The 56,670-nt window shown below is 71.7% G+C and carries 50 protein-coding genes (1 of these 50 running past the window's edge); 24 read left to right on the top strand and 26 right to left on the bottom strand.

Features of this window, described 5'->3' with window-relative positions:
* The 5 genes from cls to ACFVSU_RS10370 form a co-directional block, all read right to left on the bottom strand.
* Nucleotides 1-652: the beginning of a cardiolipin synthase gene (gene cls / locus ACFVSU_RS10390; RefSeq protein ID WP_387141958.1), read on the bottom strand. Its footprint begins 824 nt before the window's first position; 652 of the gene's 1,476 nt are visible here — the first part of the coding sequence; it begins with the start codon at nucleotides 650-652; its stop codon lies beyond the left edge, outside the window.
* Between the two features lie 293 nt (nucleotides 653-945).
* A complete protein-coding gene (locus ACFVSU_RS10385; RefSeq protein ID WP_387141956.1) occupies nucleotides 946-1,860 on the bottom strand; it encodes a formylglycine-generating enzyme family protein in 915 nt (304 codons plus the stop codon).
* 91 nt (nucleotides 1,861-1,951) lie between these two features.
* A complete protein-coding gene (locus tag ACFVSU_RS10380; RefSeq protein ID WP_387141953.1) occupies nucleotides 1,952-2,623 on the bottom strand; it encodes a GAP family protein in 672 nt (223 codons plus the stop codon).
* A 61-nt stretch (nucleotides 2,624-2,684) separates the two neighbouring features.
* Complete coding sequence (locus ACFVSU_RS10375) at nucleotides 2,685-3,524, bottom strand: LLM class F420-dependent oxidoreductase (protein WP_387141950.1); 840 nt, start codon at nucleotides 3,522-3,524, stop codon at nucleotides 2,685-2,687.
* Between the two features lie 13 nt (nucleotides 3,525-3,537).
* Nucleotides 3,538-4,179, bottom strand: coding sequence for a hypothetical protein (locus tag ACFVSU_RS10370; protein WP_387141947.1), 642 nt, complete (start codon nucleotides 4,177-4,179; stop codon nucleotides 3,538-3,540).
* Between the two features lie 129 nt (nucleotides 4,180-4,308).
* Between ACFVSU_RS10370 and ACFVSU_RS10365 the strand changes: the two genes are divergently transcribed.
* The 3 genes from ACFVSU_RS10365 to ACFVSU_RS10355 all read left to right on the top strand — a co-directional run bounded on the left by ACFVSU_RS10365 (nucleotide 4,309) and on the right by ACFVSU_RS10355 (nucleotide 8,140).
* Entirely contained in the window at nucleotides 4,309-5,526 is a 1,218-nt protein-coding gene (locus ACFVSU_RS10365) for a glycosyltransferase (RefSeq protein ID WP_387141944.1), read from the top strand.
* A 6-nt stretch (nucleotides 5,527-5,532) separates the two neighbouring features.
* Entirely contained in the window at nucleotides 5,533-6,762 is a 1,230-nt protein-coding gene (locus ACFVSU_RS10360; RefSeq protein ID WP_387141941.1) for a glycosyltransferase, read from the top strand.
* A 355-nt stretch (nucleotides 6,763-7,117) separates the two neighbouring features.
* Nucleotides 7,118-8,140: a GlxA family transcriptional regulator gene (locus ACFVSU_RS10355; RefSeq protein ID WP_387141938.1), complete on the top strand. Its 1,023-nt coding sequence runs from the start codon at nucleotides 7,118-7,120 to the stop codon at nucleotides 8,138-8,140.
* A 30-nt stretch (nucleotides 8,141-8,170) separates the two neighbouring features.
* Here ACFVSU_RS10355 and ACFVSU_RS10350 read toward each other — a convergent pair whose 3' ends face one another.
* On the bottom strand, nucleotides 8,171-8,581 hold the full coding sequence (locus ACFVSU_RS10350) for a hypothetical protein (RefSeq protein ID WP_387141935.1): 411 nt from the start codon (nucleotides 8,579-8,581) through the stop codon (nucleotides 8,171-8,173).
* Between the two features lie 212 nt (nucleotides 8,582-8,793).
* Between ACFVSU_RS10350 and ACFVSU_RS10345 the strand changes: the two genes are divergently transcribed.
* Both ACFVSU_RS10345 and ACFVSU_RS10340 read left to right on the top strand, forming a co-directional pair.
* Nucleotides 8,794-10,458 carry a SulP family inorganic anion transporter gene (locus tag ACFVSU_RS10345; protein ID WP_387141932.1) on the top strand — a complete coding sequence of 555 codons (1,665 nt, stop codon included), beginning with the start codon at nucleotides 8,794-8,796 and terminating at the stop codon, nucleotides 10,456-10,458.
* Between the two features lie 94 nt (nucleotides 10,459-10,552).
* A complete protein-coding gene (locus ACFVSU_RS10340; protein ID WP_387141929.1) occupies nucleotides 10,553-12,766 on the top strand; it encodes an ATP-dependent Clp protease ATP-binding subunit in 2,214 nt (737 codons plus the stop codon).
* 84 nt (nucleotides 12,767-12,850) lie between these two features.
* Here the strand turns inward: ACFVSU_RS10340 and ACFVSU_RS10335 are convergent, their stop codons facing one another.
* Nucleotides 12,851-13,432, bottom strand: coding sequence for a nitroreductase family protein (locus tag ACFVSU_RS10335; RefSeq protein ID WP_387141926.1), 582 nt, complete (start codon nucleotides 13,430-13,432; stop codon nucleotides 12,851-12,853).
* A gap of 132 nt (nucleotides 13,433-13,564) precedes the next feature.
* Here ACFVSU_RS10335 and ACFVSU_RS10330 point away from each other — a divergent pair, with 132 nt between their 5' ends.
* Nucleotides 13,565-14,407, top strand: coding sequence for a UbiA family prenyltransferase (locus ACFVSU_RS10330; protein WP_387141924.1), 843 nt, complete (start codon nucleotides 13,565-13,567; stop codon nucleotides 14,405-14,407).
* Between the two features lie 124 nt (nucleotides 14,408-14,531).
* On the opposite strand, the gene ACFVSU_RS10325 is transcribed toward ACFVSU_RS10330, so the two are convergent.
* The 4 genes from ACFVSU_RS10325 to ACFVSU_RS10310 all read right to left on the bottom strand — a co-directional run bounded on the left by ACFVSU_RS10325 (nucleotide 14,532) and on the right by ACFVSU_RS10310 (nucleotide 19,168).
* Entirely contained in the window at nucleotides 14,532-15,665 is a 1,134-nt protein-coding gene (locus ACFVSU_RS10325) for an FAD-dependent oxidoreductase (protein ID WP_387141921.1), read from the bottom strand.
* Entirely contained in the window at nucleotides 15,658-16,362 is a 705-nt protein-coding gene (locus tag ACFVSU_RS10320) for a methyltransferase domain-containing protein (RefSeq protein WP_387141918.1), read from the bottom strand. Before ACFVSU_RS10320 ends, ACFVSU_RS10325 begins: the two co-directional genes overlap by 8 nt.
* Nucleotides 16,363-16,378: 16 nt before the next feature.
* A complete protein-coding gene (locus ACFVSU_RS10315; protein WP_387141915.1) occupies nucleotides 16,379-17,530 on the bottom strand; it encodes a type III polyketide synthase in 1,152 nt (383 codons plus the stop codon).
* A 213-nt stretch (nucleotides 17,531-17,743) separates the two neighbouring features.
* Complete coding sequence (locus tag ACFVSU_RS10310; RefSeq protein ID WP_387141912.1) at nucleotides 17,744-19,168, bottom strand: MFS transporter; 1,425 nt, start codon at nucleotides 19,166-19,168, stop codon at nucleotides 17,744-17,746.
* Between the two features lie 57 nt (nucleotides 19,169-19,225).
* Here ACFVSU_RS10310 and ACFVSU_RS10305 point away from each other — a divergent pair, with 57 nt between their 5' ends.
* From ACFVSU_RS10305 to ACFVSU_RS10295, 3 genes are all read left to right on the top strand, one after another.
* Entirely contained in the window at nucleotides 19,226-19,762 is a 537-nt protein-coding gene (locus ACFVSU_RS10305; RefSeq protein WP_387141910.1) for an ArsR/SmtB family transcription factor, read from the top strand.
* Nucleotides 19,763-19,850: 88 nt separating this feature from the next.
* Nucleotides 19,851-20,318 (top strand): ribonuclease E activity regulator RraA, encoded by a 468-nt coding sequence (gene rraA, locus ACFVSU_RS10300; protein WP_387141907.1) that lies wholly within the window; start codon nucleotides 19,851-19,853, stop codon nucleotides 20,316-20,318.
* A gap of 57 nt (nucleotides 20,319-20,375) precedes the next feature.
* Nucleotides 20,376-20,867, top strand: a complete 492-nt coding sequence (locus tag ACFVSU_RS10295; RefSeq protein ID WP_387141904.1) for a nucleoside deaminase — start codon at nucleotides 20,376-20,378, stop codon at nucleotides 20,865-20,867.
* 129 nt (nucleotides 20,868-20,996) lie between these two features.
* Here the strand turns inward: ACFVSU_RS10295 and xdhC are convergent, their stop codons facing one another.
* From xdhC to ACFVSU_RS10280, 3 genes are read right to left on the bottom strand one after another with little or no spacing between them, the layout of a single operon-like run.
* Complete coding sequence (xdhC, locus tag ACFVSU_RS10290) at nucleotides 20,997-21,830, bottom strand: xanthine dehydrogenase accessory protein XdhC (protein ID WP_387141901.1); 834 nt, start codon at nucleotides 21,828-21,830, stop codon at nucleotides 20,997-20,999.
* A gap of 8 nt (nucleotides 21,831-21,838) precedes the next feature.
* Nucleotides 21,839-24,271 (bottom strand): xanthine dehydrogenase molybdopterin binding subunit, encoded by a 2,433-nt coding sequence (xdhB, locus tag ACFVSU_RS10285; RefSeq protein WP_387141899.1) that lies wholly within the window; start codon nucleotides 24,269-24,271, stop codon nucleotides 21,839-21,841.
* Nucleotides 24,268-25,692, bottom strand: coding sequence for a xanthine dehydrogenase small subunit (locus ACFVSU_RS10280; RefSeq protein WP_387141896.1), 1,425 nt, complete (start codon nucleotides 25,690-25,692; stop codon nucleotides 24,268-24,270). Before ACFVSU_RS10280 ends, xdhB begins: the two co-directional genes overlap by 4 nt.
* A 136-nt stretch (nucleotides 25,693-25,828) precedes the next feature.
* Here ACFVSU_RS10280 and ACFVSU_RS10275 point away from each other — a divergent pair, with 136 nt between their 5' ends.
* Nucleotides 25,829-26,242, top strand: coding sequence for a VOC family protein (locus tag ACFVSU_RS10275; RefSeq protein ID WP_387141893.1), 414 nt, complete (start codon nucleotides 25,829-25,831; stop codon nucleotides 26,240-26,242).
* 7 nt (nucleotides 26,243-26,249) lie between these two features.
* Here ACFVSU_RS10275 and ACFVSU_RS10270 read toward each other — a convergent pair whose 3' ends face one another.
* The 3 genes from ACFVSU_RS10270 to ACFVSU_RS10260 form a co-directional block, all read right to left on the bottom strand.
* Nucleotides 26,250-27,617, bottom strand: a complete 1,368-nt coding sequence (locus ACFVSU_RS10270) for a glucose-6-phosphate dehydrogenase (protein WP_387141891.1) — start codon at nucleotides 27,615-27,617, stop codon at nucleotides 26,250-26,252.
* A 118-nt stretch (nucleotides 27,618-27,735) separates the two neighbouring features.
* Complete coding sequence (locus ACFVSU_RS10265) at nucleotides 27,736-28,845, bottom strand: ABC transporter permease (RefSeq protein WP_387141888.1); 1,110 nt, start codon at nucleotides 28,843-28,845, stop codon at nucleotides 27,736-27,738.
* Nucleotides 28,842-29,726 carry an ABC transporter ATP-binding protein gene (locus ACFVSU_RS10260; protein WP_387141885.1) on the bottom strand — a complete coding sequence of 295 codons (885 nt, stop codon included), beginning with the start codon at nucleotides 29,724-29,726 and terminating at the stop codon, nucleotides 28,842-28,844. The genes ACFVSU_RS10265 and ACFVSU_RS10260 overlap by 4 nt, the downstream gene beginning before the upstream one ends.
* A 213-nt stretch (nucleotides 29,727-29,939) precedes the next feature.
* On the opposite strand from ACFVSU_RS10260, the gene ACFVSU_RS10255 reads away from it, so the two are divergent.
* Nucleotides 29,940-30,509, top strand: a complete 570-nt coding sequence (locus ACFVSU_RS10255; protein WP_378904911.1) for an NADPH-dependent FMN reductase — start codon at nucleotides 29,940-29,942, stop codon at nucleotides 30,507-30,509.
* A gap of 569 nt (nucleotides 30,510-31,078) precedes the next feature.
* Here the strand turns inward: ACFVSU_RS10255 and ACFVSU_RS10250 are convergent.
* Nucleotides 31,079-31,828, bottom strand: coding sequence for a response regulator (locus tag ACFVSU_RS10250; protein WP_387141881.1), 750 nt, complete (start codon nucleotides 31,826-31,828; stop codon nucleotides 31,079-31,081).
* Entirely contained in the window at nucleotides 31,825-33,108 is a 1,284-nt protein-coding gene (locus tag ACFVSU_RS10245) for a sensor histidine kinase (protein ID WP_387141878.1), read from the bottom strand. Before ACFVSU_RS10245 ends, ACFVSU_RS10250 begins: the two co-directional genes overlap by 4 nt.
* A gap of 182 nt (nucleotides 33,109-33,290) precedes the next feature.
* Here ACFVSU_RS10245 and ACFVSU_RS10240 point away from each other — a divergent pair, with 182 nt between their 5' ends.
* The 4 genes from ACFVSU_RS10240 (at nucleotide 33,291) to ACFVSU_RS10225 (ending at nucleotide 36,057) form a co-directional block, all read left to right on the top strand.
* The gene (locus tag ACFVSU_RS10240; RefSeq protein WP_387141875.1) at nucleotides 33,291-34,148 is read left to right on the top strand and encodes an oxygenase MpaB family protein; all 858 of its coding nucleotides are present in this window, start codon (nucleotides 33,291-33,293) and stop codon (nucleotides 34,146-34,148) included.
* A 105-nt stretch (nucleotides 34,149-34,253) separates the two neighbouring features.
* On the top strand, nucleotides 34,254-34,691 hold the full coding sequence (locus tag ACFVSU_RS10235) for a VOC family protein (protein WP_310286497.1): 438 nt from the start codon (nucleotides 34,254-34,256) through the stop codon (nucleotides 34,689-34,691).
* The gene (locus tag ACFVSU_RS10230; protein ID WP_387141872.1) at nucleotides 34,692-35,411 is read left to right on the top strand and encodes a winged helix-turn-helix transcriptional regulator; all 720 of its coding nucleotides are present in this window, start codon (nucleotides 34,692-34,694) and stop codon (nucleotides 35,409-35,411) included.
* A 28-nt stretch (nucleotides 35,412-35,439) separates the two neighbouring features.
* Complete coding sequence (locus tag ACFVSU_RS10225; RefSeq protein WP_387141869.1) at nucleotides 35,440-36,057, top strand: dihydrofolate reductase family protein; 618 nt, start codon at nucleotides 35,440-35,442, stop codon at nucleotides 36,055-36,057.
* A gap of 139 nt (nucleotides 36,058-36,196) precedes the next feature.
* Here ACFVSU_RS10225 and ACFVSU_RS10220 read toward each other — a convergent pair whose 3' ends face one another.
* A complete protein-coding gene (locus ACFVSU_RS10220; protein ID WP_387141866.1) occupies nucleotides 36,197-38,068 on the bottom strand; it encodes a sigma-70 family RNA polymerase sigma factor in 1,872 nt (623 codons plus the stop codon).
* Nucleotides 38,069-38,287: 219 nt separating this feature from the next.
* Nucleotides 38,288-39,127, bottom strand: a complete 840-nt coding sequence (locus ACFVSU_RS10215; RefSeq protein ID WP_375870429.1) for an exodeoxyribonuclease III — start codon at nucleotides 39,125-39,127, stop codon at nucleotides 38,288-38,290.
* Between the two features lie 198 nt (nucleotides 39,128-39,325).
* Here ACFVSU_RS10215 and ACFVSU_RS10210 point away from each other — a divergent pair, with 198 nt between their 5' ends.
* The 6 genes from ACFVSU_RS10210 to ACFVSU_RS10185 all read left to right on the top strand — a co-directional run bounded on the left by ACFVSU_RS10210 (nucleotide 39,326) and on the right by ACFVSU_RS10185 (nucleotide 45,020).
* Nucleotides 39,326-41,581, top strand: coding sequence for a hypothetical protein (locus ACFVSU_RS10210; protein ID WP_387141861.1), 2,256 nt, complete (start codon nucleotides 39,326-39,328; stop codon nucleotides 41,579-41,581).
* A 178-nt stretch (nucleotides 41,582-41,759) separates the two neighbouring features.
* Nucleotides 41,760-42,515 carry a hypothetical protein gene (locus ACFVSU_RS10205; RefSeq protein WP_387141858.1) on the top strand — a complete coding sequence of 252 codons (756 nt, stop codon included), beginning with the start codon at nucleotides 41,760-41,762 and terminating at the stop codon, nucleotides 42,513-42,515.
* Between the two features lie 28 nt (nucleotides 42,516-42,543).
* Entirely contained in the window at nucleotides 42,544-42,840 is a 297-nt protein-coding gene (locus ACFVSU_RS10200) for a hypothetical protein (RefSeq protein WP_376007847.1), read from the top strand.
* Nucleotides 42,841-42,876: 36 nt separating this feature from the next.
* A complete protein-coding gene (gene pyrE / locus ACFVSU_RS10195; RefSeq protein ID WP_045299293.1) occupies nucleotides 42,877-43,455 on the top strand; it encodes an orotate phosphoribosyltransferase in 579 nt (192 codons plus the stop codon).
* A 76-nt stretch (nucleotides 43,456-43,531) separates the two neighbouring features.
* Nucleotides 43,532-44,122: a carboxymuconolactone decarboxylase family protein gene (locus ACFVSU_RS10190; protein WP_387141853.1), complete on the top strand. Its 591-nt coding sequence runs from the start codon at nucleotides 43,532-43,534 to the stop codon at nucleotides 44,120-44,122.
* A gap of 10 nt (nucleotides 44,123-44,132) precedes the next feature.
* Complete coding sequence (locus ACFVSU_RS10185; RefSeq protein WP_376007853.1) at nucleotides 44,133-45,020, top strand: RNA polymerase sigma-70 factor; 888 nt, start codon at nucleotides 44,133-44,135, stop codon at nucleotides 45,018-45,020.
* A gap of 24 nt (nucleotides 45,021-45,044) precedes the next feature.
* Here ACFVSU_RS10185 and ACFVSU_RS10180 read toward each other — a convergent pair whose 3' ends face one another.
* Nucleotides 45,045-46,349, bottom strand: coding sequence for a cellulase-like family protein (locus tag ACFVSU_RS10180; RefSeq protein ID WP_387141849.1), 1,305 nt, complete (start codon nucleotides 46,347-46,349; stop codon nucleotides 45,045-45,047).
* On the bottom strand, nucleotides 46,346-49,624 hold the full coding sequence (locus ACFVSU_RS10175) for a DUF5107 domain-containing protein (RefSeq protein WP_387141846.1): 3,279 nt from the start codon (nucleotides 49,622-49,624) through the stop codon (nucleotides 46,346-46,348). Before ACFVSU_RS10175 ends, ACFVSU_RS10180 begins: the two co-directional genes overlap by 4 nt.
* Nucleotides 49,625-49,717: 93 nt before the next feature.
* On the opposite strand from ACFVSU_RS10175, the gene ACFVSU_RS10170 reads away from it, so the two are divergent.
* On the top strand, nucleotides 49,718-50,581 hold the full coding sequence (locus tag ACFVSU_RS10170) for a helix-turn-helix domain-containing protein (protein ID WP_387141843.1): 864 nt from the start codon (nucleotides 49,718-49,720) through the stop codon (nucleotides 50,579-50,581).
* Between the two features lie 150 nt (nucleotides 50,582-50,731).
* Here the strand turns inward: ACFVSU_RS10170 and ACFVSU_RS10165 are convergent, their stop codons facing one another.
* Together ACFVSU_RS10165 and ACFVSU_RS10160 are read right to left on the bottom strand one after the other, a co-directional pair.
* The gene (locus ACFVSU_RS10165) at nucleotides 50,732-51,304 is read right to left on the bottom strand and encodes a YdeI family protein (RefSeq protein WP_387141840.1); all 573 of its coding nucleotides are present in this window, start codon (nucleotides 51,302-51,304) and stop codon (nucleotides 50,732-50,734) included.
* A gap of 9 nt (nucleotides 51,305-51,313) precedes the next feature.
* Entirely contained in the window at nucleotides 51,314-52,753 is a 1,440-nt protein-coding gene (locus ACFVSU_RS10160; protein ID WP_387141837.1) for a PLP-dependent aminotransferase family protein, read from the bottom strand.
* Between the two features lie 69 nt (nucleotides 52,754-52,822).
* Between ACFVSU_RS10160 and ACFVSU_RS10155 the strand changes: the two genes are divergently transcribed.
* Nucleotides 52,823-53,836, top strand: coding sequence for an aldo/keto reductase (locus ACFVSU_RS10155; RefSeq protein ID WP_387141834.1), 1,014 nt, complete (start codon nucleotides 52,823-52,825; stop codon nucleotides 53,834-53,836).
* Nucleotides 53,837-54,447: 611 nt separating this feature from the next.
* Here the strand turns inward: ACFVSU_RS10155 and ACFVSU_RS10150 are convergent.
* Entirely contained in the window at nucleotides 54,448-55,257 is an 810-nt protein-coding gene (locus ACFVSU_RS10150) for an HAD-IIA family hydrolase (RefSeq protein WP_387141831.1), read from the bottom strand.
* Nucleotides 55,258-55,297: 40 nt separating this feature from the next.
* Here ACFVSU_RS10150 and ACFVSU_RS10145 point away from each other — a divergent pair, with 40 nt between their 5' ends.
* Nucleotides 55,298-56,242 carry an SDR family NAD(P)-dependent oxidoreductase gene (locus ACFVSU_RS10145; RefSeq protein ID WP_387141828.1) on the top strand — a complete coding sequence of 315 codons (945 nt, stop codon included), beginning with the start codon at nucleotides 55,298-55,300 and terminating at the stop codon, nucleotides 56,240-56,242.
* Nucleotides 56,243-56,670 lie beyond the last annotated feature (428 nt).

Genomic DNA, 56,670 nt, shown 5'->3' with positions numbered 1-56,670 from the left:
GCTGGTACTTGCCCTTGAAGGGCTCGACCGGGAGCATCCACGCCCACTTGACGCCGATGCGGTCGAGCTCGGCCAGCATCTTCTTGCTGTCGGCCACCTTCTTCGTCGCGACGTAGTCGGCCAGGAGACGCACGGTGACGCCGCGCGCGACCGCCCGCTCCATCGCGGCGAAGAAGCCGCGGGTGGTGTCGTCCCACCCGACGATGAAGAACTCGATGTGCACGAAGTCCGTCGCGGTGTCGACCTCGGCGGCCATCGCGTCGATCGACTCCTGATAGTGCGGCAGGAGCGTCGCCTCGTTGCCGTCCGAGGCGGGAAGCGCCGTCAGGTTCTGGTTCTGCTGCACCACGCGCTGGAACCACCGCGGCCACGAGGCATCCGTCTCAGCCAGCGCATTGTCGGTCACCCTGCCGCGGATGATCTCGTCGATGCGCGCCTGTTCGGCACGTCTCTTCGCCGGCAGGCGGAAGTTGCCGATGACGAGATACAGGATCACACCGATGCCCGGGAGGATGACGATGAGCAGGATCCACGCCATCGCGGCCGTGGGCTTTCGCCCGCGGGGGATGACGATGAGCGCGGTGATCACGATGGCCGCGTGCACGAGCGCGGCGAGCGACCAGGTCAGGTTGGCGAAGAAACCGGAGTCCACGGGGTAAGTGTGGCATCGCACCGCGCTCAGGCGCGTCGTTCAGGACGCGTGATTTTCGCGGCGGGTCGCGCCGGGGTGGAGCGCGAGGAAACGGCAGGGGCGGGCGGAAGGAGGTCAGCGGACCGGTGCTGTGCGCGGCGATCGGCGCGTTTCGACTCGCTTCGCTCGCTCAACGAGCGGGACGGGGTGCGGGCCAGGTGTCGCTCGCTCAACGAGCGGGACGGGGTGCGGGCCAGGTGTCGCTCGCTCAACGAGCGGAGGGACGAGCGGAGGAGCGCGGGGCGGGGCTGGGGTCAGGCGTCGCTCGCGCAGCGGAAGCCGATGTGCGACATGCCGGTGTCCTCGGCCTGGGGCGAGCGTGCCGCGGGGCGGAAGCGCAGGCAGTAGTCGGGCGAGCACAGGTGCGAGCCACCCTTGAGCACGCGGCGCGGGATCGACGGGAAGTCGCTCTGCGCGCTCGCCGCGGCGAGCAGGTTCGCCCGCTTGCCGGCGTCGACGGGCTTATCCGACAGCCGCAGATGGCGTGGCGTGTAGTAGTCGGTCGTCCATTCCCAGACGTTCCCGGTCATGTCGTACAGCCCGTAGCCGTTGGGGGCGTACGAGCCGACCGGGGCGGCATCCCCGACTCCCTGGTTGTCGTACGGGAACCGTCCGAGCCACGAGTTCGCCTGCGCGACGCCGCCCGGGTAGGGCTCGTCGCCCCACGCGAAACGCGCGCCTTCGAGCCCGCCGCGGGCGGCGTACTCGTGCTCGGCCTCGCTGGGAAGCCGCATGCCGGCCCACTCGGCATAGGCGGTCGCATCCTCGAAGGCGACGTGGACGACCGGATGCTGCAGCCTCTGGTCGATCGAAGACTCGGGTCCGAACGGCCGGCGCCAGAACGCCCCCGGCTGCCAGCGCCACCAGTTGCGCCAGTCGCGCAGGTCGACGGGGCCCGCCGTGGGGGTGAACACCATCGCGCCGGGTACGAGGTCGGCGGGATCCGCGCCCTCGAAGGCGGCGGGGTCGAGCTCGCGCTCCGCGACCGTGACGTACCCGGTGTCGTCGACGAACGCGGCGTACTGCGCGTTGGTCACGGTGTACCGGTCGATGCGGAACGGCGCGACCTCGCGCTCGTGCACGGGCTGCTCGTCGGGGTAGAACTCGTCGGACCCCATGCGGAACACGCCGCCGTCGAGCAGCACCTGGTCGTGGGTCGCCGCAGTCACCGCTCCACCGTAGCCCGGCGCTTCTTAGCTCACCTGTCACGATGTGCCACCCGGCCCGACAGATCGTGACAGGTGAGCAGACAGGTGAGGGTCAGAACGAGCCGATGCCTTTGCCGATGAGCGAGACGCCGATGACCAGCAGCAGCACGGCCATGATGACGGAGTTCTCCCTGCCCAGCCACACCCGCAGCGCGTCGAGCGGGCCGCGGAGCTTCTCGGCGGCGATGAGGTACCCCACCACCGGGACGAGGACGGTGGATGCTGCGATCAGCGTGAACACCGCGATCACGAGCACGATCGACCCGGTGTCGAGCCCGGCCGAGCCGATGTCGACGCCGGCCGCGGCTGCCATCAAGAGGTTCTTCGGGTTGACCGCCGAGAGGAGGAACCCGAGGCCCAGCGCGACGGGGAAGGTGACCTTGTCGATCGCCTGCATCCACTTCGGCAGCTGGGGCTCTTCGCCCGCCTTCGGCCGCCCGCGCCACTGGCGGAGCGCGAGGAACAGGAGCCCCGCCCCCAGCACGAGCTGGATCACGCCCTGGATCGGCTTCGAGGCATCGGCATCCTGCTCGGGGAGGGTCGACGACAGCAGCGTGAACACGGTCACCGCGACGACGATGCCCAGCACCCAGCCGAGCAGGAACCCGACGCTCGTGACCCGCGCCTTGGGCGACAGCAGCATGAGGATCGCCGCGATGATCGGGATGGGGCTGATCGCCACACCGAGTGCGAGGGGAAGGGTCTCTCCGATGACGGCGCCCATGGGCGTCCTCCTGGGGATTGTCGAGCGATACCGGCGTGGCCACCGTATCGGCCGTTGGCCGTCAGACGCCGTTGATCCGGTCGCGCCACTCCAGGAGCGCCTTCACCGGCGCGAGGTCGTAGTCGGGACCGTCGATCGCCGGGACGATCAACCGGAAGCCGAGGTCGTACAGGCGGGACGCGGCATCCGTCCCCTCCAGGAGCGGGCCGAACCCGCGCACCGTGTACCCGGTCGACAGCTCGATGTCAGCGGGGTCACGGCCCTCGCGGGCGCACCACTCGTGCAGCACGCCGATCTTGCGGGGCAGGTCGTCGAGCCGCGTGAAGGTGTGCCAGATGTCGGCGTGCTGGGCGACGAGCCGCAGCGTCTTGCGCTCGCCCTGACCGCCGATGAGGATCGGGATCCGCCGCGTGGGCGGCGGGTTCAGGTGGTCCCAGCGGGCGCGCACGCGCGGCAGGTCCGCAGCGAGGTCGTCGAGCCGCGAGCCGACGGTGCCGAACTCGTAGCCGTACGCGTCGTAGTCGGGCTGCGCCCACCCCGACCCGGTGCCGAAGATGAACCGGCCCGTGCCGGTGGCGCGGGCGCTGATGTGGTCGACCGTGCGGGCCATGTCGGCCTGCAGATCGGGGTTGCGGTACGAGCTGCAGTTGACCAGCGGCCCGAACTCGACGCGCTCGGTCTGCTCGGCCATCGCGGCGAGCACCGTCCATGCCTCGAAGTGGGCGGCCTCGAGCGGCTCGGTGAGCGGGAAGAAGTGGTCCCAGTTGAAGATCACGTCGACGCCGAGCTCCTCCGCGCGCAGCACCGCGTCGCGATAGGCGGTGTACGACCCGTGCTGCGGCGCGAGCTGCACGCCGATCCGCAGAGGGCGATGGGCGGACGGATGCTGCGACTCGGTCATCTGCGCGAGTCTTTCAGTTCTTCGGCTCGATGCGGAGCACCTCGGGCGACTCGCCGACCGTGAGGTCGTCCACGACCCGGAGGGTGCGGGCGAGGTCGTCGACGCTGCCGATCACGGTGCCGAAGCGCTCGCGGTCTGAGCAGACGGCGGTCACCGTGACGAAATGCGTGACGGTGTCCCACGTGTAGGTGGCGAACGGCGGGGTGCGCGTGTCGGACGGGAGCGCCATCTCGAGCTTCTCGCCGACGCCGAGATACGGGTTGCGGAAGACTTCCGTGTCGTCGTACTCCATGGGCATCATCGCCCGGGCGGCACGGAGGTCGTTGGTGGCCTGCTGCACCTGCGCCATCACGACGACGAGCTCGGCATCGGCCTTCCAGACCCACACCAGCACGCGGCCGGCGGCCTTGCGCATGAGGAACGGCGCGGCCTGGCTCATCGCCCAGGCGGCGAAGCCGTTCCCGGAGCGCGGCTGCCCTCCCGCGGCTCCGGATGACTCGATCGGCGTCGCGCCCGCAGGGCCGATCATCAAGCCACCGGCCTGGTTCAGCAGCATCCGTATCGCCGTCTTCCGATGACGGCGTCCTCGGAAGCCGAGCGACTCGGTCACGGGAACCCAGAGGTTCGGGTCGGCGTCGGCCTGCAGTCGGGGCATGCGACCAGGGTACGTGCCACGACGGGCGCGTTCCTGGGGAGCCCCCGGATACCCCTCGGGTAGGGTGGAGGGCGCGCGGCGACCAGCCGCTGCCGCGCGCCCCCGCCGCACAGACAGGCCCCTGACCCCGTGACCGATCCTGCGACGCCCGACGACACCCCCGCCGACGCCGCGAGCCCTCGCGCGCTCAAGATCCTCTACGGCGCCGACACGTTCCTCCCGCACGTGAACGGCGCCGCCCGCTTCGCGGAGCGGCTCGCCGCCGGCATGGTCGCGCGCGGTCACGAGGTGCACGTGATGGCGCCCAGCAAGAGGCACCGCGACCACGGCACGTTCACCGAGGTGATCGAGGGCCAGCCGATGACGATGCACCGGCTGCCGTCGTGGCGCTGGTACCCGCACGACTGGCTCACGTTCGTGCTGCCGTTCCGGTCGAAGTACTACGCCCGCCGTGTGCTCGACAAGGTGCAGCCCGACGTGGTGCACATCCAGTCCCACATCGTGATCGGCCGCGGCCTCACGCGCGAGGCGCGCAAGCGCGGCATCCCCGTCGTCGCCACGAACCACGTCATGGCAGAGAACGTGCTCGACTTCACGGTGCTCCCGCCGTCGTGGACCCAGTACGCGGTCAAGCTCGCGTGGGAGGACGCCGAACGCACGTTCAAGATGACGCGCGCAGTCACGACCCCGACCCGCAAGGCCGCCGAGTTCCTCGAGCGCACGATCGACATCCAGGACGTCATCCCGGTCAGCTGCGGAATCGACGCCTCGAACTACACGGCCGACCTCACGCCCCGCGACGCGCACCGGCTGGTGTTCGTGGGCCGGCTCACGACCGAGAAGCAGATCGACGTCGTGCTGCGCGCGATCGCGACGCTCGACCCGGCGCTCGACGTGCGGTTCGACATCGTCGGCTCGGGCGACCAGCGCCGCAACCTCGAGCAGCTCGTCGCCGAGCTCGGTCTCGGCGACCGCGTCTACTTCCACGGTCACACGACAGACGAGGAGCTGCGCGCGCTGCTGACCAACGCGAGCCTCTTCGTGATCGCGTCGATCGCCGAGCTCCAGTCGATCGCGACCATGGAGGCGATGGCCTCGGGCCTGCCCATCGTCGCCGCCGACGCTGTCGCGCTTCCCCACCTCGTCCACGACGGCGAGAACGGATACCTGTTCCGCCCCAGCGACGTCGACGACCTCGCTGCCAAGCTCACGACGGTGCTGACGCAGACCCCGCAAGAGCGGGCGCGGATGCAGCAGTGCTCTCTCGAAGGCGTCAAGGTGCACGACATGAAGCGCACGCTCGACACGTTCGAGGCGCTGTACCGCGACGAGCCCCTTCCCGAGTAGGCCATCGTGCACGTCGTGATGTTCGGCGACCAGCACGTCGAGTCGCTCGGCGGGGCGCAGGTCTCGATGCGCCTGCAGCGCCGCTTCCTCGAGAAGGCCGGGCATACCGTGACGATGGTCGCGCCGGCGATGCACGGCCCGCGGGCGCGCGCGGCGGCCGGTGACCCCGCGTATGTGGACCTGCCGTCGATCCCCATCACGGTGGACCGCGAATACTCCATGACGTGGCCGGGCCGGCGGACGGATCAACGGTTGGATGCTGCGATGGCGGGCCGCCCGCCGGTCGACGTCGTGCACATCCAGGCGGACTTCTGGGGCGCGTTCATCGGCGTCCGGTACGCAGAGCGCCACGGCATCCCGATCGTCCACACGATGCACAACCGGCTCGACGTCGGCATCGAGGCGACCACACCGTTCCCGAAGACCGTGCTGCGGGTGCTGAACGCGTGGCAGCGCCGTGCGCTCGGACGCCGCGTGGGTGAGTCGGAGCGCGGCCGCGACGGCTGGGCGTACCTGCGCCGCTTCGGCGCCCGCGCCGCTGCCGTCACCGCGCCGTCGACGCATTTCGCCCGCCGGCTCGAGGCGAACGGGGTCCTGCCCGCAGCCGGTGCGCCGGCGGTCGACGTGATCTGGAACGGCATCGACGACGACGTGCTCGACGAGGTGCTCGCGGCGGCTTCGACAGAGCGCGCCCCTGGCCCGCCGCGGTTCGTGTGGCTCGGGCGCATGAGTCCCGAGAAGCGCCTGATGCCCTTCCTCGAGGCGCTCGCCGCCTCGAGCGTCGAGGCAGAAGTTGAGATCATCGGCGGCGGCGGCCAGCTGCGCGCGGCGCGGCGTCTCGTCGACAAGCTCCGACCCCGGGCGACAGTGACCTTCGCGGGACGGATGCCGTACGCCCAGACCCTGCGGCGCATCGCTGCCGCCGACGCCGTCGTGCAGACCTCGATCGGCTTCGAGACGCAGGGCATGACGATCTTCGAGGCGGCCTCGCTCGGCACGCCGTCCGTGGTCAGCGACCCCGATCTGGCGGCCGAGCTCGGCGAGGGCTTCTGGGCCGTGGGGGACGGCGTGACCGCCGACCCGTCGGTCGCCGCGCTCGCGGACGCGCTGCGGGCGGCAGCATCCGATATCTCCGCTGGAGCGCCGCGCGTGCCCGACCCGACCATCCGCGAGCGCTTCCGGCAGTCGTCGCGCACCGCGGCGATGGTCGAGGTCTACGACCGCGTCACCGCCTGAGCCGCCCCGGCGTCGCGTCGCCCGGTCCTCATTCGAGGACGAGAGCCGGGATGAGGAGCGAATCGCGGGATCTGCTCCTCATCCCGGCTCTGATCCTCAGTTGAGGAGGGGCTGGGGTGGCCGGCGCCGGTCAGGGGAGGCGGGTGCGGTCGGTGGGAATCCGGCGGTAGCCGTCGGAGTGGAGGGCGGCGATCGTCGATGCGAAGGCCACCGCGGACAGGGCTGCGAGAAGAATCACCATGAACATGGCAGAAACGCTACGCTTGCGTGAGTCCTGCCACGAGTGGCAGAATGGACACACATCGCACGAAAACTGCCACGCTTCGACAGGCTCAGCGGCCGCGAGGAGGACGACATGAAAACGGTGGCCTGCATCGTCACGGACGGCTTCGCGCCGTTCGAGTTCGGAGTCGCATGCGAGGCGTTCGGCCTCGACCGGTCCGACGACGGCATCCCGAACTTCGACTTCCGCGTGGTCACGCCCGACCCCGGCGCCGTGCAGTCGAAGATGGGCTTCTCGATCAACGTCGACGCCGACCTGTCGTTCGCGTACGAGGCCGACCTCGTCGTCGTCTCGCCCGTTCCCCACCAGTACTGGGGCAACGTCGACGACCGTGTGCTCGACGTCATCCGCGACGCGGTCGCCCGCGACGCGTGGGTGCTGAGCGTGTGCAGCGGATCGTTCGTCGTCGCCGCCTCCGGCGTGCTCGACGGCCGCCGCGCGACGACGCACTGGATGTACGCGCAGAAGATGAAGGAGATGTACCCGTCGATCGACGTCGACCCCGACGTGCTCTACGTGCAGGACGGCCGCATCATCACGAGCGCCGGCACCGCGGCCGGCCTCGACGCCTGCCTGCACCTGCTGCGCCAGGAGCTCGGCGCGGAGCTCACGAACATCATCGCCCGTCGCATGGTCGTGCCGCCGCAGCGCGACGGCGGCCAGGCGCAGTTCATCGCGAACCCGCTTCCGGCCACGACGTCGCTGTCGCTCGCGCCGGTCACCGACTGGATGCTCGACAACCTGCGCCTCGACCTCACGGTCGACCAGCTCGCGACGAAGGCGCACATGTCGCCGCGGACGTTCGCGCGCCGCTTCAAGGCCGACTTCGGTGCGACGCCGGCCGCGTGGCTCGCCCGCCAGCGGATCATCCACGCGCAGCGGCTGCTGGAGAAGACCGACCTCGGTCTCGACCGCATCGCCTACGAGAGCGGGTTCGGATCAGCGGCGGTGCTCCGCCAGAACTTCGCGCGCGTGCTCGGCACGACGCCGACCGCGTACCGCTCGCGCTTCGCCTGCACCGTCGATGAGATGACGGATGCCTCGGCCTCCGCCGAAGCGGGGGCCGAGGCATCCGTTCTCGAGTCCGTGGCGTAGCGCGCGGTCTTCCCGCGCCCTACGACGGGGTCAGGCCTTCTTGGCGTCGATCTCCTTGCCGTGCACGGTGAGCGCGTAGATGACGACTACGTCGATCGCGAGGAGCGCGATCGACAGCCACGGCTGCACCGAGATCAGCGTGATCTGGCCGATGGCGTTGAGCGCCACCAGGATGATCGCGACGACGCGGGCCCAGGTCGCACCCAGGAGCAGGAAGATGCCGACCAGGATCAGCAGAGCGCCGGCGATGAGGTGCCACCAGCCCCAGCCCTGGACGTCGATCGAGAAGAGGGCTTCCTGTCCGAGGAAGTAAGCCGTGTCAGGCCCGATGAGCGCCTGCAGGCCGTGGAAGGCGTCGATGGTGCCGCCGACGATCAGCACGACAGCGGCGAAGACGCCCCATCCTGCCCATCCGGAGGTGTTGACGTCAGAGTTGGTCATGGCGAGGGTCCCTTCATGTCGGCCGGGGAGGCCGTTCAGCTTCGGGCGGCATCGCGCCCGGGCGGTGTTGTGCCGCTAGCCGTCACATTAGCCATCCTGGGAGAATCCTGGGAAGAGTTCTCTTCATGCAGGTCGCGTGAATTACGCGCGATGTCCGTGCGCGTCGAAAAGGTTCCCTCGCGTGCGGGGAGCCCTTCGCTAGCGTGTGACCCGTGGGGTTCGATCCGAGATCGTGGTTCTCCCGTAAGACGCTGCGCAAAGACGCCGTCGCGGGCGTGATCCTCGGCGTCGAGGCGGTGCCCGACGGCCTCGCCGCGGGACTGCTGGCGGGGGTCAACCCGCTCGCCGGCCTCTACGGGTACCTCTTCGGCATGGTGGGTGCGGCCGTACTCACCAGCAGCGCGTTCATGGCCGTGCAGGCGACGAGCGCGATGGCCCTCGTCGTCTCGGACGCCGGGCTCGAGACGCTCCCCAACCCGGATCGCGGGCTGTTCACGCTCGCGATCCTCACCGGCATCATCATGGTGATCGCCGGCCTGCTGCGCGGCGGCAGGCTCATCAGCTTCGTGCCGACCGCCGTCATGACGGGGTTCGTCACCGCGATCGGCGTCAACATCATCCTCGGGCAGCTGTCGAACTTCACCGGCTACCAGGCGCAGGGTGCCAACCGGCTGCTCAAGACCATCGACGTGCTCGTGCACGTCGGGCAGTGGAACATCCCGTCGCTGGTGGTCGGCACGATCGCCGTGCTCATCATCGTGGTGCTCCTGCCGACCCGCGTCGGCAGCATGGGCCTCGTGATCGCCGTCGTCGTGGGCTCGGCGTGCGCGGTGGCGCTCAACCTGTGGGTGCAGAACTCCGTCGTGCTGCTCCGCGACATCGTGGACGTGCCCCGCGGTCTGCCGGCGCCGGTACTGCCGAGCATCGCCGACGCGCCGAACCTGCTGATCCCCGCCCTCTCGCTGACGTTCATCGGCCTCGTGCAGGGCGCGGCGGTGTCGGCCGGCATCCCGACCGCCGACGGCAAGCGGGCGAACGCGAACCGCGACTTCATGGGCCAGGGGCTGGGCAACGTCGTGTCGGGGCTCTTCCAGGGCATGCCGGTGGGTGGGTCGATGTCGGGCTCGTCGCTGATCGTGCAGGCAGGGGCGAAGACGCGGCTCTCGCTCTTCGTCGCCGGCGGGGTCATGGCGCTCGTGGTGTTCCTGCTGGCGGACGTCGTGGCCTTCGTGGCCATGCCGGCGCTGGCGGGCCTGCTCATCGTCGTGGGATGGCGCGCGATCAAGCCCAGCCGCGTGTACTCGGTCGTGAAGTCGGGGCCGCTGCCGACGACGATCATGGCCGTCACCTTCGGGCTCACCCTGATCATCCCGCTGCAGTTCGCCGTGCTCGTGGGCGTCGGCCTCGGTGTCATCCTGTACGTCGCCGAGCAGTCGAACAGCGTGCGGGTTCGGGCGGTGCGCATGACGGATGACGGGCGCATGCGCGAGATCGACCCTCCGGCCGTCGTGCCGCCCGGCGAAGTGCTTGTGCTCCAGCCCTACGGCAGCCTCTTCTTCGCCAGCGCGCCGGTGTTCGAGCGGCAGCTGCCCGATGTCAGTCGCGAATCGAGCGGCGCGGTGGTCATCGTGCGCCTGCGCGGCACCGATGAGATCGGCCTGTCGCACGTCGAGGTGCTGCGCCGGTTCGCGGCCGAGCTGCGCGACGCCGACTCGACGCTGAAGGTCGTGGCCACCGAGGACCGCGTCATCTCCCAGCTCGGGGCCGGCGGCCTCACCGCCGACATCGGCGCAGACAACGTCTATCGCGGCACCGAATGGGTGGGCGAGGGGCTGCGCCGCGCCTATGCCGACGCCCGGGCGGAACTCGAGGACTAGCGTCGCGTTGATCCCGAACGGACTCGCTGGTAAACTTGAGCCATGACGACTCAACTTTGACGAAGAGTTGAGGTCAACAGATTTCAGGAGACATATGAACGCCACGCAACAGCCCGGGCAGGAGGACGCGCAGAGCGCCCTCGAGCAGTTCGGGATCAACCTCACAGACCGTGCCCGGCAGGGCAAGCTCGACCCCGTCATCGGGCGGGACAGCGAGATCCGGCGCGTCAGCCAGGTGCTGACCCGCCGCACGAAGAACAACCCCGTCCTCATCGGCGAGCCCGGCGTCGGCAAGACCGCCGTCGTCGAGGGCCTCGCCCAGCGCATCGTCGCGGGCGACGTCGCCGAGTCGCTGAAGAACAAGGAGCTCGTCACCCTCGACATCTCCGCCCTCGTCGCCGGCGCCATGTACCGCGGCCAGTTCGAGGAGCGGCTCAAGAGCGTCCTCAAGGAGATCACCGAGTCCGACGGCCGCATCATCACGTTCATCGACGAGCTGCACGTGCTCATGGGCGCGGGCGGCGGCGAGGGGTCGGTGGCGGCATCCAACATGCTGAAGCCGATGCTCGCGCGCGGTGAACTGCGCCTCATCGGCGCGACCACGCTCAACGAGTACCGCGAGTTCATCGAGAAGGATGCTGCGCTGGAGCGCCGCTTCCAGCAGGTCTACGTCGGCGAGCCCAGTGTCGAAGACACGGTCGCGATCCTGCGCGGACTCAAGGGCCGCTACGAGGCCCACCACGGCGTCACCATCAACGACGGCGCGCTCGTGGCCGCGGCATCCCTGTCCAATCGGTACATCCCCAGCCGCCAGCTTCCCGACAAAGCCATCGACCTGATCGACGAGGCGATGAGCCGGCTCAAGATGGAGATCGACTCGAGCCCGCTCGAGATCGACCAGCTGCGGCGTCAGATCGACCGCATGCGGCTGGAGGAGCTCGCGCTCAAGAAGGAGAAGGACTCCGCGTCGAAGGAGCGCCTCGCCACCCTCCGCGAGCACATGACCACCGCGGAGGCCGAGCTGTCGGTGCTCGAGCAGCGCTGGCAGCGCGAGCGCGCCGGCCTCAACCGCGTCGGCGAGCTCAAGAAGCAGCTCGACCAGGCGATCATCGACCGTGATCGCGCGCTGCGCGAGGCGGACTACACCCGTGCGTCGAAGCTCGAGTACGAGACCATCAAGCGCCTCGAGGTAGAGATCGCGCAGGCCGAGCAGGCCGAGGCGGCGTCGACCGAGGAGCGCATGGTCAACGAGCAGGTCACCGACGAGGACATCGCCGCCGTGATCGCGGCGTGGACCGGCATCCCGGTCGGCCGTCTGCTCCAGGGGGAGAGCGAGAAGCTGCTGCACCTCGAGGCGGAGCTCGGCAAGCGCCTGATCGGGCAGAAAGACGCCGTGAAGGCGGTGTCGGATGCTGTGCGCCGCTCTCGTGCGGGCATCAGCGACCCCGGTCGCCCGACCGGCTCGTTCCTCTTCCTCGGCCCGACCGGTGTCGGCAAGACCGAGCTCGCCAAGGCGCTCGCGGAGTTCCTCTTCGACGACGAGCACGCCATGGTGCGCATCGACATGTCGGAGTACGGCGAGAAGCACTCGGTCTCGCGCCTGGTCGGCGCCCCTCCCGGATACATCGGGTACGAGCAGGGCGGCCAGCTCACCGAGGCCGTGCGGCGCCGCCCGTACTCGGTGGTGCTGCTCGACGAGGTCGAGAAGGCGCACCCCGAGGTGTTCGACGTGCTGCTCCAGGTCATGGACGACGGCCGCCTCACCGACGGCCAGGGCCGCACGGTCGACTTCACGAACGTGATCCTCATCCTGACGTCGAACATCGGCTCGCCGATCCTCATCGACCCGGTACTGTCGGTCGACGAGAAGCGCGACGCCGTCATGGCGATCGTGCGGCAGGCGTTCAAGCCCGAGTTCCTCAACCGGCTCGACGACATCGTGATGTTCGCCGCGCTCAGCCAGGACGACCTGGCGCAGATCGTCGAGCTCGCCGTGTTCGCGCTGCAGCGCCGCCTCAAGGACCGCCGCCTCACGCTCGCGGTGACGCCGGACGCGCGCGCCTGGCTCGCCGAGCGCGGCTACGACCCGGTGTTCGGCGCGCGGCCGCTGCGCCGCCTCATCCAGTCCGAGATCCAGGACCGCCTCGCGATGGCCCTGCTCTCCGGCGGCGTCCGCGACGGCGACGTCGTGCGGGTCGACGTGGCTGCCGACGGCTCCTCGCTGGTGCTGACGAGCGACGGCCCGGCGGCTCCCGAGCCCGCGGCGGACGACGACGACGTGATCGAGGCGGAGCTCCTCGACGACTGACGCCCGGTCACGTGTGCCGGAGATGACGGATGCCTCGGCCCGCAGCGGCGGGTCGAGGCATCCGTTTCTCGGATCCGGGGTGGATCAGTCGTTCACGAGCACCGAGTCGGCGGCGGGGCGGCGCACGCGCGGGGCGTTCTCGCGAGCCTGCAGCTCCTCCGACGCGAGGCGGATGTCGCCGAGCTCGCCGACCGCCATGACGGTGACGGGAGTGAAATCGGAGCTGAGCTCGAAGCCGGCGGCGATGGCGTCGCGGTCGAAGCCGCCCATCTGGTGCGTCGACAGGCCGTCGGCGTGCGCCTGGACCGTGAAGTGCGCGGCGACCTGGCCGGTGTCGTACTGGGCCCAGCGCATGGGCTCGCCGTCGCGCGTGGTCTCGGCGACGAAAACGACGAGCGCGGCGGCGTCGCCCGCCCAGGCGCTGTTGAAGCCGGCGAGCGAGCCGAGCACGGTCGCGTGCGCGGCCGAGCCGCGACGGGCGACGATGACGCGCCAGGCCTGCGTGTTGGCGGCGGTCGGCGTCCAGCGGGCGGCCTCGAGCGCGCTCGCGAGGGCGGCCTCGTCGATGACCGACTCGCGGTCGAAGATGCGGGTGCTCCAACGCTCGGCGAGCACGTCGATGATCGGCGCGTCGGTCTCGGCGGTGCGTGCGGTGAGAGTGGACATGGGCTGCTCCTCTGGGGTCGAGCGATTTTCTGCCGGGACCCCGTCGGCCCAGATCCATGCAACGACATGGACCTGGGAACATTCCCTCCATGTCCTCCCGTGTCGCCGAGCGGCCCGTGAGAGCATCGACCCGTGCGCACCGTCCGTGCTCTGTGGGGTTCTTCGCATCCGGGGCCGACGCTCGTCGTGACCGCGCTCGCCCTGGCCCTGGGGATCGCGACCGGGCTGGAGGCGTGGCGGCTCGCGCTGCTGACCGTGGCGGTCTTCGCGGGGCAGCTGTCGGTCGGCATCTCGAACGACGCCCTCGACGCGGAGCGCGATCGCGCGGTCGGCCGCACCGACAAGCCGATCGCGCGCGGCGACGTGTCGGCGCGGGTCGCCTGGGGCGCCGCGCTCGGCCTGCTGGCGTCGGCCCTGGTTCTCTCGGCCCCGTTGGGATGGCGGATGCTGGCGGCTCACGCGCTCGCCCTCGGCTCGGCGTGGGCCTACAACGCGGGACTGAAGTCGACGCCGTGGTCGATCGTGCCGTTCCTCGTGAGCTTCGGGATCTTCCCCTCGCTCGCGACGCTGTCGGCGCCGGATCCGTCGTTCGCGGCGTGGTGGGCGTGGGTCGCCGGCGCGTCCCTCGGCGCCGCCGTGCACCTCACGAACGTGCTGCCCGACCTCGACGACGACGCGCGCACCGGCGTGCGCGGGCTCCCGCACCGGCTGGGACCGCGGGTGGCGGCGATCGTCGCCGCGCTGGCTGTGGTCGGCGGTGCGGTCGCGGTGCTGCTCGGCGCCGCGGGTGGTGACCTCGGCGCGGTCTCGCCGGTGTCGTGGGTCTTCTTCGCGGCCGTGGTCGCCGTGGCGGCGGTGACCGCGTGGCGTGCGATCTCGAAGCCGCCGACGCGCGCGCTGTTCCGCCTCGTGATGCTCGCCGCGCTGCTCCTCGCGGCCCAGCTCGTGGCGTCGGGCAGCGCGTTCGTCGCCTGAGGCCCGCCCGATCGCCGCGATCGCACAGCGCGAAGGGCGGAGATCTGGCGAATTTCGGACCGAAGGGCCCACATCAGGCCGCAATTAGCGGGATCTCCGAGTTTCGCGGGGCGGACGGGCCGGGTCAGGCGTCGACGTCGAAGCCCATCGAGTACGCGCGGGCGAAGAGCCGGGCCGACGGGCCGGTGAGCATCGCGCGCACCGCCGTGCGCCTCAGCGCGTCCCCGCGACCGCTGGGCCGGCCGAGCGCGGTGTTCACACTCGCCAGCGTCGCGGCACGTCGCGCCGACTGGACCCGGCGGGCCTCCCACCGCAGCAGCGCGAGGTCAGGTGCACGGCCGGTGCGCACCCAAGACGCCAGGAGCGGCGCCAGGGTCACCGCGTCGAGCAGGCCGAGGTTCATGCCCTGCCCGCCGATCGGGCTGACCTCGTGGGCGGTGTCTCCGATCGCGAACACCCGGCCGTGGCGCAGCCGGGGCGCGACGAGCCGGCGCACGCCGAACGACGTCGCCGCGGTCACCGCCTCGGCCGCAGCCGCCACCCCGCGGCGGGCGAGCGCGTCGCGCAGCCGCCGGGCGCGGGCCTCCGGATCGTCGTCGGCGCCCGGCGGGTCCCACGCGACGAACCGGCGGCGACCACCGGGCAGCGGGAAGGACTCGAGCACGCCGTCCGGATCGAGGTGGATCACCGCGAGCTCGCCGTCGGCGTCGGTGGCAGCATCCGTCATCAGATACCGGTCGCGGTAGTCGCGCGCCGGCACGGCACCCGGACGGTAGACGAGATCACGCGCGGCGCCGCCGCCCGCGACGACGACGATGCGGCTCTCGGACTCGATGGGGCGGCCGAGGAGTCCGGCCCGCACGACGACCGCATCACGATGAGGGATCACCGCGAGCACGTACGCGCCGCGCAGCGGCTCGGGAGCCGCGGCACCGAGCACGGACTCGGTGGTCGCCTGCGGGAGGGTCGCCACGAAGGGGAAGCGTGCCGGCAGCACGTCGAAGTGCACCGTCCCGAGCAGGCGCCCGCGGGATCGGGCCTCTCCGCGGCGCACGCGCACCGCCTCGGCGAGGAGTCGCTCCGTGAGCCCCGACCGTTCGAGCGCGGCCAGGACAGGGGAGTGGATGCCGATGGCCCGGGTGCCGTCGCCGACAGCGGGTCGCCGCTCGAGGAGCTCGACGTCGACGCCGCGGCGGGCCAGCTCGCCGGCGAGCAGCATCCCGACCGGACCAGCGCCGACGACGGTGACGTCACGCACGGCCGCGCCCGACGGCCACGAGGCGGAAGGGCACCGGCGTCTGCACCGTCCACGCGCCCGGACTGCCGGCCTCCAGAGCGGCCGTGAGCTCGGCGCGCGTGTAGCTGCGGCGGATCGAGCGGAGACCGTCGGTGCGCAGGAAGGTGCCGCGCTCGAAGGGGGTGATCCCGACCGCGTAGAGCCCGTACGCCCGACGCGAGCGGGCGATGTCGCTGTGGAGCACTACGCCGCGGGAGAGCGCGAGGGACTCCTCGACGAAGCCGCCGAGTCCGTCGCCCAGGTGGTGGAGGACGTGGTTCGACAGCACCGCGTCGTACGTGCGCCCCTCGGCGACCAGGGTGGCGGCATCCGCCCTCCGGAAGCTCGCGCCGGCGATCGGCCCACGCGCCATCGCCACCTCGTGCGCGCGCGGGTCGGGATCGATGCCCGTCCAGGTCACGTCGAGCCCGTCGCGCCGGGCGGCCGCGGCGAGGCGCGCGACGACGTCTCCGCCACCGGATCCGATGTCGAGGACGTGCACCGGTCGGCCCAGCGCGGCGAGGTGAGGGCGCAGACGCGTGCGGTACACGACACCCCAGCCCGAGACGAGGCGGTTGATCGTGCCGAAGCGCCGCAGCGTGGCGCGCAGCGCGTCCGGATCGCAATCCGGGTCGTCCATCAGCTCGGCGAGCCGGTCGTCTCGGACGGCGAGGCTCATGCCGGCACCGCCGCCGTCACGCCGAGGCCACCAGGGCGAGGTCGACGTCCTCCGCGGCCGTGACCGCGGGGCGGCGCCGCGTCATGAGGGCCGACTCGACCGTGAGCCCCGGGCCGAAGGCCAGGCCCGCGACCCGCGAGCCGTCCGGGACGTCGTCGTCGCGCAGGAGCGACGCGAGGATGAACAGGATCGTCGCGCTCGACATGTTCCCGAAGTCGCGGAGTACGGCGCGCGACGCCGCGAGCGCGTCCGGCGGGAGGTCGAGCCCGGTCTCGACCCGGTCGAGCACGCTGCGCCCGCCGGGATGCACCGCCCACACGTCGGGAGGGGTGTCGTCGCCCAGGAACCTGCCCACCGCCCCCTGGATCTCGCGGCCGATGATGCGCGGCACCTCGGCGGAGAGGATCATCTCGAACCCGTTGTCGCCGATCGTCCAGACCATGTCGGTCTCACCCTCGTCGGTGAGGGCGGTGCCGAACCTGTCGAGGTCGAGTCCGCCGGGGTTCCCGGCGGTCGGATCGGCGGTGACGATCGCCGCCGCCGCGCCGTCGGCGAAGACGGATGCTGCCACGATCTGCTGCGGATCGTTCGAGGGCCGCAGATGCAGCGTGCACAGCTCGGTGCACACGACCAGCACGACTGCATCCGGTCGCGACGCCGCCAGAGCCGAAGCGACCCGCAGCGCGGGCAGCGCCGCGGCGCACCCGATGAAGCCGAGGTGGCACCGCTCGACCGTCGGGCGCAGGCCGAGGTCGCGGACGAGGCGATAGTCCGGACCCGGAGCGAAAAGACCCGTGCACGAGACGGTGACCACATGGGTCACCGCGGAAGGATCGATGCCGCCGTCGGCCAGGGCCGTGCGCGCGGCGGCCGCCGTGAGCTCCGGGGCCGACGCGATGAAGCGCTGGTTGCGCGCGCCGGTCGTGGGGGAGAGGAGCCGGCCCTCACCGTCCACGAACGCAGCGTCGTCGGGCGCGACGGCAGCCGACGCGAACTCGGCCAGCACGGTGTGCCGCTGTTCGATCGCCGACGCATCGAAGACCGCCTGGATGCGGCGCCGCGCGAGCCGGTCGGCCCCCTCCTGCGCCGCGAAGATGTCGCGCGCGACCGCCTGCGCGATGCGGGTGGGCGGAACAGCTGTGCCGATCGAGACGATGCGGGCCGTCATGGTGCAACCTAAGCACGCCCATGCCCGGATGGGCACGATCTTGCCGGAAACCCGCAGGTCGGGTACCGCAAGGCCGTGCTGCGCGCTCGCTCCGCCGAGACCGGGTGCACTGTCCTGGGTTTCGGCGAGAACTCCCTGTCTCGCGAGTGGGACTGGCGGGGGACGGATGCCTCGGCCCCTACCCTGCGTGGCGGGCCGAGGCATCCTGGTCTGTCAGCCGGCGGGCTTGTGGTCGATGTGCTCGGCGTGCGCGTCGGGGAGCTCCCGCATGCGCCAGAACGGTCCGATGACGACGAACAGGCACGCGAGGAGCTCACCGGTCGCGGCGATCCACAGCGTCGGAACGGTCCCGATCCACGTTCCCAGCGCACCCGCGAGGAGTGCTCCGATCGGCATAACCCCCCACACCACGAAGCGGATCGACGCGTTCATCCGGCCGAGGAGGCGCGGCGGGGTGATGCGCTGGCGGAAGGTCACCTGCGTGATGTTGTACAGCAGGATGGTGAAGCTCATGATGAACCCCTGAACCACCAGCAGCGGAAAGGCGAGCGCCGGCACGAGGGAGATCACCGGGAGGAAGAACGGCGCGACGCTGAACGCGATCGCGCTGACGGGGATCGCCCGGGCCTCGCCGAGCCGCGCCATGATGCGCGGCGTCAACATGGCCCCGACGAGGCCGCCGACCGCAGACAACGAGAACACGATGCCGAACATCTGAGGGCTCAGGCCCAACTCGCGCAGCACGAAGATCGGCACGAGGGTCTGCGCGATCATTCCGAAGAAGTTCGCGGTGCCCGTTGTGCCGACGATGCGGCGCAGCAGCGGATTGCCGAAGACCCAGCGCAGACCCTCGCCGATCTCGTGGACGAGGGGCCTGCGATCCTCCGCAGGGCGGGGCTTCTCGTGATCGTGGGTGAAGAGCAGGGCGATGAAGGAGGCGACATACGTGCCGACCGTTGCGAAGATCGCGAACGGCGCCGTAAGCACGCCGATGAGCCAGCCACCGACACCGGGGCCGGCGATGTTGGCGAGCTCGTAGGTCGACTGCAGCTTGCCGTTCGCCTCGCCGATCTGGTCGGTGCGCACGAGCGAGGGGATGATGCTCTGGTACGAGACGTCGAAGAACACGGTCGCGACGCCCATGATCAAGGCGACGACGATCATGTGCCAGATCTCCAGCACTCCGAGCAGTGCGAGCACCGGGAGCGTGGCGAGCGCCACCGCCCGGATCGCGTCCGCCCAGATCATCACGCGGCGCTTGCGCATGCGGTCGATCCACGCTCCGGCGGGGAGACCCACCACGAGGAAAGCCGCCACCTGCGCCGCGTTGAGCAGCCCGACCTCCCACTCCGTCGCGTTGAGCATCAGCACCGCGAGCACCGGGATGGCGAGTTCGGTGATCTGCGCGCCGAACTGGCTGAGCGCCTGTCCTGACCACAGTGTGAGGAAGTTGCGGTCGCGCCACAGCGAACCCTTCGGCGCCGGCGTGGCGGAAGCGCCGGCCGCAGCAGCCTGATCCGCTTCGATCGCCTCGTCCGCAGCAGCACGCGACGTGAGCGTCGATGCCTCGGCCCGGGCCTCTGCGAGGACGGCGTCGTCGACGGCCTCGGCCTCGCGGACCTCGTCTGATTGGGACATGCCAATCAGTGTGCGTCATCGATTGAGAACTGTCAATCAGTCTTGTACGCTGACCACGTGACAGGGGAGCGGGAAGAGCGGATCGAACTGCGTCACGGGGATCCCGAGGCGGAGGCGCGGATGCGCGCGCTGAGCTCGCCGCTGCGTCTGCGGGTGCTGCGGCTGTGCGCCTTCGAGTCGCGCACCAACAAGGAGCTCGCCGAGCTGCTCGGCGTGAACCCCGGCACGATGCTGCACCACGTGCGCACGCTCGTGCAGACCGGCTACCTCGCCGCCCAGCCCGAGCGCACCGGCGCCCAGGGGGCGCGCGAGGTTCCCTACCGGGCGACCGGCCTCTCGTGGCGCACCTCGATGCCCGGTGGCTCGCCAGTGCTCATCGAGACGTTCCTGCAGCAGATCCAGGGGGTCCACCCCGACGATCTCGACACCACCTGGCTCGGCCTCAAACTCACCCCCGAGCACCGGGAGGAGTTCCAGCGGCGTCTCTACGAGCTCGTCAACGAGTTCAAGGAGCGCGACCCCGACCCCGACGGCGAGACCTACTCGTTCTTCAGCACCCTCCACCCCGACGACAACCCGCCCGCCCCGGCCTGACGCGCGTTCTTGCGGTTCGCAGAAGGGCGCGCGAACTTCTCTTCATGACGGATGCCTCGGGGCACAGCATCCGTCATAGCGTCAGAGCATGACCATCGCGACGGCGGACCTCTACGACGAACGCGGCGACGAGCTCGACTCGCTCGCGCTGCAGCTGCACGACATCGGCGGGCGCGTCGCGTTCGACGGGCCGATCCGCACGGTGCGGTGCCACCGCGACAACGCGCTCGTGAAGGCGCTGCTCGCCACCCCGGGCGAGGGTGCGGTCCTCGTGATCGACGGCGGCGGATCGCTCGAGTCCGCGTTGGTCGGCGACCTCATCGCAGCCTCCGCGGTCGAGAACGGCTGGGCGGGGATCATCGTGCACGGCGCGATCCGCGACCGGGTCGCGATCGGCGAGCTCGACCTCGGCGTCAAGGCGCTCGGTTCGAACCCGCGCAAGAGCGCGAAGGAGGGCGCCGGGGAGGTCGACGTGCCGGTGCTGATCGCGGGCGTCGCCTTCGTGCCGGACAAGCACGTGTGGGCCGACGCGGACGGGGTGCTCGTCGAGCGGTGACGGGCCCCGCGCGCGGGGGTGATGCGCGCGGCGCGGTGCGCTCGTATGGTTGGGCTGATGTCCAGTACCGACGGGACGCCCGCCCGCTACCTCGCCCGGGCCATAGAGATCGCGACCGAGAACGTCCGCAACGCCGGCGGTCCGTTCGGGGCGGTCGTGGTGTCGGCGGACGGACAGGTCTTCGAGGGCGTGAACCGCGTGACCGCCGATCTCGACCCGTCGGCGCACGCCGAGGTCGTCGCCATCCGGCGGGCGTGCCAGGGACTGGGGACGTTCGACCTCACCGGGGCGACGCTCTACACGAGCTGCGAGCCCTGCCCGATGTGCCTGGGCACCGCGCTCTGGGCCCGCGTCGAGCGGGTGTACTTCGCCGCCGACCGCGAGGACGCCGCCGCCGCGGGCTTCGACGACGCGGTCTTCTACCGCTACTTCGACGGCCACCCCGAGCACCGCGACATCATGCCCGTGGAGTCGATCGACCTCACCCCTGAGCACCGCATCGCGCCGTTCACCGAGTGGGGCCAGACCTCGACCCGCATCGAGTACTGACCGCCCGAACCTCGCCCCACGGCCCCGTCTTTCCCCGCGCTAGTCGCCACAACACGCCGATCGCGGGGCACCCGATCCGGCGTGTTGTGGCGACTCGAAGAACGACCCGGCGGGTGGAGCACCGAGGGCTCAGGAGGCAGGGACGGGGGCGGCCTCCTCGATCAGCTGCAGCAGCTGAGCCGAGACGCTCACCGCGATCGTGGCGGGCTGCTTGCCGGGGATCTCGGGCAGGCCGATCGGCGTCGTCACCCGGGCCAGGGTCGCCTCGTCGTGGCCGGCCTCCTGGAGGCGTGCCCGGAAGCGGGCCCACTTGGAGCGCGAGCCGATGAGGCCGATCGAGGCGATGCCCTCGGTGCGCAGCGCCTGGTCGACGATCGCGAGGTCCTCGGCGTGGTCGTGGGTCATGACGAGCACGTGCGTCCCCGCCGGCACCGACGCCAGCACGGCCTCCGGCACCGGAGCCCGGTGCACGTGCACCCCGGCGACCGCGTCGGCGAGCGGGCCGGGTGCGCCGTCCACCCCCAAGCGCGTCGGCGAGAGCATGGCCTCGCGGGAGTCGACGAGGTGCAGGTCGAGGTGCTGGCGCGCGAGGATCCGCGCCACCTCGAGGCCCACATGTCCCATTCCGAACACCGCGACCGACGGCACGACGCGCACCGGCTCCAGCATGAGCGTGACCTCTCCTCCGCAGCACTGCACGCCGTACTCCGTGGTCTCCTTGTCGCTCAGGGTGAGCGTCAGCAGCTCCGGCTCGGCGGTCCCGGAGGCGAGCATCGCGCGGGCGCGCGCGACGGCGGTGGCCTCGAGGTTGCCGCCCCCGATCGTCTCGAAGACCTCGCCCGGCGAGACGACCATCTTGGCGCCGCCGTTGCGCGGGGCGTGACCGCGCACCATCGCGAGCGTCACGATCACCGCGGGCGTGCGGGCGTCGCGCAGGCTCCGCACCGCGTCGAGCCAGTCCACGGCCGGCCTCAGCGGCCCGCCGTGAGCAGGTCGGGCTCCGCAGCCCCGGGGTCCGCCGCCCGACCGACGCCCGCGGCATCCGTCCCATCGCGGGACACGGATGCTGCGCCCGCATCTCCTGCGCCGCGTGCGGCCTCGATCGCCCAGAACACCGCCTCGGGGGTGGCCGGTGAGCCGAGTACGACGCTGCGTCCTGCCGGGCCGAACGCACCCACCGCCTGTCGCAGCGCCTCGCGCACGCTGAACGCCAGCAGCAGCGGCGGCTCTCCCACGGCCTTGGAGCCGTACACGGCGCCGTCCTCGCGGGCGTCCTCGAAGAGCGCGACGTGGAACTCCTCGGGCATCTCGGAGAAGCTCGGCAGCTTGTACGTGCTGGCCGAGGGGGTCTGCAGGCGGCCGCGCGTCGGCCCGTCGCCGGTGTCCCAGCGCAGCTCCTCGAGGGTCAGCCAGCCGGTGCCCTGCACGAAGCCCCCCTCGATCTGGCCGATGTCGAGCAGCGGCGACAGCGAGTCGCCGACGTCGTGCACGATGTCGACGCGGCGGAGGCGGTACGCGCCGGTGAAGCCGTCCACCTCGACCTCGGCGGCCGCGCAGCCATAGGCGAAGTACTTGAACGGCGATCCCTGCTGGCGGTCGGCGTCCCAGTGCAGCCCCTCGGTGCGGTAATAGCCCGCCGCGAAAAGCTGCACGCGCTGCAGGTAGGCCTCGGCGACGACGTCGGCGAACGGCATCCGTTCCCCTCCGCCCAGCGCGGTGACGTAGCCGTCCGAGAACCGCACGTCGCGCGCGTCGACGCCGAGGAGGCGCCCCGCGACGGCGGCGAGCCGGCCGCGGATCTCCTCGCACGCGAGCTTGACGGCCCCGCCGTTGAGGTCGGCGCTCGACGACGCAGCGGTCGCCGACGTGTTCGGCACCTTGTCGGTGCGGGTCGGCGCGACCCGGACCGTCTCGAGCGGCACGCCCAGCGCCGTCGCGGCCACCTGCAGCATCTTCGTGTGCAGGCCCTGGCCCATCTCGGTGCCGCCGTGGTTGATCAGCACCGAGCCGTCCTTGTAGACGAGCACGAGCGCGCCGGCCTGGTTGAACGAGGTGAAGGTGAACGAGATGCCGAACTTGACCGGCGTCATCGCGAGCGCGCGTTTGCGATCGGCGTGCGCCTCGTTGAACTGCGAGATCTCGTGCAGGCGGGCGTCGAGATCGGCCTCGCCGCGGAGGCGCTCCCAGATCGCGGTGAGCCGCCCGGCGTCCTTCACCAGCTGCCCGTAATGCGTCGACTGACCCGGTCGGTAGAAGTTCTTCTGCCGCAGCTCGAGGGGATCGATCCCGAGCACGGGTGCCGCCCGGCCCAGGATGTCTTCGATGAGGAACGCGCCCTGCGGGCCGCCGAACCCGCGGAACGCCGTGTTCGACGGCTTGTGCGTCTGCGCGACGCGGCCGTGCACGCGCACGTTCGGGATCCAGTAGGCGTTGTCGACGTGGCAGAGCGCGCGGCCGAGCACCGGCTCCGAGAGGTCGAGGCTCCAGCCGCCGTCGGCCGTGAGTGTCGCGTCGAGCGCCTGCAGGTACCCGTCGGCGTCGAAGCCCGCCCGCCAGGCCAGGTGGAACGGGTGGCGCTTGCCCGACATCGTGATGTCCTGCGTGCGGGTGAGCCGCAGGCGCACGGGGCGTCCGGTGAGCTTCGCCCCGAGCGCCGCGATCGCCGCGAACCCGTGCGGCTGCATCTCTTTGCCGCCGAAGCCGCCGCCCATCCGCAGGCACTCGACGGTGACCTCGCTCGACGGGATCCCGAGCACGTGCGCGACGATCTCCTGCGTCTCGGACGGGTGCTGCGTCGAGCACTCCACGAAGTACCCCCCGTCGGGGTCGCGCACCGCGAACGAGGCGTGCGTCTCGAGCGAGAAGTGCTCCTGCCCGCCGACCACGCTCTCACCCTCGAAGACGAACGCGGAGGATGCGAGGGCGGATGCCGCATCCCCGCGTGCGATCGTGCGGGGGACGCCCTGGAACGACCCGGCGTCGATCGCCTCCTGCACCGTGATCAGCGACGGCAGCGGTTCGTACGACACCGTGACGGCGGCCGCGCCCTGGCGCGCAGCATCCGTCGTCTCTCCCAGCACCCACACCAGCGCGTGGCCGAAGAACATCGCCTCGGTCGGAAAGAGGGGCTCGTCGTGTTTGACCCCCGCGTCATTGACGCCCGGAACATCGTCGGCGGTCAGCACCCGGACGACGCCGGGGACGGCGTAGGCAGGCGCGACGTCGACCGTGACGTGGGCATGCGCGACGGTCGACGGCACCGGCCATGCGGTCAGCACGCCGTGGGATCGTGCGGCGACGTCGTCGGTGTAGACGGCCGCGCCGGTCACATGCAGCGCCGCGCTCTCGTGCACCGCGGGGCGTCCGACGACCGGGTTCTCGGGACGATCGGCGAGCGAGCTCATGCCGTCGCCTCCTCGTCATCGGCCGACGCCGCGAAGAGCGCCGGCAGCGCGGTGCCGAGCATGCGTGCGCGGTACGCGGCGCTCGCGCGGTGGTCGTCGAGCGGCGTCCCCTCGCGCTGCAGGACGACGGATGCTGCCGCCACCGTCGCGGCGTTCCACGGGCGTCCGTCGAGGGCTTGCTCCGTCGCGTACGCGCGGACGGGCGTCGCGGCGACGCCTCCGAGGCCGATCCGCGCTCTCGCGATGATGCCGTCGTCGAGCTCGAGGGCGAAGGCGACGGCCACCGAGGAGATGTCGTCGAACCGGCGCTTCGAGATCTTGTGGAACGCGGTCAGACCGGCCGCCGGCAACGGGATCCGCACGGTCCGGATGAGCTCGTCGCGACGTCTGACCGACGTCCGATACCCCGTGAAGTAATCGGCGAGGTCGACCTCGCGCTCGCCGCCGTCGGCCGCGGCGAGCACGACGATCGCCCCGAGCGCGAGCAGCGCCGGAGCAGCGTCGCCGATGGGGGAGGCGGTGCCGAGGTTGCCGCCCAGCGTCGCGCGGTTGCGGATCAGGCGCGACGCGAACTGGGGGAGCAGCTGCGCGAGCAGCGGCACCCGCTCGTCCACGCTGCGCTCGATCTCCGACAGCGGCACCGCACTGCCGATCTCGACGATGTCGCCGGTGATGTCAACGCGGCGCAACTCGGGCAGGCGGTCGATCGCCACGACGAGTGGTGCGCGCGCGCCGCGCAGGTTTACATCCACGCCCCAGTCCGTGCTGCCGGCCACGGCGAGCGCCTCCGGTTCGTCGCGCAGCAGACGCAGGGCCTCGTCCAGCGTCTCGGGGCGGACGAAGCGCCCGTCGGCCGCGCGCACCTCGGTGGCGATCGCGGTCGGCGCCGGCTCGGTCAGCCGCTCACGGAGCGGATCATCGGGCCGAGGCATCCCGAGCCCGAAGGCCGCGTCGCGAATGGGCCGGTAGCCGGTGCAGCGGCACAGGTTGCCGCTCAGCGCATGCAGGTCGAATCCGTTCGCCCCGTGCTCGCCGTCCACCGCTCCCCCCGAGCGGTCGGACCGGTAGAACTCGGCGGCCATCGCGCACGCGAACCCCGGCGTGCAGTAGCCGCACTGCGAGCCGCCGGCGGCCGCGAGCTGCTGCTGCACCGGATGCAGGTCGTCGGGTGAACCGAGGCCCTCGGAGGTCACCACCTCCTGCCCGTCGAGCGCATGGACGGGTACCAGGCAGGCGTTGACGGGAGTCCACACGGCGGTGCCCTCGGGCCCCGCCGTGGCGACCAGTACCGCGCAGGCGCCGCACTCGCCCTCGGCGCAGCCCTCCTTCGCGCCGGTCAGTCCGAGGCTGCGCAGCCAGTCCAGCGCGGTGGCGTGCGCGACCGCGCCTGCGAGCGGGACGACCCGCCCGTTGACGGTCACAGCGCTGTCACGGTTCGTGCGGATGCCGGGAGTCTACGCCGCGCCTCCCGCGCAGCGAAGGTGCGCCGCGACCCCTCTGGACATGCCCTGCGGGCAAGAGGATCGTTGGCCGCGGCACAACCACTGGGAGGCTGTCATGTTCACACCCGATCGGCCGTTTTCTAGCTTCGCCGTACCCGACATCGGCGCAGCAGCGACCTTCTACCGCGACACTCTGGGGCTCGACGTCACCGTCTACGAGGAGATGGGCGGAGGCTTCACCATCGCCCTGCCCGGCGAGGGCAGCATCTTCGTCTACCCGAAGGAGGATCATGAGCCGGCCGTGTTCACGATCCTCAATTTCAGCGTCGCCGACGTCGATGCCGCCGTCGACGACCTGAACAAGCGCGGCGTCGTCACGAAGATCTACACCGACCCCGACTACGGCACCGACGAGAAGGGCATCTCGCGGGGCTTCGAGGGCGGTCCCGACATCGCCTGGTTCAAAGACCCCGCGGGCAACGTCATCTCGGTCGGCCGCATGGAGCCGCAGATGATGGGCGGGCAGTAGGCGCGCTTCAGGGAAGCACGCGCCATCCGGCGGGGCCGAGCGACCCCGCCGGATACTCGTCGAGGGGCACGTCGCCGGCGCGCCAGGCCGCCAGCACGGGGTCGACGATCCGCCACGACTCCTCGGCCGCGTCGCCGCGCACCGCGAGCGTCGCGTCGGCGTCGAGGATGCCCGACAGCACCTCGCCGTAGGCCTTGAGCGCGCCCTCGCCGAGGTCGGCCTCGAGGAGCGCCCGCTCGAGTTCGAACGGGTCGTCGCCGCCGTTGACGTTGAGCTCGAGGTCCATCCGGTCGGGGCCGAGGGAGAAGCGCAGCACTGAGCCGGGCGCCGCCCCGGTGAGGCCCTCGGGGACGTGATTCACGGGGCGGAACGTCACCACGACCTCGCCGTCCTTGCCGGCGAGCGCCTTGCCCGACCGCAGGGTGAAGGGCACGCCCTCCCAGCGCTCGTTGCGCACCTCGCACGTGACCTCGGCGAGCGTCTCGGTCTCGAGCGACGCGTCGACGCCCTTCTCATCGGCGTAGGACGGCAGCTCGCGGTCGCCCACCTTGCCGGCCGTGTACCGCGCCCGGCGCGAGGCCTTCGCGGGGTCGTCGCCCCACACGTGGGTCGCGCGCAGCACCGCGGCGGTCGCATCGCGGAAGTCCCGCTCGTGCAGCGTCGCGGGCGGCTCCATCGCGAGCACCGCCATCACCTGCAGCAGGTGGCTCTGGATCATGTCGACGAGCGCGCCCGCGCGGTCGTAGTAGCCGGCGCGTCCTTCGAGGCCGAGCGTCTCGTCGTACCGGATGACGACGGACTCCACGTCCTGCGCGCGCCACACCGGCGCGAAGACGCGGTTCGCGAAGCGGACACCCAGGAGGTTCAGCGTCGTCGACCGGCCGAGGAAGTGGTCGATGCGGAACACCTGCTCCTCGGGCACGAGCCGGGCGAGCGTCGCGTTGAGGGCGTGCGCGCTCGCCTGGTCGACGCCGAACGGCTTCTCGAGGGCGAGCACCGTGCCCTCGGGGATGTCGACGCCGACGAGCGCCTCGCACGCGGCCTTCGCGACCGCGGGCGGCACGGCGAAGTACAGGGCGATCCGTCCGTCGTTGTCGGCGAGCAGCAGCTCGAGGTCCTTCGCGTCGGTGATGTCGGCGCGCGTGTACGTCGTGTCGGCCACCGCGGCGAAGGCGTCGGCGAACCCGGCCGACTCGAAGGACGAGCGCACCGTCTGCCGCCAGCGCTCGTCATCCCAGTCGTCGATGCCCGCGCCGCGCAGGCGCACCGAGCGCTGCGGCTCGCGGGCCAGCAGCTGGCCGAGCGCAGGCAGCAGCAGCCGCGAGGTGAGGTCGCCCGAGGCGCCGAGGATGAGCAACGTGGTCTGCGCCGACATGCGCCTCACGCTACCCACGCGCCCCCGCTCCGGGCAGGGGCTTGCGCGCAGGGAGACGGATGCTGCGGCCCGGCGCAGTGCGCAGGGCCGCAGCATCCATCATCCGACGTGACAGGGGTCAGCCGGCGAGGGCCTCCGAGAGCTTCACGCGACCGCCCATGCGCAGCAGCGAGTTCTCGTAGATGCGGGCGGCGATGAGGATCGCCGCGACGCACGTCGCCATGAGGATCGCGATCGACAGCAGCGGCTCCCACCACTGCGCCTGGCCGAGGAAGATCCGCATCGGCATGCCGACCGGTGCCGAGAACGGCACGTACGACATGATCGCGAGCACCAGCGGGTTGTCGTTGAAGAAGATGACGAGGAAGTACGGCGCCATCACGAGCATCGTCAGCGGCATCGTGGTCGAGCCGATGTCCTCCTGGCGCGACACCATCGAGGCGGCCGCCGCGAACAGCGACGCCAGCAGGATGAAGCCGAACAGGAAGAAGATCGCGAACCAGGCGATCGGCGCACCGAGGCCCTGCAGCAGCGCGGTCTGGTCGGTCACGGTGAGACCGATGATCGCAATCGCGGCGAGGATCAGGATCTGGCCCATCGCGAGCACCGTGTTGCCGATGACCTTGCCCGCCAGCAGCGACCGCACCGGGATCGCCGAGATGAGGAGCTCCACCACGCGGGTCTGCTTCTCCTCGACGACGCTCTGCGCGATCGTGCCGCCGAACAGCGACGCGGCGAGCAGGAAGACGATGCCGAAGCCGATCGCGGCGATGTAGCCGAGAGCGGCGTTGCCCTCCTCGGGCGCGAGCAACTCGACCGGCGGCACCTGCGCGAGCTGCAGCATCAGAGAAGTCGGCGCGGAAGACTCCGCGACGATCGCGAACCCGAGCGGCGACGACGAGTCGCCCACGACCGCGGCGTCGACCTCGCCGTCCGTCACGAGCGCCTCGGCGGCCGCGCGGTCTGCCACCTCGGTGACGTCGAGGCCCTCGGCCTGGGCCACGTACTGCTGCGCATCGGCGGTGACTGCGACAGGCGTGCCGCTGTTGTTCGCCGCCTGGAAGCCGCCCCAGATGACGATGGCCAGCGCGCCGATGAACAGGATCGCCGTCGAGATGACGAACGCCTTGCTGCGCAGCTTCGAGCCGATCTCGCGCTCGGCGACGAGCCAGATCGCCTGGCCGGCGCCCAGCGTGCTTCCGCCGCGGCGGGTGTCGGTGGTGCTCACTGGATGACCTCCTTGAAGATCTGGGCGAGGGACGGATGCTGCGGCGCGAAGCTCGCGACATCCCCGTTCGCGACGGCCCGGCGCAGCACCCGCTGCGCGGTCTCGTCGCTGTCGGCGTCGAACACGGCGTACCCGCCGTCGAAGTCGAGAACCTGGACGCCGGGCTCGCTGCGCAGCCACCCGGCGTCGCCGGCCGAGACGAGCTCGAAGCGGCGGGTCGAGTGCTGCGCGCGGAGGGCGTCACGCGCGCCGGCCGCGCGGATGGTTCCGCCCGCGATGATCACGAGGTCGTCGCACAGCCGCTCGACGACGTCGAGCTGGTGAGACGAGAACAGCACGGCGGCGCCGGCCGCAGCACGCTCCTGGAGCACGCCGGCCACGACATCGACCGCGAGCGGGTCGAGGCCCGAGAACGGCTCGTCCAGGATCAGCACCTGCGGGTCGTGCACGAGCGCGGCGGCGATCTGCGCGCGCTGCTGGTTGCCGAGCGACAGCGTCTCGACGTTGTCGTTCAGGCGCTCGCCGAGTCCGAGCTGCTCGAGCAGCGCACGAGCGCGGGTCGAGGCATCCGTCTTCGAGAAGCCGTGCAGGCGCGCGAGGTACGTGATGTGCTCGTGGACCTTCATCTTCGGGTAGAGCCCGCGCTCCTCGGGCATGTAGCCGAAGCGGCGGCGGTCGGAGGCGGTCACCTCGGCGCCGTCGAGGGTGACGGTGCCGGCGTCCCCGGCGAGCACCCCCAGCACGATCCGCATGGTGGTGGTCTTGCCCGCGCCGTTCCCGCCGACGAAGCCGGTCAGCCGGCCGGGCCGCACGTCGAACGACACGTCGTCGAGCACGCGGCGCCCTCCGTAGCTCTTGCCGATACCGCGAAGCTGCAGCATCCCTGTCTCCTCTCGATCCCCCTGCCACAGACGCTACGGACGGGAGCGCTCGGCGTCCTCCCCCTGCAGGTGGATTCGGCGTGCTCCGCCGCGCGGGGGATGAGAGATCTTTCATGCGCCGGAATAGAAGCGGCCTGCATGTGCTTGCATGGATGTGGAACGTCCACGGTGGTCCCCACCGGGGACGCCTTTGCTTTTTCTAGGAGAACCCACATGTCCGAGCGGACCATCGGCTACATCGTCGGCAGCATCTCGTCGACCTCCATCAACCGTCGTCTCGCGAAGGCCCTCGAGCGTCTCGCCCCGGAGGGCACGACCCTCGTCGAGATCCCCATCAAGGACCTCCCCTTCTACTCGCCCGACTTCGACGCCGACTTCCCCCAGGTCGCCCGCGACTTCAAGCAGGCCATCGCCGACGTCGACGGCGTCATCATCATCACGCCCGAGTACAGCCGCTCGATCCCCGGCGTGCTGAAGAACGCCCTCGACTGGTCTGCCCGCCCGTGGGGCCAGGGCTCGTTCGACGGCAAGCCCACCGCCGTCATCGGCACCTCGGGCGGCGGCATCGCCACCGCTGCGGCGCAGCAGCACCTCAAGGCGATCCTCAGCCACTACAACGCTCCGACGCTCGGCCAGCCCGAGGGCTACGTCCAGACCACGCCCGGCCTCTTCACCGAGACCGGCGAGGTCACCAGCGAGCAGACCGCCGACTTCCTCATCGGCTACCTCCAGGCCTTCGGCGCACTGGTCGACCGCTACGCCGCGGTCCCCGTCGCCGCCTGATCCTCCCCCCGGTCGGCCTCACCCCGGGCCGCTAACCCGTTCCAGCACCCCGGATGCCCCGGCCCGGCGCCCTTCGCGGCGCCGGTCCGGGGCATCCGTCATCCCCGCCCAGGGTGCCGCCGCCCGCACCGCGTTTTGGCGAGTCGCCAAAACACGCCGGACGCTGCCATGCCCGGCCGGCGTGTTCTGGCGAGTCGCCAAGAGTGGCTGCTGTTCGGGTGGTTTCTGGCGAGTCGCCAAAACCGGGCGGACGCTGCCATGCCCGACTGGCGTGTTCCGGCGAGTCTCCAATACCGGGCGTGTTCGGGCGAGCTCTTGGCGACTCGCCACTGACTCGCGGGCATCCGCTCGCCTTCCGGCAGCCTCGGCTTCTGGGAGTCGCGCGGACCTGTGCTCCCTTGCCCGGGCGGTCCGGAGCCGTCGCAGTCACGAGTCGCCAGGACACGCCGCACGGTCCCGTGCGGGCACGGCGTGTTCTGGCGAGTCGTCAAGAACGGCTGCTGTTCGGGTGGTTTCTGGCGAGTCGCCAAAACGCGGGATCCGGCGGAGGCTGCAGGGCGGGGAGCAGGTCAGGCGAGGCCGTGGCGGTGGGCGTAGACGACGGCGGCGACGCGGTCGCGGGCGCCGAGCTTCTGCAGCACGTTCGAGACGTGCGTCTTCACGGTGGCCTCGCCGATGTACAGGCGCTGCGCGATCTCGGCGTTGCTCATCGCCTGCGCCACGAGCTGCAGCACCTCGCCCTCGCGGTCGGTGAGCTCGACCGCCGGCGGCGTGTCGGCCCCGACCCCTGCCTCTTCCCGCGAGAGTACAGCTGGTCGCCGAGAGGTAGGGAACGAACCACCCTCTCGTCCACCAGCTGTACTCTCGCGGTCGGGGGAGGGGCGCGAGCCGGCCGAGCCGGGGGCGGAGGCGAAGCGGGCGATCACGCGGCGAGTCACCTCGGGCGCCAGCAGCGCGTCGCCGGCCGCAGCCACCCGCACGGCCGAGATGAGCTCCTCGGGGCCGGCGTTCTTCAGCAGGAACCCGCTCGCGCCTGCGGCGAGCGCGTCGAACAGGTAGTCGTCGCGGTCGAAGGTCGTCACGACCACCACAGCGGTCTGCACCGACCCGACGATGCGCCGCGTCGCCTCGAGGCCGTCCATGTCGGGCATCTGCACGTCCATGCAGATCACGTCAGGACGGAGATCGGATGCTGCCGCCACCGCCTCGACGCCGGTTGAGGCCTCGCCCACCACGGTGATGTCGCCCGCGGACTCGAGGATCATGCGGAAGCCGGCCCGCATCACGGCGTGGTCGTCCACGAGCAGCACGCGGATCACGCGCCGACCGCCTCGGCCCGCACGGCCAGGGGCACGCGCAGTCTGACGAGGAACCCGCCGCGGGCGCGCGGCGCCGCCTCGAGCTCGCCGCCCGAGGCGGCCGCCCGCTCGCGCATGCCGACGAGCCCGAGACCCGGCCGCATCGGCGCGGCGACGGCGCGGCCGGTGTTCACGACCTCGAGCTCGACGGCATCGGGCGCGTAGCGCAGGCGGACGTCGGCGGCAGCATCCGGTCCGCCGTGGCGTCGGGCGTTCGTGAGCGCCTCCTGGGCGACGCGGAACACGTTGACCTGCACGAGCTCGGGCAGCTCGACAGGGTCGCCGACGATCGTGAGGGTCGTGGGCAGACCGTTGTCGTTCGCGTGCGCGACGAGGTCCGTGAGGGCCGACAGGTGCACCGTCGACCCGGCCGCCTCGGCGTCGCCGCCGGAGGTGCGGAGGGTCTCGAGCAGCTGCCGCAGCTCGACGAGCGCGGAGCGGGCGGACGACTCGACTCCGAGCAGCGCGGTGCGCGCAGCATCCGGATCCCGGTCCAGCACGGCGCGCGCGGCGCCGGCCTGCACCCCCATCGCCGAGACGTGGTGCGCCACCACGTCGTGCAGCTCGCGGGCGATGCGCACGCGATCGAGGGCCACGGCCTGGGCGGCGGTGACCTCGCGCTCGCGCTCGAGCTCGCGGGTGCGCTCCTCGAGCGCGGCGCGCGACATCGCGGCCGCGTACGCGCGGTCGCCCATGTAGTACGCGCCGCCGAAGAACCCGGCGTTGACCAGCAGCTGGATGAGCATCATCGCCGCGAACGGCGAGAAGAGCCCGGCCTTCGAGAGGCTGTCGTCCGACGGGTCGATGGCTGCCTGGAACATGTTGACGAGCAGCCACACGAACATCGCGATGATGACGCCCACGCGCACCCACATCGCGCGACGGCGGTCGTCGACCCAGGCGCCGACCGTGTACATCGCGATGAACATGGCGATGTTCGAGACGTAGAGGTCGGGGATGCGGAAGGTCACGCCCATGAAGAACACCACGGCGATCGCGATCACGACGAGCTCGGGGAACCGCCGCCGCACCGCGAGTGGCGCGGTCAGGCCGAGGCTGTAGAGCAGTGCCCACTGCATGCCGGCGTTGGCGTCGGCGCCGTAGACGCCGGCGACCGAGCCGAGGGCTGTGCTGATCACCGCCGCGACGAAGAGGGCACCCGCGAGCCAGACGTCGTTGCGCAGCTCGCCCGCGGTCGGCGCCGGGCGCCGCGCGGGGTGCACGGAAGGCAGGTCGGACATCCCTCCACGCTACGGGGGTGCGGGTCCTGCGGCATCCCCCGCGAGACGGAGACGGTCCCCACGCCCCCTCCAGACGCCGCTGGCGCGTCGCCCGGAGCCTCCGGGCGCGTGGGCCCAGCTGCGCCGCAGGCGCCCGCCCGGGTAAGTTAGCGAGCGTTCACCTCGCGTCGACAGGGGATCCCGTGCACGACCGCAACGCGGGGCTCGACCCCGAGACCCAGTTCGTCGAGATCTACCGCAACCTCGGCACCTACGACTTCGCGTGGGACCTGAACCAGTCGCTGAGCTTCGCGCTGTTCCGCACCTATGCGGTGCCGTCGATCGGGCGCCTGCTGGACGAGACGGGCGAGTTCGAGCGCGCGACGCAGAGGCGGTACGACGACACCTCGCTGCTGCTCGAGGTGCCGCTCCTCGAGGGGTTCGAGAGCCCTCGCGCTCGCGCGGCGATCCGGCGCATCAACCAGATGCACCGGATGTACGACATCCCGAACGACGACATGCGGTACGTGCTGTCGACGTTCGTCGTCGTGCCGGTGCGCTGGCTGCACGCGTTCGGGTGGCGTCCGCTCACCCCCGACGAGCGGCTCGCATCGGTGCGGTACTACCAGAGCCTCGGCCGGCACATGGGGATCACCGACATCCCCGAGACCTACGCAGAGTTCGCCACGCTGATGGACGACTACGAGCGCGCGCACTTCGTGTACGACGTCGCATCGGCGCGGGTCGCCGATCGCACCCTGGCGCTGCTGGTCTCGTTCTACCCGCGGCTCTTCGCCCCGGTCGTGGAGGTCTTCAGCCGGGCGCTCATGGATCCGCCGCTGCTGCGGGCGTTCGGCTACCGCGACCCGGGGCGGATCGCACGCCGCCTCTCCGCGGGCGCGCTCCGGCTGCGAGCGCGGGCGGTCGCGGTGCTGCCGAAGCGCCGCACCCCGCTCCACGTGATCGACCTGCCCCGCATCCGCAGCCATCCGAACGGCTTCGACATCGAGCAGATGGGGACTTTCGCGCCCGGATGCCCCGTGCCGCACGCGAAGCGGTGAGGTGCAGCATCCGTTCATCTACTTGCTATTGACAAGCAAGCTTGTTTTTTGCAACCATCTTGATGTCGGCGGTCCGGTCGACGCACGGTGACAAGGAGCAAGGCAATGACGCACATCTTCGTCAACATCCCGACGAACGACCTCGAGCGCTCGAAGGCGTACTACACCGCCCTCGGCTGCGCGCTGAACCCGCTCTTCACCGACGAGAACGCCGCGTGCGTCGTGTGGAGCGACCAGATCTTCTTCATGGTCCTCACGAAGGAGTACTTCGCGACATTCACCGACAAGGAGTTCGCCGACCCCCGGACGCACGCGCAGGTGCTGCTGTCGATCAGCCGCGAGACGCGCGAGGACGTCGACAGGATCGTGGAGGCGGGGGTCGCCGCCGGCGGCACCGCGCCGGGCGAGCCGCAGGACTTCGGGTTCATGTACGCGCGCGACCTCATCGACCCGGACGGCAACGGCGTCCAGTTCATGTGGATGGACCCAGAGGCGGCCGCCAAGGGTCCCGAGGCCTACATGGCGGAGCAGGCGCAGGCGTAAGTGGCGTCCCGCAGCTACGGGCAGTACTGCGGGGTCACGACGGCCGTCGAGCTGATCGGCGAGCGGTGGGCGCTGCTCATCGTCCGCGATCTGCTCGTCGGCCCCCGGCGCTACACCGACCTCAAGCAGGGGCTGCCCAAGATCCCGACCAACATCCTCTCCACGCGGCTCAAGGAGCTGCAGGAGGGCGGTGTCGTGCGCCGCGTGCCGCTGCTGCACTGCGGGCTCGTGTACGAGCTGACGCCGTACGGGCGCGAGCTCGAGCCGATCGTGCTCGCCCTCGGCCGGTGGGGATTCCAGGAGATGGGCGACCCCCAGCCCGAGGACGTCGTGACGGCGGACTCGCTCACGATGGCGCTGCGAACGGCATTCCAGACGGATGCTGCGGCCACCCTGCCGCCCGCCGACTACGAGCTGCACGTGGCCGATATCGTGCTCCGCGTGCAGGTCGACGCGTCCGGCCTGCGGATCGCGCAGCTCCAGCCGGCCGGACGCCCCATCGACCCGCGGCTCGGCACGCGGGCCTCGACCTCGGGTGAGCCCGACCTCGTCTTCGCGGCGGGTCCCGGCATCCGCCGCCTCATCTCGGGCGAGCTGACCCCGGCCGCCGCGATCGACCAGGACGTGCTGGCCGTCGTCGCCGGCGACGGCACCCTTCTCGAACGCTTCGCCCAGACATTCCACATCCCCATCGACCCCGGGGTCGCGCTCGTCGCCTGAGCCCGCCCCGCCATGGAAGGAGGCGGCCATGACCGGTCGCATCTACATCGACCTGTTCACCACCCTCGACGGCGTCGCGCAGGCGCCCGGCGGCCAGGAGGAGGATCCGTCGAACGGGTTCCCCTACGGCGGCTGGCAGGCGCCGTTCCCCGACGAGACCATCGGCGCCTCGATCGGGAAGGGCATCTCCGAGCTCGACGCGCTGCTGCTCGGGCGACGGACCTACGACATCTTCGCCGGCTACTGGCCGCACCAGTCCGGCAAGATCGCCGACGCTCTGAACAGCGTGCCGAAGTACGTCGCCTCGCGCGGTCTGCCCACCCTGGAGTGGGAGGGCTCGACGCAGCTCGGCATGGACCTCAACCGGGAGGTCGAGGCGCTGCGCGAGAAGCACGAGAACATCCACGTCATCGGCAGCGTCGACTTCGTGCAGACCCTGCTGAAGGAGCAGCTGTTCGACGTGCTGACGCTGTGGGTGTACCCGGTCGTGCTCGGGCAGGGCAAGAAGGTGTTCCCCGACGGTGCGCATCCCGCGAACGTCAGGCTGCTCGAGCCGGCGGTGACAGGCCCGCTCGGCGTGCTGCAGCTGCGGTACGGGCCTGCTCCGGGCGAACCGCAGACCGGCGAGATGGGTCCCGAGGACTGAGGTCGTTCGGACACCCGAGGCGTTCCGTCTGCGGGCGCCAGAGCGCCCTCCGCTCAACGAGCGGGGCTCTGGCACCCGGTCGTTGAGCGAGCGAGGAACGAGCGAGACGAAACGCCTAAGCGCGGTCGCGAACCCCGGGTCAGCGGGTCGCGCGGAGCGTGACCGTCGCGAGGCGACCCTCGCGGCCCGAGGCTGAATCGACGTAGCGGAGGCCGATCACGTGCTCGCCGGGCGCCACGTTGTGCACCACGCGGAGGAGCGGCGTGCCCGTGAGCGCGTGGAGGTTGCCCGTCCAGGCGCCGTCGACCGCGACCTCGACGGTCTGGCCGCGCCGCCCGTCGAGCAGGAGGTAGAGGTCGTCGGCGCGACCGTCGAAGTCCGCGTCCTGCAGCGGCGCGACGAGGGAGCCGTTCGAGGCGGTCACCGTGGGCACCGGGAGGGTGAACGGGCCGACGGCGGGGCTCGGGGCGGAAGCCTGGGCGCCTGGCGCCGTCTGGACCGCGCGCACCGTCAGACCGACGCGCAGCAGGTCGCCGGGGATCACCGCGGAGAACCGCCCGTCGGCGGCGACGGCGGTCGTCGTGAGGGTCGCGCCCGTCTCGTCGATCAGCGCGACGGAGGAACCCGGCGTGCCGGTGCCGGTGATCGCCGACGGAACCGGCGCATCGAGGTCGCGAGCCGCGTCGAGCGCGGGTGACGCGCTGACGACGGGCTCCGGGTCAGGGGTTGGGGTCGGCGTCGGGTTCGGGTTCGGGTTCGGAGCAGGCGACGGGTTCGTGGCCACCGGCGCGGTCGGCTGCGGCGCGGGTGCGGGCTCCGCTCGCGGCGCGGGTGCGGGTGCAGGCTCCGGGATCGCCTCGAACGCGTCGACCTCCGGGACGACCGCGGCTTCGGCGGGTTCGGCCTCGACGGCCTCGGGCGCGGTCGCCGGGTCGGCGGCAGCATCCGTCTTCCCGTCCGTCTCGACGGCCGACGCGGGTTCCTCCGCCGGCGCGCCCCATGACGGCGCGAGTGCGATCGCGACCGCCGCAGCGGCGGCCACGGCCACCACGCCCACGCCGATCGCGATCCCCGTGAGGGGGAGGGCGGCAGTGCCGGCGCCCCCCGCGCCGGCACCCCCGCCAGAGGCGCCCCAGACGCCTGTTTCCCCAGAGCCGGACGCCCCGCCACCCCCGGTGGGCGTTCCGGCGATCACCGCTGCCACGGCCGGAGTGGCATCGGCGGTATAGGCGAGGGCCCCAGCCCCGCCGAGGACGAGAGGCAGCAGCACCATGCGGAGCTTCTGCGACACATGTTCGATGTCGGCCGCGACGATGCGGCAGGCCCGGCAGGTGCGCAGGTGCGCGTCCAGGCGCCGGCGGTCATGGCGCGTGACGGGCTTGCGCTCGCTCGCGACGAGCAGTTCGCACACCCAGCGGCATTCCGCGGGCCTCGCCGGGTCGCTGATGTGGGCCTGCAGCCACGCCTGCTTGAAGCCCTCCCGCGCACGGTACGCGAGGGCCGACACCGCGTTGGCGCTCATGCCGAGGAGCGGCGCGACCTCGCGCGGCTTCATCCCCTCGACCTCGAGGTACCAGAGGATCGTCCGCCACTGGGCGGGCAGCTCGCGGAACGCCTGCGCGAGCACGGAGCGATCGGCGACGACCTCGGCGAACTCCGCCGCCGAGTCCGCGGACCGCTCGTCGAGATCGTCCAGCGGCGTCTCGGCGGTGCGGCGCCCCCACGACGCGGCGACGTTGCGGATGGTGGCGAACAGGTACGGCCGGAAGCCGTCCTGCGGCCCTCCGCCCTTGCGGATCGTGGAGAGGATCGAGGTGAACGCCTCCGACACCAGATCGTCGGGGTCGACGTGCGGGCTCACCGCCCGCGCCGCGCTGCGCGCACTCGCGACGTGACGCTCCCAGAGCACGGCATAGGCCGCATCGTCGCCGGCGCGCGCCGCCGCGACGAGATCCTCGTCGGAGCGCTCGGCAAGCGGGCCGTCGACGACGGCGCTCTGGTGGGTCGACACTTCTCTCCTCGCCGGGGGCTTCGGATGTCAGCCGGCCGCGGTGCGGTGACGGCGTGATGACGCGTTCCGGGAAGCTCCTCGGGAGGGGCGTCCGGCACCGCGCGGTACGGGGGTACAACAAGCAAGACGACGCCGACACGAAATCATGACGCGCGGCGCGAAGATTTCTCGCGAGATTCTCCGGAGATCACGGATGCCGCGGGCCGCAGCATCCGGATCTCAGAAGATCATCGGGCGATCGTCGTCGTCCGGGCCCTCGAGGTCGAGGTCGACGACGACCGGCACGTGGTCGCTCGGGGCCTCGCCCTTGCGCTCGTTGCGGTGGATCGTCGCCCCCGTGACGGCGTCGGCGATCGCGTGCGAGCCGAGGATGAAGTCGATGCGCATGCCCTCGTTGCGGGGGAAGCGCAGCTGCTTGTAGTCCCAGTATGTGAACCCGGTCGGGATGAGCGGGCGCACGACGTCCTGAAGTCCCGCCGCCTCCAGGGCGGCGAACGCCTCGCGCTCGGGCGGCGACACGTGGGTCGCGAAGCCCTGCACGACGGAGGGGTCGCCGTTGTCGGCATCGGTCGGCGCGATGTTGAAGTCGCCGACCAGCGCGAGCGGGAGGTCGGGGTTCGCGGTCAGCGACTCCGCCGTGTACTGCTCGAGCGCCGACAGCCAGTCGAGCTTGTAGTAGTAGTGCGGGTCGCCGAGCGACCGGCCGTTGGGTACGTACAGGCTCCAGACCTCGACACCGCCGATGGTCGCACCCATCGCCCGCGCCTCCTGCGGGGCGTCAGGGCCGTTGTGCCCCTTCTCGAAGCCGGGCATGCCGGGGAAGGCGGTGCGCACGTTCGTGAGCGGCTCACGGCTGGCGATGGCGACGCCGTTCCACTGCGAGAAGCCGTACGCCTCGACGTGGTAGCCGGCCTCTTCGAAGCGGTCGAACGGGAACTGCTCGGTCTTGCACTTGATCTCCTGCATCGCGAGCACGTCGATGTGCTCGCGCACCGCGAAGTCGACGATGCGGTCGACCCGCGCACGGATCGAGTTGACGTTCCAGGTGGCCAGGCGCATGGGATCAAGCCTAGGCGGGGCGGCGGACGTCGAACGGCGCCGCTTCGGTCCCCCACGCCCACTCCACGCATCGCTTCGCGCTGCGCGGAGCCTCGGGGCGCGTGGGCCCAGCTTCGACCCCTGGCGTATCAGCGCTCCGAGGAGGATTCTCCTTTGTGTCAGCGGCCGCGTCCGCGGTCGGGAGAGCGAGAACCCACCATGGACCACGACTGCGGCTGCGGCCACGCGGCCTCCGCGGCGCACGACGACATGCCCCTCGAGTTCGACGCCGACGGCGAGCTCGTCGCCGGGCCGATCATCCGGCCCGAGTTGCCGACCCGGCCGTGCCCCCTCGGCGCGCTCGACGGCTCCTGGCTGCTCGAGCTCGAACGGCGCACCGTGTTCGCCCCCGAGGTGCGCGGCGCGCTGCGCATCGAGGTCGGCGCCTCCTCGCTGCGCATCTCGGGCGACATGTACTCGCGGCGCGTCTTCCCACCGGTGCTCGGCGAGGTGCAGCGACCCGTCCCGATTCCGGATCCGGGACCGGCCGCAGGTGCCGACGCGGTGGCCCGCGATCTCGCCGCGGCCGACGATGCGGCCGTCGCCGACGTCCTCCCGGTGAGCCTGCGCACCTACCCCGCGTTCCCCAAGACGGAGTACTCCTGGTACTTCCGCTCCAACGGCGCCACCTACGTCGACGGCACCCTCACCGTTCAGATCGTCCGGCACCTCTGGAACCGCACGACGCAGGAGTTCGTCTCCACCGACACCGGCACGCTCACACTCCGCTGCCGACGGCCGCTCGTGCTGGCGCCCGCGTCCGCGCTCGTGGCGCCCTCGCAGCGCATGACGGGGACGCTCTCGATCGGCGGCACGGTCACCAACGTCACGGCGGGCAAGACGTCGCCGATGTACCGCGGGTGCCGCATCGAGGTGGATGCCATGGTCAACCGCGTGTTCCCGGCATCCGCCACCATCGGCTCGGGGGCTGCGGCCAACGTGCGCTCCGTCTACGCCTCGGCCGGCTGGGACGTCACGGTCGTCACCGACGAGATCGACGTGCCGAACGACGCCGATCTCACGAACGCCGAGCTCGCGACCCTCATGTCGGGGCACCGGCAGACGGTGGCCGGTGAGCAGTGGCGGCTGTGGCTGTTCGTGGGCTCGTCGCAGGGCGGGCTGTTCGGGATCATGTTCGACGACGACACCGTGCCGCGCGAGGGCGCCGCAGGGTTCGCCGACGTCGTGCTCGGCAACGACTCGTTCATCGCCGCGGCGGCGCGGAACCGCCCGCTCGACGAGGTGCCGGCGGCTTTCCTGCGCACGCTGGTGCACGAGGCGGGCCACGCGTTCAACCTGTGGCACCCCAAGCACGACGTCCACAACCCGGGCATCGGCATCGAGATCATGAACCAGACGGGCGACGTCATGGGCTTCGCCACGGTCGCCAACCCCTACCCGGGCAACGCCGCGTTCGTGTTCTCGGAGCACGACCGCACGTCGCTCATCCACTCGCCCGACCCGCAGGTGCGGCCCGGCTGGAAGAACTTCGGCTGGGGCCACGGCAGCCTCTCGGCGGGGCTCCCCGCGCCGGTCGACGTCGCGGGTCTCGCGGGCGACACGGGCGACGACGCGCTGCAGCTGACGGTCACCATGCCCGCGCAGGCGTTCGTCGGCGAGTACGTCACCGCCGAGGTCGCGCTCACGAACGTGTCGGACCAGCCCCGCACGGTCACGACGCTGATCAACCTGTCGGAGGGGGACCTCGTCTTCCTCCACACCTCGCCCGACCGCTCGCTCGAGCACCTCGTCGACGTCGCGATCGGCTGCGGTCCGCGGCCGACGACCGTGCTGCAGCCCGGGGAGTCGATCCGCAACCACGTCCAGGTGTTCTTCACCAACCAGGGCGTGACCTTCACCGAGCCGGGCCGCCACACCGTCGCCGCGCAGCTCGAGGTGGATCCGGTGACGACTGTCCGCTCGGCGCCGGTGACGGTCGACGTGCGCGGACCGGCGTCCGACGCCGAGGTCGACATCAGTGCGAAGACGCTCACACCGGGTGTCGGTCGCGCGATCGCCCTGGGAGATTTCGCGACAGATGCTGCCGCCCGAAGTGTGCTGACCGCCCTGGCCGAGCAGCACAGCGACACCGACACGGGCGCCGCCGGGGCACTGGTGCTCGCGAACTCGCTGGCGCGCTCGTTCACCGACGTCCGCGCCCGCGGCGTGCGCGACGCGGCGCCGGACGAAGCGGCGCACTTCCTCGAGCTCGCACTGGCCGGCCGGTCGGCGGAACGCGTCGCCGCTCTCGCCGTGACGGTCGCGAGCCCGACCGAGAGGAACGCGCCCGTCGTCGCCGACACGGTGGCGGCGCTCAAGGCGCGCACGAAGGGCGGCGCAAGGTCGGCGGCCGGGAAGGACGTCGCGGCGGCCGAGCAGATCGCCGAGGACTTCGTCTCGCCGCAGGGGCGCTGACCCGGCGGGGCGGGCGCCGGCGCGGCCGCCCCGCTCGCCGGCAGCCGAGCGCCGAGAAACCGCAATCGGGCGAGGACACCACGCGTGGCGGGTTTCGCGGCGGGGTTGTGGTTTCTCGGCGTCGCGCCGGAGCGCTGGAGGGGGTGACAGCGGGGGCGGGCTGCGGAACGATCGACGTGTGAGGTCCGATGGGCAGAGCGGCGGCGGGCTGGAGCTCCGGCTCCGGCTCGCGGCCGAATCCGTTCCGCTCGATCGCGTCGCCTTCGCCGAGGTGGAGGTCGCGGCGAGCGGTGGTGCGGCGACCGTGAGCGCCCGGCTGAACCTCATCGAGGGCGATCTCGAGGCGGAGGTGACGGGGCCCGACGGGCGCGTCGCGCGCGCCACCTGGCCGTGGCCTGCTGATTCGGCGCCCCGGTCGGTGGAGCTCGCCGCGGGGGAGCGCCTGGTCGCCGGGGTGCCCCTCGTATCGGAGGGCAGCGAGCCGCTCTTCCCCGTGACCGGTCGCTACGAGGTGGTGGCGCGCTTCGCCGCGCGACCGGGCGAGACGCTCACGTCGAACACGGCGGTGCTCGTGCGGACCGCGGGCGAGGACGCCGCGCTCGCCGCAGACCTCCGCGATCGCGATGTCGTGCAGAGCCTGCTCGGAGCGGGCGTCATCGGCGCCGCCGAGCCGGCGCTCGAGCGTCTCGCCGAGTCGGAGGACGCGGGCACGGCCGCTGCCGCCCGGCTGGCGCTCTCGCGCACGGACGCCCTCCAGGCGGCGGCCGATGCCGATCCCGCGGTGTCGCGAGCCGTGGCGGCGCTGCTGCCGCCGGGCGCCACCGGGAACGACGAGCGACGCGAGGCGATCAGGTCGCGCGCGGCTCCGCGCGACGTCGCGATGCTCAGCGGGCGACCGATCGAGGACGGACCGGACCCGGCTGTGGAAGACTGAGGCGCCATCAGCCACGGGAAGGGCCCTCATGACCATCAAGAACCGCGTGCTCGCCGGTGTCCTCGCCGTCTGCGTCGCCTCCGGTGCCGGCATCGCCGCCGCAGCCCCCGCGCAGGCCGCGACGATGACCTACAAGTCGTTCATGGTCACGAAGTCCGGGTACACGACCAGCACGGCGTGCCTGGCGGCGGAGCGTTCCACAGCATGGTCGATCAAGAACTCCGGCGGGATCGTCTACGCCGGTGACGCATGCGGCTACTGGGGTTCGGCGAAGAAGTGGGGCTTCTCGATCACGTACAAGAAGCTGGTCCCCGTCGGATCCTGAGCGGCGCCGGGGCGCAGCATCCGTAAAATCGAGGGCATGACCGCCGCCTCCACGCCGCAGCTCGAAGCCGACCGCCAGTATCTGATCGCGCTGATCCAGGACGAGGCGGTGTTCCACGGGGACTTCACCCTGTCGAGCGGCAAGAAGGCGACGTACTACGTCGACATGCGCAAGCTCACGCTCGACCACCGAGCGGCCCCCTCGATCGGCCGCATCATGCTCGACCTCATCCGCGACGTCGACGGCATCGTCGCCGTCGGTGGCCTGACCCTCGGCGCCGACCCGATCGCCAACGCCGTGATGCACGAGTCCGCGCGCACCCACAAGCCGCTCGACGCCTTCGTCGTGCGGAAGGAGCCGAAGGACCACGGCCGCGGACGCCAGGTGGAGGGAGCGGATGTCGCGGGCAAGCGCGTCGTCGTGCTCGAAGACACCTCGACCACGGGCCAGTCGGCGCTGAAGGCGGTCGAGGCGCTGCGCCGCGAGGGCGCAGAGCCGGTCGCCGTCGCCGTCATCGTGGACCGCAAGACCGGGGCGCAGGCGGCCGTCGAGGCGGAGGGCCTCCAGTGGCTCGCGGCCATCGACCTCGACGACCTGGGCCTCGACCCGCAGTAGAACTTCAGGGGTCTGTCACACGCCGGCGGCGGCCGGTGTCTCCATGTCGAAGGACCGAATCGACACGGAGGTAGACATGAGCAGCGACACCCGCATCCCGACCGCAGAGGTCACCGGCGTCTCCGGCACGCTGATCAAGGCGGTCGCCAAGAAGATGGTCGGCCGTGTGCCCGACTCGCTCGGCGTGCTGTGGCACCACCGCCGCGTGATGAAGGACTCGATGGGCATCGGCCAGAAGGTCGAGGGCTGGCACGAGCTCGACCCGAGCCTCGCGACCTTCGCCGCGATGGCGTCGGCGGCGACCATCGGCTGCAGCTTCTGCCTGGACTTCAATTACTTCATGTCGCGCAACCGCGAGGTGGACGCCGCGAAGGTGCGCGAGGTGCCGCGGTGGCGGGACTCCACCCTGTTCACGCCGCTCGAGCGCCGCGTGATGGAGTACGCCGAGGCGGCGAGCCAGACGCCGCCTGCGGTGACGGACGAGCTCTCGGATGCGCTGCTCGAGGATCTCGGCCCGGCCGGGCTGGTCGAACTGGCCGCCAGGGTGGCGTTCATGAACATGTCGGCGCGCATGAACATCGCGCTCGGCATCCGTTCCGAGCACTTCGCCGAAGCCTGCGGCCTGCCTCCGCTCGCCGCGCGGCCGGCCGTCGGCGCTTCCGCGTAGGCTCCCGGCCATGAGCACCGCCGCCGTGGACGACCCGTTCGTCACGCACCGGAGCCTGCTGTTCACCGTCGCGTACGAGATGCTCGGCTCGGCCGCCGACGCCGAGGACGTGCTGCAGGAGTCGTGGCTGCGGTGGGCGGCGGTCGACCACCGCACCGTGCAGGAGCCGCGCGCCTACCTCGTGCGCATCGTGACGCGGCAGGCGCTCAACCACCTGCGCACGGTGTCGCGGCGCCGCGAGGACTACGTCGGCGAGTGGCTCCCCGAGCCGCTGCTCACGAGCCCCGACGTGGCCGACGACGTCGAACTCGCCGAGAACCTCTCGATCGCGATGCTCACGGTGCTCGAGACGCTCGGGCCGGCGGAGCGGGCGGTGTTCGTGCTGCGCGAGGTGTTCGACGTGCCGTACGACGAGATCGCGGATGCGGTGGGCAAGACGCCTGCGGCCGTGCGGCAGATCGCCCACCGCGCGAAGGACCACGTCGCCGCGCGCCGGCCTCGCGTGACGGTCGGGCCGACCGAGCACGAGGAGGTCGTCGAGCGGCTCGTGGTGGCGCTCAACAGCGGCGACCTGCAGGGCCTCATGGACGTGCTGGCGCCCGACGTCGTGTCGGTCGCCGACGGCGGCGGCAAGGTCCGCGGGGCGGCCCGCCGGCCGATCGTCGGCGCGGATCGGCTCGCGCGCTACCTCGTCGGCGGCATGGCGAAGGTCGAGGGCAGGCTCCTGGCGTCGTCGACCTGGGTCAACGGCCAGCCGGGGGTGCGCATGGAGCTCGACGGCGTCCTCGTCGGCGTCGTCAGCCTGACCGTCGTGGACGGGCGCATCACGCAGGTGTACTCGATCGCCAACCCCGAGAAGCTCGGACGGGTGGACGAGGAGGCGGTGGTGGGGCGCTGAGCGGCAGCCCCGCCGCCCCACCGCTCAGCGGGCGAGGATCTCGGCGTTGAGCTCGCGCTGCCAGTCGCGCAGCTGCCACATCGGGTGGTGCGGGGCGGCGTTCGACGACAGCACGACGCCCCACACCCCGTGATCCAAGGCCGTGCGCACGCCGTGCTCGGCGAGGGACCGGCCGATCGGGCCCTCCTCGAACGTGCCGTCCAGAGGCGTGTAGCCGACCCAGCCCTCGCCGACGATCGCCGGGACGCCCTGCCAGCGCGCCCACGCGGCGATGGCGATGGTCCGCGAGGCGATCTCGCGCCGCATGAGGTGCTCGTACGGCGGGTAGTGGTCGACGAGCCACGCATCCCACGCGACGGGGTCGATCCAGTCATAGCCGTAGATCATCTGGTCTGTGACGACCGTCGCGCGGTACTTCCACTCGGCGGCGCGACCGTACTCCGCGAGGGACGGGGCGTCACGGCGCAGCAGCTCCCGGAGCGCCGTGTTGGGGAAGCCCTCGCTGCCCTCCGAGCGGATGTCGATGCGCTGCTGCAGCGCGTCGAGTACGCCGTAGCTGTACACGTGGAACTGCGCCGCGCCCAGTCCGTCGGGCAGTCGATGCATGGCGAGGTGGGGCGGTTTGCCGTAGCTCGCGGTGATGAGGAGATCCGGATGCTGCGCCCGCAGCCGCGCCACCTCCTCCGCTCCGCCGTCCTCAAGTGCGGGCAGGATCGAGAAGTCGACCTCGTTGTGCAGCTCGACGAGGGCGATGCGATCACGGTGCCCGTGGTCGGTGAGCCACTCGATCATCGCGTCCCAGGCGTCGGAGAGGACGCCGTACCGATCGGCGAGCGGCACGGCGTCGATCGCTTCGAACCATGCCGGCGAGGCGGCGAACGCGGTCGACTGCTGGTACTCCCAGCTGGCGAGGATGATCACCATGCCGTGCGCGGCGGCGGACTCGAAGAGCGCGAGAAGGCGCGCCCGCAGATCGATGCGGTAGCCGCCCGGAGAGTCGTACCACCGGGTGCGCTGCCCGTAGAAGCCCCCGCCGGGTGCAGCGCCGAGCCCTTCGATCTCGAGGTCGCGGGCGACGTCGTAGAGCCCCAGCCCGCCGAACAGCAGCACCGGGGCGGCGCAGATGCGGATGGCGTTGTAGCCGAGGGAGGCGGCCTCCGCCACCGCCGCGTCGAGGTCGGCGTACGGCTCGCCCGGACCCGCCTGCGTGTACCAGGAGAAGTCCCACAGCGTGATGGTGAGCCGCTGCGGCAGATGCTCCGGCACGGGTCCGGTGAGGGCGGACTCGTCCTGCTCGATCGTGCCGGATCCCAGGTATCGCTCGGTCATGCGCCGGTCCTCTCCGGAACCTCGGCGGACCGCGCTGCGAGCTGCTGTGCGCGTCCGCGCTCCGCCAGCCGTTCGAGCGTGTTCGCCATCGCCGCTCGCGCCGTCGCGGTGGCGGCGTCGAACGAGGTCAGTTCGGGCACCGAGGTGGCGAAGTAGTCGACCTCGTCGCTCGCGGCGCGCAGCGCCGTCGCACGCGCGTCCAATGCGTCCCACGCGGCTGCTGCGCTGGTCGCGTCGCCGAGGTGCAGGTGCGCCACTCCGGTCCAGTACGTCGACTCGTCGGCCGCGCGCGGCGCCACCGCCAGCGGCGACGGGGCGACGGCCGTGCGCCAGGCCTCGGTCGCACCTGCCGGGTCGTCGGCGGCCGCGCGCGCGACGCCCAGCAGCACCCACCGCTGCACCGGGCGCTCGGCCGGGTGGCGTCCCTCGCCGAGGGTGCGCGGCGGCACGAAGCCCGCCTCGAGGAGCGTCGCGGCTTCCGCAGGCGCCGGCTCGCGCAGCAGCCGTTCGGCGAGTGCGCAGGACGCGCGATCGAACGCCGCGATCACGAGACCTTCGCCGCCTTCGAACGGACGGAAACGGCGGGTCGTGAGGAGGATCCACGCCTCGTCGGTGCGCCCGACATCGAGGAGCAGATTCGCGTGGCGCACCGCCAGGTCGTCGCGGGCATCGAGCAGGACGGCATGGGTCTCGAGCAGCGAGAGCCGGGTTGCGGCATCCGTCCCCCTCCGCGCCGCGAGCACGTCGCGCTCGAGCAGGAGCCGCGCGTCCGGGCGCAGCGACAGCGCGTGGGCGAGCGCCGCGTCGGCCGCGGCCTCGTCGCCGTCGACCGCGACGAGCGCGATCGCGAGGTTGCGCCACACCACCGGGTCTGTCGAGCCGCCCGAGGTTGCGGAGCGGAGGTGGGCGAGCGCGTCCGCGTGACGGCCGGCGTCGAGCAGCCACATGCCGAGGAGCCCCGCGGCGACGACGTCGTCCGGGTCGGCGGCGACCGCGGCGATGAGCGCGTCGACCTGGTCGAGCCCGGCGGGGAACGCGAGCGCGGCGGAGGTGCCGCGCCCGCGGGTGCGCTCGTCTGCGGCCTCGTCGGCGCGTCCGGCTCGCTCGAGCCAGTGCGCGCGCAGGTAGTGGCGGAGCGGGCCTGCGAGACCCGCCGAGGGCGTGCGCTCGACGGCGGCTGCGGTGGCCGCGAGCGCCTCGTCGACGGCGCCTGCTCGCGCGAACTCGGCACCGACGTCCAGCGCCGTGCGGGCGTCGCGGTCGAGCGGCTCGCCCGCGAGCGCACGGGTCGCCGGGTCGAGCGGGTCGGTGTCGAGCAGTTCGGCGACGCGGGCGACGGATGCTGCGACCTCACCGCGGCGGGCGAGAGCCAAGGCTTCGACCCGCCCCGCCTCGGGGATCGGCGCGGCCGAGCGGGCGAGGTCGAGCGCGGCGGTCGTCGAGCCCGTGCGGAGGGCGATGCGTGCCCGTGCGAGCATCGCGGCCGGCGCGAGCGCCGCGTTCCACGCCGCCTTCGCCAGCGAGCGGTCCGCCGCGTCGTCATTGCCGAGACGCTCGTGAACGAGGCCGAGGAGGTAGGCCGCTTCCCCGTCACGCGGGTTGAGGTTGCGTCGGGTGAGCCGCGCGGTGGCCGCCTCGAGCAGATCGCGCGCCGCGGCGTACTCGCCGCGCGCGAGGTGCCACGATCCGAGCGCTGTCGCCGCGCGGGAATCGCCGGGGTCACGTCGCAGCGCCTCGTGCAGGTACGGCACCGCCGGGCGGGTGGGGTGGCGGTACTGCAGCAGGTGCACGGCCGTCGAGAACAGCTCGTCGGTGGACGTGATGTCTTCGGGCAGGGGCGGCGCGGTCGCGACCCAGGGCTCGCCCGCGTTGCCGGCTCGTGCCCGCCAGGCTACGAGGGTCTCGCCCGCGTGGACCACGCGGACCTCGAGGCCCTCGGCATCGACCGCGATGTCCGCGACGGCGGCGAAGGGCGCGTCGGGGTCGAGGTCGGCGGTCCAGCGCGCGACCGTCTCGCCGCCTCGGCATACCTCGACCACCGCCGCCGGGAACGCGCGCGTCGCGATCGCCGTGATGACGGTGCCGTCGCCGTCGGCGCGCACGCCGATCGCAGCATCCGTCGTCGCCTGCCGTACGGCTCCGGTGGCGTGGATCGGGTACCAGTACTGGCGGAACCGCTTGGTCTCGCCGGGGAGCAGCCAGCTGAAGTCGGGCTGATTGTCGGTGTAGACGCCCGCCATGAGCTCGACGTACGGGCCGTCGTCGTCGGTGAGCTGGTCGTCCCATGCCCGCCCGATCGGTCCGTCGCCCCACGTCCACTGCTTCTTGCCGGGGGAGATCGCGCGGTCTGCCCAGTGGACGAAACCGGCATCGGCCGCGTGGTCGTAGCCGCCGAAGAACGAGTCGTCGGTGTCGGTGATCATGTACGACGTCGGCACCGGGATGTTGCTGTACACGTCGATGCGGTCGGCGTCCGGCCGCTCCGCCGCGAGCGCCGGGTAGTCGACGCCGTAGTAGGGACGGTCGGCGCGCGGGAACGCGGTGACCGCACGCCGCGCGTGGTCGGCGACGAACGCGACGTCGTCGGGGAAGAACGACTGATACCTCTCGTGCGCACGCGCGGCGACGTTGGCCCACCACAGGAACGTCTGCGGGACGTCGGTGCGGTTGTGCAGTGCCGCCTCGAGCTCGATCAGCGACGATCCCGGCCGCAGCCGCACCCCGTGCACGCCGCGCATGCGCTGCAACGGGTCGAGGTCGCTGTGCCATACGACGACGGCGCCGTCGGCCTCCCGCTCGATGCGGGTGTCCACCGGGAGGAACGTCGCGGGCCGATGGTGCTGCGGCCAGTTGAACTCGACGCCGCCCGAGACCCACGGACCGGCGAGCCCCACGAGCGCGGGCTTGATGACGTTGTTGCGGTAGAAGAAGTCGTAGCCCGCGACCTTGTCGTAGCCGATGTGGATGCGGCCGCCGGTCTCGGGCAGCAGCGTGAGGCGCACGTAGGCGTTCTCGAGGTGGATGGCCTGCCACTGCCGCGGCGCGCTCTCGTGGGCGACGCTGTCGATCATCGGGAGCGGGTAGACCTTGCCGCTCGACCCCTGGTACACGCGGCGGTCGAGGAACAGCGGGTAGGGATCCGGCTCGCCCGGCTCGTACGTGTCGATCCAGAGGGGCTCACTCCAGCACGCGACTCCGCCCGCCGCGAGGATCGCGGCCTGGTCTGCGGGAGCTTCGGGGAGCTCGATGCGGCTCCGGGTGTCGTCGTCGGTCACCCGGCAAACCTACGCGCGCGGGAGCCCTGCGACCATGGCGGATCGTGGCATCGACCTGGATGATCCGACGGTGGTTCGTGGCAGGATGCCGGAGTGGAGCGTGCGGAGGGGTTCGAGCGGGAGCGGCTGAGCGTCGTTCCGCGTCCTCTCGTCGACGCCGCGCTCGCGCGCCCGGTGACGCGGCGCATGCTGGTGACGGATGCCGGGTACTTCCCGCGTGCGCGACACCATGGGCGGCATCGCCCCGAGGGAGCGGCGGAGACGATCGTGATCGTGTGCGTCGCCGGGTCGGGATGGGTCGAGGCGGAGGGCATCCGCACGCGCGTGGGGAGCTCGACGGCGATCGTCATCCCGGGCGGCGTGGCCCATTCCTACGGCGCCGATGCGACAGATCCCTGGACGATCTGGTGGTGCCACGTGCGCGGGACCGACGTGCTCGAGCTCATCGAGGCGGCCGGTATCCGTCCCGACCGGTTGACGCTGTCGCTGCGCCAGGTCGAGCGCGTCACCGCACTGCTCGACGAGATCTCGGTGTCGCTCGCTCTCCAGCCGACGCCGGCGCGTCTCGTCGCGACGTCGGGAATGGCCTGGCGCCTGTTCACCCAGCTCGTGGTCGACAGGGCCCTTCCGAGCGAGGGAGCGCCCGTCGAGCGGGCGATGCGCTATCTCGAGGAGCGTGTCGACGGGCGCGTGCAGGTCGCGGAGCTCGCCGCCATGGTCGGGGTGTCGCCGTCGCACCTCGCCGCGCTGTTCCGCCAGGCCACCGGTGGCGGTGTGCACGCACACCACCAGGCCCTCAAGATGGCGCGTGCCCGGGCGCTGCTGGACACGACGGATCTGCCGGTCGCCGAGGTCGGGCGCCGGATCGGGCTGGAGGACCCGTTCTACTTCTCGCGGCAGTTCCGCCGCACGCACGGCATGAGTCCGCGGGCCTACCGCGAGCAGCACAAGGGCTGACGGGCGGCGGGGCCGGGTCGGCCGTCGGGGCGGTTCGGGTTCAGTCGCGCTTGCCGCGGCCCCGCCACCACTGCCAGATGATGACGGTGAGCGTGCCGAGCGTGATGATCGCGGCCGTCACGAGGAGGAGCGTCTGCTCGGTCTCGGAGATCACGGGCGCTTTCCTTCCGCGGCGTCCGCCACGATCTTCGCGACGCGCGCGGCCCGGGTGTCGGGTCGTCGCGCTATGTCGACGTTGGAGATGCCCAGCTTGCGGCTCGACGGGGGGAACGCATCCCAGGCGGTGCGCGCAGCGGGTTCGGCATCGAGTGCCGCGGCGAGGTCGTCGGGCTCGCGCAGCGCCTCGGCGTTGTCGAGCACCGTCCACGCGCCGTTCGCCTTGGCGACCTCGACCGCGCGGTAGCCGGCCTCGGTGATCAGGCCGGCCTCTTCGAGCTTGAGGAGGCGCGCCTTGTTCGTCGCCGCCCATCCGCTCGTCGCACGGCGTGGCGCGAACCACAGGCCTCCGCGCTCTTCGTCGAACGAGCGCACGGGGCCGTCGATCCACCCGAAGCAGAGGGCCTGCAGAATCGCGTCCTCGTAGCCGATGACCTCGAGGTCCGAGCCCGGTCGCGCCCGCACGAGCCACGCTCCCTTGGAGGTGCGATGGTGGGCGTCGAGCCACGCGCGCCAGGCCGCAGCATCCGTCACTTCCACCATCTCGCCGTCGTCGAGCGCACCCATGCCGCGACCCTACCCGGAGCCGGTGACGTCGCGCGCGGCGACCTCGCGCACCGTGTCGGCGAGCAGGCGCACCGCCTCGTCGACGAGGGGATCGGCGAGGTCGCCGTAGCCGAGCACCAGGCGCTCGGGTGCGGGCGCGTCGGGTGAGACGCGATAGCGGCGGATGTCGGTGAGGCCGAGCTCGCGGGGCTCCGCCGCGCGCACCACCGCGGCCGCGCGCACCCCGGGAGGCAGGTCGAGCACGACATGAAGCCCCGCCGCGATGCCCGACACCCGGCACTCGGGCAGCGCGTGTTCGAGGGTAGCGAGCAGCGCCTCGCGCCGGCGCCGGTAGCGGGTGCGGGCGCCGCGCAGGTGCCGGTCGAGGCCGCCGGAGGTGAGGAAGCGGGCGAGCGCGAGCTGATCGAGTGTCGACGGCGCCGCTGCTCCCGCATTGCGCACGGCGTCGCGGAGCCACGGCGGCAGCACGAGCCAGCCGATCCCGAGCGCGGGCGTCGCGGTCTTGCTGAGGCTTCCCGCGAGCACGACGCGGTCGGGCGCCATCGCCTGCAGCGCGCCGATCGGGCGCCGGTCGTAGCGGAACTCCGCGTCGTAGTCGTCCTCGATCACGACCCCGTCGCGGGCGCGCGCCCAGGCGATGAGTCCCTCACGGCGCTCGGCCGACAGCGGCACGCCGGTCGGGAATTGGTGCGCGGGCGTCACGAGGGCGGCGCGCGCGCCGGTGCGGACGGATGCCTCGACCAGCGCCGCGACGTCGACCCCGTCGCCGTCGACGGGAACGGGCACCGAGGTGAGGCCCTCCGCCGCGGCGACCTGCCGCATGCGCTGCCAGGATGGGTCCTCCACGAGCAGCGCGGTGTGGCCGATGGTGCGCAGTGCCCGGGCGACGCGGCGCATGCCGTCGGCGGCGCCGTGCGTGACGAGGACGGCGTCCGCGTCGGCGCGCGCGAAGCGCGACCGGGAGAGGTAGGCGGCGAGCGCCGCCCGCGCGGCCGGCGCGTCGCCATCGAGGCGGAACAACTCGGCGTCGGGGGCTTCGGTCAGCGCCTCGGTCATGGCGCGCAGCCACAGCGCGCGGGGTGCGTTCCGCAGGTCGGGGACTCCGGGGGCGAGATCGTAACGGGGGCGGCGCAGTGGCTCCGCGGGCTCCGGCGCGGGTCGCGAAGCGGTGGCGCGAACCGATTCTGCGACCCGCGTCGCCGACCCGGTCCGGGCTTCGAGGATGCCCTCGGCCGTGAGCCGTCCGTACACCTCGGTCACCACCCACCGCGAGACGCCGAGCGACGTCGCGAGCAGCCGGCTCGGGGGAAGCGCGGCGCCGGACGTCAGACGGCCGGTGGCCACAGCATCCCTCACCGCCTGCTCCAGCCGCACGTGACGCGAGCCGATGTACGCGGCGAGGTCGAGGAGCGTCTCCCACGCGACCAGATTGGTCTGGGTTTGAACCATGGCATCGGATCGTACTCCCAGACCGCTCGCGATCCACGATGGGATCACGAACCACGGAAAGGGCACATCATGCAGTTCCGCACCATCTCCAACGGCACGACTTCGTTCGAGGTCTCGACCCTCTGCCTCGGCACCATGTTCTTCGGCACCCGCACCGACACCGCGACGTCGCTCGAGATCCTCGACCGCTTCGCCGACGCCGGCGGCACCTTCGTCGACACCGCGAACAACTACAACGCCTGGGTCGGCGGGCACGGGCGCGACAGCGAGGACGTGCTCGGCGCGTGGATCCGCCGCCGCGGCGGCCTCGGCGATGTGCGCCTGGCGACCAAGCTCGGCGCCGCGAAGAAGGACCCGGCGCTGCCGCTGCAGAACGTCGAGCCGACGAATTTCCAGGGGCTGTCGGCCGAGGTCGTCGCCCGCGAGGCGCGGCTCAGCCTGCAGCACCTCGGCGTCGAGCGCATCGACGTGCTGTACGGGCACGTCGACGACCGCGAGACGCCGATCGCCGAGACGGTCGCCGCGTTCGGGCAGCTGCAGCGCGAGGGGCTCGTCGGCATCTCGGGCATCTCGAACGTCGCGCTGTGGCGCCTGATGGAGGCGCGCGACGAGGCGCTGCGCCAGGGCGTCGACCCGTACGGGGTCGTGCAGCAGGGCTACAGCTACGTCTACCCGAGCCCGGGATTCGGGCGCACCAACGACGTGTCGGTCGACCTGCTGGACTACGTCGCCGCAGCGGGCACCGACGGGCGTCCGCCGCTCACCGTCACGGCGTACTCGCCGCTGCACCAGGGGGCGTTCGCCCGCGACGACAAGCCGATGTGGGCGCCCATGCGGCACGCGTCGAACCGGGAGCGTGTGCGCGCTCTGCACGACGTCGCCGCCGAGATCGGCGCGACGCCGAACCAGGTCGCGCTGTCGTGGCTGCTCGGCGCGGCCGTGCCGGTGATCCCCGTGGTCGGCATCTCGAGCGTCGCGCAGCTCGAGGAGGCGCTCGCCGCGTCCGAGCTCGTCCTCGACGCCGACGTGCGCGCCCGCCTCGACGCCGCCGACCTCGACGTCAGCGCCGCGGTCGCGGCCTGACCGGGTGCCGCGGTCGCGGCACGCGGCCTGACCGGTGCGGCGGTCGTGGCCTGACCGGTGCGGCGGGCGCGGCTAGACCGGGTGCGGCGGGCGCGGTCTGACCGGTGCGGCGGTCGCGGCCTGACCGGGTGTGAGGCGCTGCGGAAGCCCGCCGCGCCTCACCCGGCGCAGGCCCGGGGCCGCAGCATCCGTCCCTCGCCGCATGTTCGACAGGTCAACCGGGGCTCGACAGGACGTTCATGCCTGAACTCTCCTGCGGAAGCCCGGTTGACCTGTCGAGCGGGACGGATGCCTCGCTCCGAGGCATCCGTTCTCCCGCTGTCGCCTCGCGCGGCCGCTTTTGGCGAATCGCCACAGTCAGCGCATGTGCGCGCCGTTTCTTGGCGAGTCGCCAAAATCGACCGGCGTGCCCGACGCGCCGGTTCTTGGCGAGTCGCCAAGAACTGCGGAGAAACCGCACTGGATCTGGCGAGTCGCCAAGATCCGAGGTGCGGGTGGCGCGCCGGATTCGACCGGCGTGCCTGACGCGCCAGTTCTTGGCGAGTCGCCGGAGAACTGTGGACAACCGCACGGGATCTGGCGAGTCGCCAGAATCCGAGGTGCGGGTGGGTCTACAGCAGCTCGGGGTCCTCCGACTCGACGGGCTCGTGGTCGAGGAGGTCGGCGACCGAGTTCAGCACCTCGTCGGGGCGGAAGGGATAGCGGGCGATCTCGGCGGCGTCGCTGATGCCCGTCAGGACGAGCACGGTGTGCAGGCCCGCCTCGATGCCGGCGACGACGTCGGTGTCCATGCGATCGCCGATCATGCCGGTGTTCTCGGAGTGCGCGCCGATGCGGTTCAGGGCCGAGCGGAACATCATCGGGTTCGGCTTGCCCACGACGTACGGCTCCATGCCGGTCGCCTTGGTGATGAGCGCCGAGATCGCACCCGTCGCCGGCAGCACGCCCTCGGTCGAGGGGCCGGTCGCGTCGGGGTTGGTCGCGATGAAGCGGGCGCCGGCGTTGATGAAGCGGATCGCCTTCGTGATCGCCTCGAACGAGTAGTTGCGCGTCTCGCCGACGACGACGTAGTCGGGGTCGGTCTCGGTCATGATGAAGCCGGCCTCGTGGAGGGCGGTCGTCAGGCCCGCCTCGCCGATGACGAAGGCCGAGCCGCCGGGCATCTGCGACTTGAGGAAGTCGGCGGTGGCGAGGGCCGAGGTCCAGATCGATTCCTCGGGAACGATGAGTCCGGACGCCCGCAGCCGGGCCGACAGATCGCGCGGCGTGAAGATCGAGTTGTTGGTGAGCACGAGGAACGGCACGCCCTGATCGGTCCACTGCTGCAGCAGATCCGATGCCCCGGGGATGGGGGTGTTCTCGTGGACCAGCACGCCGTCCATGTCGGTGAGCCAGCATTCGATATCCGCGCGGGTCCGCATGCGTCCAGACTAGGCGGCGGGCAGGCGTAGGGTCGTTCCCGTGACGTGGGACCCCCGGACCCTCCCAGACCTTTCCGGACGCGTGTACCTCGTGACCGGATCCAATGCCGGCCTCGGTTACTTCGCCTCCGAGCAGCTCGTGCGCGCAGGTGCGCACGTGCTCATGTCGGCGCGCCATCCGAACCGGCTGTCGGCCGCGCGCGCGGCGATCCGCCGCCGGGTTCCGGAGGCCGCACCCGACGCGACCGAGCCGCTCATCCTCGACACCTCGAACCTCGCGTCGGTGCGCTCCGCCGCCGCGAGTGTGCGCGGCAAGGGCCCCCTCGACGGCGTGCTGCTCAACGCCGGCATCGTCCACGCACCGAAGTCGCGCGAGACCACGATCGACGGGCACGAGGTCGTGTTCGCGACCAACGCCCTCGGCCACTACGCGCTCGCTGGAGAGCTCCTGCCGGCCCTCGCCGACGCCCACGGGCGCATGGTGTGGGTGGGGAGCATGTCGACCTCCCTCACGCCGTACGACCCGGTCGACCCGCAGCTCGTCGACGACTATTCGGCCTGGCGCGCGTACGTGCAGTCGAAGGTGGCGACGACGGCGCTCGGCTTCGAGGCGGACCGGCGACTGCGCGCGGCCGGCATCCCGGTCGCGAGCGTCGTCGCCCACCCGGGCTATTCGACCGGCGGCCGCACGCCCGGCATCGTCGGCGTCAACGAGCCGTCGCGCGCCAAGCGCTTCCGCGACAACCTGCAGGCGGCCATGGCGCAGTCGAAGGAGCACGGCGCCTGGCCGCTCGTGCGGGCCCTGACCGACCCCGACATCGAGGGCGGCGAGTTCTGGGGTCCGCGCACCGGCTCGCGCGGCGAACCCCGCAAGCAGACCGCCTCGAAGATCACGCGCGACCCCGGCGTGGCCGCGCGCCTCTGGGACGTCGCCGAGACCGCCACGGGCGTGCGCTGGCCGTTCGAGGTGGCGGCGTGCCGCTGACCCGGCGCGCACAGCATCGGAGGTCCTGCGCGACACGCTGGCGTGCAGCATCCACTCCCCGGCGTGTCGTCGTGAATCTCCGATTCTGTGTCGGGACACGGATGCCGCGACCCCGGCTGTCAGACTGACCGCGGGAGGTCGCATGGCCGATGTCGCCCCGTCGCTGTGGTCGCGCTTTCGGCGCACGGCATCGGAGGTTCTGCGCGACGCGCGGGCGCGCAGCATCCACTCCCCGGCGTGTCGTCGTGGATGTCCGATTCTGTGTCGGGACACGGATGCCGCGACCCCGGCTGTCGGACTGACCGCGGGAGGTCGCGTGGCCGAGGTTGCCCCGGGCGTGCGCTGGCCGTTCGAGGTGGCGGCGTGCCGCTGACCCGGCGCGCACAGCATCGGAGGTCCTGCGCGACACGCTGGCGTGCAGCATCCAC

Source organism: Microbacterium sp. NPDC058062 (assembly GCF_042885375.1).
GTDB lineage: Bacteria > Actinomycetota > Actinomycetes > Actinomycetales > Microbacteriaceae > Microbacterium > Microbacterium trichothecenolyticum_C.
Note: the sequence above shows the minus strand (reverse complement) of the source record. Positions and strands in the feature narration are given on the sequence as shown.

What these genes read in the sequence shown, in the direction of transcription:
- ACFVSU_RS10380 (WP_387141953.1), bottom strand. Translation starts at nt 2,623, where the DNA reads ATGGGCGCCGTCATCGGAGAGACCCTTCCCCTCGCACTCGGTGTGGCG.
- ACFVSU_RS10375 (WP_387141950.1), bottom strand. Translation starts at nt 3,524, where the DNA reads ATGACCGAGTCGCAGCATCCGTCCGCCCATCGCCCTCTGCGGATCGGC.
- ACFVSU_RS10370 (WP_387141947.1), bottom strand. Translation starts at nt 4,179, where the DNA reads ATGCCCCGACTGCAGGCCGACGCCGACCCGAACCTCTGGGTTCCCGTG.
- ACFVSU_RS10355 (WP_387141938.1), top strand. Translation starts at nt 7,118, where the DNA reads ATGAAAACGGTGGCCTGCATCGTCACGGACGGCTTCGCGCCGTTCGAG.
- ACFVSU_RS10350 (WP_387141935.1), bottom strand. Translation starts at nt 8,581, where the DNA reads ATGACCAACTCTGACGTCAACACCTCCGGATGGGCAGGATGGGGCGTC.
- ACFVSU_RS10340 (WP_387141929.1), top strand. Translation starts at nt 10,553, where the DNA reads ATGAACGCCACGCAACAGCCCGGGCAGGAGGACGCGCAGAGCGCCCTC.
- ACFVSU_RS10335 (WP_387141926.1), bottom strand. Translation starts at nt 13,432, where the DNA reads ATGTCCACTCTCACCGCACGCACCGCCGAGACCGACGCGCCGATCATC.
- ACFVSU_RS10320 (WP_387141918.1), bottom strand. Translation starts at nt 16,362, where the DNA reads ATGAGCCTCGCCGTCCGAGACGACCGGCTCGCCGAGCTGATGGACGAC.
- ACFVSU_RS10315 (WP_387141915.1), bottom strand. Translation starts at nt 17,530, where the DNA reads ATGACGGCCCGCATCGTCTCGATCGGCACAGCTGTTCCGCCCACCCGC.
- ACFVSU_RS10310 (WP_387141912.1), bottom strand. Translation starts at nt 19,168, where the DNA reads ATGTCCCAATCAGACGAGGTCCGCGAGGCCGAGGCCGTCGACGACGCC.
- rraA (WP_387141907.1), top strand. Translation starts at nt 19,851, where the DNA reads ATGACCATCGCGACGGCGGACCTCTACGACGAACGCGGCGACGAGCTC.
- ACFVSU_RS10295 (WP_387141904.1), top strand. Translation starts at nt 20,376, where the DNA reads ATGTCCAGTACCGACGGGACGCCCGCCCGCTACCTCGCCCGGGCCATA.
- xdhB (WP_387141899.1), bottom strand. Translation starts at nt 24,271, where the DNA reads ATGAGCTCGCTCGCCGATCGTCCCGAGAACCCGGTCGTCGGACGCCCC.
- ACFVSU_RS10275 (WP_387141893.1), top strand. Translation starts at nt 25,829, where the DNA reads ATGTTCACACCCGATCGGCCGTTTTCTAGCTTCGCCGTACCCGACATC.
- ACFVSU_RS10270 (WP_387141891.1), bottom strand. Translation starts at nt 27,617, where the DNA reads ATGTCGGCGCAGACCACGTTGCTCATCCTCGGCGCCTCGGGCGACCTC.
- ACFVSU_RS10260 (WP_387141885.1), bottom strand. Translation starts at nt 29,726, where the DNA reads ATGCTGCAGCTTCGCGGTATCGGCAAGAGCTACGGAGGGCGCCGCGTG.
- ACFVSU_RS10255 (WP_378904911.1), top strand. Translation starts at nt 29,940, where the DNA reads ATGTCCGAGCGGACCATCGGCTACATCGTCGGCAGCATCTCGTCGACC.
- ACFVSU_RS10245 (WP_387141878.1), bottom strand. Translation starts at nt 33,108, where the DNA reads ATGTCCGACCTGCCTTCCGTGCACCCCGCGCGGCGCCCGGCGCCGACC.
- ACFVSU_RS10235 (WP_310286497.1), top strand. Translation starts at nt 34,254, where the DNA reads ATGACGCACATCTTCGTCAACATCCCGACGAACGACCTCGAGCGCTCG.
- ACFVSU_RS10225 (WP_387141869.1), top strand. Translation starts at nt 35,440, where the DNA reads ATGACCGGTCGCATCTACATCGACCTGTTCACCACCCTCGACGGCGTC.
- ACFVSU_RS10215 (WP_375870429.1), bottom strand. Translation starts at nt 39,127, where the DNA reads ATGCGCCTGGCCACCTGGAACGTCAACTCGATCCGTGCGCGGGTCGAC.
- ACFVSU_RS10210 (WP_387141861.1), top strand. Translation starts at nt 39,326, where the DNA reads ATGGACCACGACTGCGGCTGCGGCCACGCGGCCTCCGCGGCGCACGAC.
- ACFVSU_RS10200 (WP_376007847.1), top strand. Translation starts at nt 42,544, where the DNA reads ATGACCATCAAGAACCGCGTGCTCGCCGGTGTCCTCGCCGTCTGCGTC.
- pyrE (WP_045299293.1), top strand. Translation starts at nt 42,877, where the DNA reads ATGACCGCCGCCTCCACGCCGCAGCTCGAAGCCGACCGCCAGTATCTG.
- ACFVSU_RS10190 (WP_387141853.1), top strand. Translation starts at nt 43,532, where the DNA reads ATGAGCAGCGACACCCGCATCCCGACCGCAGAGGTCACCGGCGTCTCC.
- ACFVSU_RS10185 (WP_376007853.1), top strand. Translation starts at nt 44,133, where the DNA reads ATGAGCACCGCCGCCGTGGACGACCCGTTCGTCACGCACCGGAGCCTG.
- ACFVSU_RS10180 (WP_387141849.1), bottom strand. Translation starts at nt 46,349, where the DNA reads ATGACCGAGCGATACCTGGGATCCGGCACGATCGAGCAGGACGAGTCC.
- ACFVSU_RS10165 (WP_387141840.1), bottom strand. Translation starts at nt 51,304, where the DNA reads ATGGGTGCGCTCGACGACGGCGAGATGGTGGAAGTGACGGATGCTGCG.
- ACFVSU_RS10160 (WP_387141837.1), bottom strand. Translation starts at nt 52,753, where the DNA reads ATGGTTCAAACCCAGACCAATCTGGTCGCGTGGGAGACGCTCCTCGAC.
- ACFVSU_RS10155 (WP_387141834.1), top strand. Translation starts at nt 52,823, where the DNA reads ATGCAGTTCCGCACCATCTCCAACGGCACGACTTCGTTCGAGGTCTCG.
- ACFVSU_RS10150 (WP_387141831.1), bottom strand. Translation starts at nt 55,257, where the DNA reads ATGCGGACCCGCGCGGATATCGAATGCTGGCTCACCGACATGGACGGC.